This is a genomic window from Mesorhizobium sp. M1050 (genome assembly GCF_040318715.1).
Lineage (GTDB): Bacteria > Pseudomonadota > Alphaproteobacteria > Rhizobiales > Rhizobiaceae > Mesorhizobium.
Genome location: NZ_JAMYMV010000036.1, coordinates 1 through 56,065 on the forward strand (window position 1 = coordinate 1; position 56,065 = coordinate 56,065).

Annotated in this window: 54 protein-coding genes and 1 tRNA gene (1 of these 55 cut by a window edge); 33 read left to right on the forward strand and 22 right to left on the reverse strand. The window is 62.1% G+C overall.

What is annotated here, in order from left to right; all coding sequences use genetic code 11:
• Nucleotides 1-174 precede the first annotated feature (174 nt).
• Entirely contained in the window at nt 175-945 is a 771-nt protein-coding gene (locus NKH57_RS19565; protein WP_352946326.1) for an isocitrate lyase/PEP mutase family protein, read from the reverse strand.
• A 320-nt stretch (nt 946-1,265) separates the two neighbouring features.
• Here NKH57_RS19565 and NKH57_RS19570 point away from each other — a divergent pair, with 320 nt between their 5' ends.
• Together NKH57_RS19570 and NKH57_RS19575 are read left to right on the forward strand one after the other, a co-directional pair.
• Entirely contained in the window at nt 1,266-3,455 is a 2,190-nt protein-coding gene (locus NKH57_RS19570; protein WP_352946329.1) for an anthranilate synthase, read from the forward strand.
• A gap of 5 nt (nt 3,456-3,460) precedes the next feature.
• Nucleotides 3,461-4,408, forward strand: coding sequence for a cation diffusion facilitator family transporter (locus tag NKH57_RS19575; protein ID WP_023760669.1), 948 nt, complete (start codon nt 3,461-3,463; stop codon nt 4,406-4,408).
• A 6-nt stretch (nt 4,409-4,414) separates the two neighbouring features.
• Here NKH57_RS19575 and NKH57_RS19580 read toward each other — a convergent pair whose 3' ends face one another.
• The 3 genes from NKH57_RS19580 to NKH57_RS19590 form a co-directional block, all read right to left on the reverse strand.
• Complete coding sequence (locus NKH57_RS19580) at nt 4,415-4,801, reverse strand: type II toxin-antitoxin system VapC family toxin (RefSeq protein WP_352730420.1); 387 nt, start codon at nt 4,799-4,801, stop codon at nt 4,415-4,417.
• Nucleotides 4,798-5,043 (reverse strand): antitoxin, encoded by a 246-nt coding sequence (locus NKH57_RS19585; protein ID WP_023760667.1) that lies wholly within the window; start codon nt 5,041-5,043, stop codon nt 4,798-4,800. Before NKH57_RS19585 ends, NKH57_RS19580 begins: the two co-directional genes overlap by 4 nt.
• A 66-nt stretch (nt 5,044-5,109) precedes the next feature.
• Nucleotides 5,110-6,213 (reverse strand): hypothetical protein, encoded by a 1,104-nt coding sequence (locus NKH57_RS19590; RefSeq protein ID WP_352946332.1) that lies wholly within the window; start codon nt 6,211-6,213, stop codon nt 5,110-5,112.
• Between the two features lie 102 nt (nt 6,214-6,315).
• On the opposite strand from NKH57_RS19590, the gene NKH57_RS19595 reads away from it, so the two are divergent.
• The 4 genes from NKH57_RS19595 (at nt 6,316) to NKH57_RS19610 (ending at nt 10,260) form a co-directional block, all read left to right on the forward strand.
• Nucleotides 6,316-6,756, forward strand: coding sequence for a DsrE family protein (locus NKH57_RS19595; protein ID WP_023760665.1), 441 nt, complete (start codon nt 6,316-6,318; stop codon nt 6,754-6,756).
• A gap of 62 nt (nt 6,757-6,818) precedes the next feature.
• Nucleotides 6,819-7,598 carry an SDR family NAD(P)-dependent oxidoreductase gene (locus NKH57_RS19600; RefSeq protein ID WP_023760664.1) on the forward strand — a complete coding sequence of 260 codons (780 nt, stop codon included), beginning with the start codon at nt 6,819-6,821 and terminating at the stop codon, nt 7,596-7,598.
• Between the two features lie 63 nt (nt 7,599-7,661).
• Nucleotides 7,662-7,970 carry a putative quinol monooxygenase gene (locus NKH57_RS19605; RefSeq protein WP_352946336.1) on the forward strand — a complete coding sequence of 103 codons (309 nt, stop codon included), beginning with the start codon at nt 7,662-7,664 and terminating at the stop codon, nt 7,968-7,970.
• A gap of 184 nt (nt 7,971-8,154) precedes the next feature.
• On the forward strand, nt 8,155-10,260 hold the full coding sequence (locus tag NKH57_RS19610; protein ID WP_352946339.1) for a TonB-dependent siderophore receptor: 2,106 nt from the start codon (nt 8,155-8,157) through the stop codon (nt 10,258-10,260).
• Between the two features lie 5 nt (nt 10,261-10,265).
• Here the strand turns inward: NKH57_RS19610 and NKH57_RS19615 are convergent, their stop codons facing one another.
• From NKH57_RS19615 to NKH57_RS19635, 5 genes are all read right to left on the reverse strand, one after another.
• Nucleotides 10,266-11,249, reverse strand: coding sequence for an ABC transporter ATP-binding protein (locus NKH57_RS19615; protein ID WP_352730410.1), 984 nt, complete (start codon nt 11,247-11,249; stop codon nt 10,266-10,268).
• Nucleotides 11,246-12,265 (reverse strand): ABC transporter ATP-binding protein, encoded by a 1,020-nt coding sequence (locus NKH57_RS19620; protein ID WP_352946425.1) that lies wholly within the window; start codon nt 12,263-12,265, stop codon nt 11,246-11,248. The genes NKH57_RS19615 and NKH57_RS19620 overlap by 4 nt, the downstream gene beginning before the upstream one ends.
• A gap of 4 nt (nt 12,266-12,269) precedes the next feature.
• Nucleotides 12,270-13,244 carry an ABC transporter permease gene (locus tag NKH57_RS19625; protein WP_352486796.1) on the reverse strand — a complete coding sequence of 325 codons (975 nt, stop codon included), beginning with the start codon at nt 13,242-13,244 and terminating at the stop codon, nt 12,270-12,272.
• The gene (locus NKH57_RS19630; RefSeq protein ID WP_352946342.1) at nt 13,244-14,272 is read right to left on the reverse strand and encodes an ABC transporter permease; all 1,029 of its coding nucleotides are present in this window, start codon (nt 14,270-14,272) and stop codon (nt 13,244-13,246) included. Before NKH57_RS19630 ends, NKH57_RS19625 begins: the two co-directional genes overlap by 1 nt.
• Nucleotides 14,273-14,372: 100 nt before the next feature.
• Nucleotides 14,373-16,046 carry an ABC transporter substrate-binding protein gene (locus tag NKH57_RS19635; RefSeq protein ID WP_352946345.1) on the reverse strand — a complete coding sequence of 558 codons (1,674 nt, stop codon included), beginning with the start codon at nt 16,044-16,046 and terminating at the stop codon, nt 14,373-14,375.
• Between the two features lie 248 nt (nt 16,047-16,294).
• Between NKH57_RS19635 and NKH57_RS19640 the strand changes: the two genes are divergently transcribed.
• Both NKH57_RS19640 and NKH57_RS19645 read left to right on the forward strand, forming a co-directional pair.
• On the forward strand, nt 16,295-17,101 hold the full coding sequence (locus NKH57_RS19640; protein ID WP_352946347.1) for a helix-turn-helix transcriptional regulator: 807 nt from the start codon (nt 16,295-16,297) through the stop codon (nt 17,099-17,101).
• A 110-nt stretch (nt 17,102-17,211) separates the two neighbouring features.
• Nucleotides 17,212-18,111, forward strand: a complete 900-nt coding sequence (locus NKH57_RS19645) for a proline iminopeptidase-family hydrolase (protein WP_352946428.1) — start codon at nt 17,212-17,214, stop codon at nt 18,109-18,111.
• 44 nt (nt 18,112-18,155) lie between these two features.
• On the opposite strand, the gene NKH57_RS19650 is transcribed toward NKH57_RS19645, so the two are convergent.
• From NKH57_RS19650 to NKH57_RS19660, 3 genes are all read right to left on the reverse strand, one after another.
• Nucleotides 18,156-19,229, reverse strand: coding sequence for a siderophore-interacting protein (locus NKH57_RS19650; protein WP_352946349.1), 1,074 nt, complete (start codon nt 19,227-19,229; stop codon nt 18,156-18,158).
• Nucleotides 19,230-19,555: 326 nt separating this feature from the next.
• Complete coding sequence (locus NKH57_RS19655) at nt 19,556-20,332, reverse strand: esterase family protein (protein ID WP_352946352.1); 777 nt, start codon at nt 20,330-20,332, stop codon at nt 19,556-19,558.
• Nucleotides 20,333-20,336: 4 nt separating this feature from the next.
• Nucleotides 20,337-21,503 (reverse strand): ATP-grasp domain-containing protein, encoded by a 1,167-nt coding sequence (locus NKH57_RS19660; RefSeq protein ID WP_352946355.1) that lies wholly within the window; start codon nt 21,501-21,503, stop codon nt 20,337-20,339.
• Between the two features lie 658 nt (nt 21,504-22,161).
• Between NKH57_RS19660 and leuA the strand changes: the two genes are divergently transcribed.
• The 4 genes from leuA to NKH57_RS19680 all read left to right on the forward strand — a co-directional run bounded on the left by leuA (nt 22,162) and on the right by NKH57_RS19680 (nt 27,583).
• Nucleotides 22,162-23,916 carry a 2-isopropylmalate synthase gene (gene leuA, locus NKH57_RS19665; protein WP_502907316.1) on the forward strand — a complete coding sequence of 585 codons (1,755 nt, stop codon included), beginning with the start codon at nt 22,162-22,164 and terminating at the stop codon, nt 23,914-23,916.
• A 182-nt stretch (nt 23,917-24,098) separates the two neighbouring features.
• A complete protein-coding gene (locus NKH57_RS19670) occupies nt 24,099-25,847 on the forward strand; it encodes a tetratricopeptide repeat protein (RefSeq protein ID WP_352946358.1) in 1,749 nt (582 codons plus the stop codon).
• Between the two features lie 200 nt (nt 25,848-26,047).
• Nucleotides 26,048-26,851: an alpha/beta fold hydrolase gene (locus tag NKH57_RS19675; protein WP_352946360.1), complete on the forward strand. Its 804-nt coding sequence runs from the start codon at nt 26,048-26,050 to the stop codon at nt 26,849-26,851.
• A 114-nt stretch (nt 26,852-26,965) separates the two neighbouring features.
• Complete coding sequence (locus NKH57_RS19680; RefSeq protein ID WP_352946362.1) at nt 26,966-27,583, forward strand: hypothetical protein; 618 nt, start codon at nt 26,966-26,968, stop codon at nt 27,581-27,583.
• Here the strand turns inward: NKH57_RS19680 and NKH57_RS19685 are convergent.
• Nucleotides 27,567-28,496 carry a metallophosphoesterase family protein gene (locus NKH57_RS19685; RefSeq protein ID WP_023760646.1) on the reverse strand — a complete coding sequence of 310 codons (930 nt, stop codon included), beginning with the start codon at nt 28,494-28,496 and terminating at the stop codon, nt 27,567-27,569. The two genes, NKH57_RS19680 and NKH57_RS19685, sit on opposite strands and share 17 nt — an antisense overlap.
• 53 nt (nt 28,497-28,549) lie before the next feature.
• Here NKH57_RS19685 and NKH57_RS19690 point away from each other — a divergent pair, with 53 nt between their 5' ends.
• Nucleotides 28,550-29,047 carry an NUDIX domain-containing protein gene (locus NKH57_RS19690; RefSeq protein WP_352946364.1) on the forward strand — a complete coding sequence of 166 codons (498 nt, stop codon included), beginning with the start codon at nt 28,550-28,552 and terminating at the stop codon, nt 29,045-29,047.
• Nucleotide 29,048: 1 nt separating this feature from the next.
• On the opposite strand, the gene NKH57_RS19695 is transcribed toward NKH57_RS19690, so the two are convergent.
• Nucleotides 29,049-30,038 (reverse strand): glutathione S-transferase family protein, encoded by a 990-nt coding sequence (locus tag NKH57_RS19695; protein ID WP_352946367.1) that lies wholly within the window; start codon nt 30,036-30,038, stop codon nt 29,049-29,051.
• A gap of 275 nt (nt 30,039-30,313) precedes the next feature.
• Between NKH57_RS19695 and NKH57_RS19700 the strand changes: the two genes are divergently transcribed.
• The 6 genes from NKH57_RS19700 to NKH57_RS19725 all read left to right on the forward strand — a co-directional run bounded on the left by NKH57_RS19700 (nt 30,314) and on the right by NKH57_RS19725 (nt 35,132).
• The gene (locus tag NKH57_RS19700) at nt 30,314-30,847 is read left to right on the forward strand and encodes a GNAT family N-acetyltransferase (RefSeq protein ID WP_352603584.1); all 534 of its coding nucleotides are present in this window, start codon (nt 30,314-30,316) and stop codon (nt 30,845-30,847) included.
• A gap of 62 nt (nt 30,848-30,909) precedes the next feature.
• Nucleotides 30,910-31,671, forward strand: coding sequence for a 3-hydroxyacyl-CoA dehydrogenase (locus tag NKH57_RS19705; protein ID WP_352946370.1), 762 nt, complete (start codon nt 30,910-30,912; stop codon nt 31,669-31,671).
• Nucleotides 31,672-31,677: 6 nt separating this feature from the next.
• A complete protein-coding gene (locus NKH57_RS19710) occupies nt 31,678-32,853 on the forward strand; it encodes a CaiB/BaiF CoA transferase family protein (protein WP_352946373.1) in 1,176 nt (391 codons plus the stop codon).
• Nucleotides 32,854-32,888: 35 nt separating this feature from the next.
• Entirely contained in the window at nt 32,889-33,677 is a 789-nt protein-coding gene (locus tag NKH57_RS19715; protein ID WP_352946375.1) for a HugZ family pyridoxamine 5'-phosphate oxidase, read from the forward strand.
• Nucleotides 33,678-33,822: 145 nt separating this feature from the next.
• Nucleotides 33,823-34,167: an ArsR/SmtB family transcription factor gene (locus NKH57_RS19720; RefSeq protein WP_023760638.1), complete on the forward strand. Its 345-nt coding sequence runs from the start codon at nt 33,823-33,825 to the stop codon at nt 34,165-34,167.
• Nucleotides 34,168-34,328: 161 nt separating this feature from the next.
• Nucleotides 34,329-35,132 carry a TrmH family RNA methyltransferase gene (locus NKH57_RS19725; protein ID WP_352603595.1) on the forward strand — a complete coding sequence of 268 codons (804 nt, stop codon included), beginning with the start codon at nt 34,329-34,331 and terminating at the stop codon, nt 35,130-35,132.
• A gap of 2 nt (nt 35,133-35,134) precedes the next feature.
• Here NKH57_RS19725 and NKH57_RS19730 read toward each other — a convergent pair whose 3' ends face one another.
• Nucleotides 35,135-36,265, reverse strand: a complete 1,131-nt coding sequence (locus NKH57_RS19730; protein WP_023760636.1) for a coiled-coil domain-containing protein — start codon at nt 36,263-36,265, stop codon at nt 35,135-35,137.
• Nucleotides 36,266-36,513: 248 nt separating this feature from the next.
• Entirely contained in the window at nt 36,514-37,050 is a 537-nt protein-coding gene (locus NKH57_RS19735) for a DUF1134 domain-containing protein (protein ID WP_352603636.1), read from the reverse strand.
• Nucleotides 37,051-37,461: 411 nt separating this feature from the next.
• Here NKH57_RS19735 and chpT point away from each other — a divergent pair, with 411 nt between their 5' ends.
• Together chpT and NKH57_RS19745 are read left to right on the forward strand one after the other, a co-directional pair.
• A complete protein-coding gene (gene chpT / locus NKH57_RS19740; RefSeq protein ID WP_352603601.1) occupies nt 37,462-38,091 on the forward strand; it encodes a histidine phosphotransferase ChpT in 630 nt (209 codons plus the stop codon).
• A 240-nt stretch (nt 38,092-38,331) separates the two neighbouring features.
• Nucleotides 38,332-38,736: a response regulator gene (locus NKH57_RS19745; protein WP_352946379.1), complete on the forward strand. Its 405-nt coding sequence runs from the start codon at nt 38,332-38,334 to the stop codon at nt 38,734-38,736.
• Between the two features lie 106 nt (nt 38,737-38,842).
• Here NKH57_RS19745 and ctrA read toward each other — a convergent pair whose 3' ends face one another.
• The gene (gene ctrA / locus NKH57_RS19750) at nt 38,843-39,538 is read right to left on the reverse strand and encodes a response regulator transcription factor CtrA (RefSeq protein ID WP_006203583.1); all 696 of its coding nucleotides are present in this window, start codon (nt 39,536-39,538) and stop codon (nt 38,843-38,845) included.
• A 451-nt stretch (nt 39,539-39,989) separates the two neighbouring features.
• Between ctrA and NKH57_RS19755 the strand changes: the two genes are divergently transcribed.
• Entirely contained in the window at nt 39,990-40,367 is a 378-nt protein-coding gene (locus NKH57_RS19755) for a flagellar export protein FliJ (protein WP_023760632.1), read from the forward strand.
• Nucleotides 40,368-40,449: 82 nt separating this feature from the next.
• Here NKH57_RS19755 and NKH57_RS19760 read toward each other — a convergent pair whose 3' ends face one another.
• A complete protein-coding gene (locus tag NKH57_RS19760; RefSeq protein ID WP_352946381.1) occupies nt 40,450-40,848 on the reverse strand; it encodes a winged helix-turn-helix transcriptional regulator in 399 nt (132 codons plus the stop codon).
• Nucleotides 40,849-40,938: 90 nt separating this feature from the next.
• On the opposite strand from NKH57_RS19760, the gene NKH57_RS19765 reads away from it, so the two are divergent.
• Together NKH57_RS19765 and NKH57_RS19770 are read left to right on the forward strand one after the other, a co-directional pair.
• Entirely contained in the window at nt 40,939-41,865 is a 927-nt protein-coding gene (locus NKH57_RS19765; protein ID WP_352946384.1) for an NADP-dependent oxidoreductase, read from the forward strand.
• Nucleotides 41,866-42,113: 248 nt separating this feature from the next.
• Nucleotides 42,114-42,518 carry a hypothetical protein gene (locus NKH57_RS19770; protein ID WP_023760629.1) on the forward strand — a complete coding sequence of 135 codons (405 nt, stop codon included), beginning with the start codon at nt 42,114-42,116 and terminating at the stop codon, nt 42,516-42,518.
• A 192-nt stretch (nt 42,519-42,710) separates the two neighbouring features.
• Here the strand turns inward: NKH57_RS19770 and sciP are convergent, their stop codons facing one another.
• Nucleotides 42,711-42,986 (reverse strand): CtrA inhibitor SciP, encoded by a 276-nt coding sequence (gene sciP, locus NKH57_RS19775; RefSeq protein ID WP_013529904.1) that lies wholly within the window; start codon nt 42,984-42,986, stop codon nt 42,711-42,713.
• A 309-nt stretch (nt 42,987-43,295) separates the two neighbouring features.
• Here sciP and mnmA point away from each other — a divergent pair, with 309 nt between their 5' ends.
• A complete protein-coding gene (gene mnmA, locus NKH57_RS19780; protein ID WP_352946387.1) occupies nt 43,296-44,486 on the forward strand; it encodes a tRNA 2-thiouridine(34) synthase MnmA in 1,191 nt (396 codons plus the stop codon).
• Between the two features lie 81 nt (nt 44,487-44,567).
• On the opposite strand, the gene NKH57_RS19785 is transcribed toward mnmA, so the two are convergent.
• On the reverse strand, nt 44,568-45,527 hold the full coding sequence (locus tag NKH57_RS19785; RefSeq protein WP_352603608.1) for a Gfo/Idh/MocA family protein: 960 nt from the start codon (nt 45,525-45,527) through the stop codon (nt 44,568-44,570).
• A 240-nt stretch (nt 45,528-45,767) separates the two neighbouring features.
• Between NKH57_RS19785 and NKH57_RS19790 the strand changes: the two genes are divergently transcribed.
• Both NKH57_RS19790 and NKH57_RS19795 read left to right on the forward strand, forming a co-directional pair.
• A tRNA-Met gene (locus NKH57_RS19790) sits at nt 45,768-45,844 on the forward strand.
• A 165-nt stretch (nt 45,845-46,009) separates the two neighbouring features.
• Nucleotides 46,010-46,234, forward strand: coding sequence for a GDCCVxC domain-containing (seleno)protein (locus NKH57_RS19795; RefSeq protein WP_352946390.1), 225 nt, complete (start codon nt 46,010-46,012; stop codon nt 46,232-46,234).
• A gap of 9 nt (nt 46,235-46,243) precedes the next feature.
• On the opposite strand, the gene NKH57_RS19800 is transcribed toward NKH57_RS19795, so the two are convergent.
• Both NKH57_RS19800 and NKH57_RS19805 read right to left on the reverse strand, forming a co-directional pair.
• Nucleotides 46,244-47,446, reverse strand: coding sequence for an MFS transporter (locus tag NKH57_RS19800; RefSeq protein ID WP_502904133.1), 1,203 nt, complete (start codon nt 47,444-47,446; stop codon nt 46,244-46,246).
• A 78-nt stretch (nt 47,447-47,524) separates the two neighbouring features.
• Nucleotides 47,525-48,265, reverse strand: coding sequence for an MBL fold metallo-hydrolase (locus tag NKH57_RS19805; protein ID WP_352946393.1), 741 nt, complete (start codon nt 48,263-48,265; stop codon nt 47,525-47,527).
• Between the two features lie 70 nt (nt 48,266-48,335).
• Between NKH57_RS19805 and NKH57_RS19810 the strand changes: the two genes are divergently transcribed.
• The 6 genes from NKH57_RS19810 to NKH57_RS19835 form a co-directional block, all read left to right on the forward strand.
• Nucleotides 48,336-49,004, forward strand: coding sequence for an ArsR/SmtB family transcription factor (locus tag NKH57_RS19810; RefSeq protein WP_352946395.1), 669 nt, complete (start codon nt 48,336-48,338; stop codon nt 49,002-49,004).
• Between the two features lie 27 nt (nt 49,005-49,031).
• On the forward strand, nt 49,032-49,190 hold the full coding sequence (locus NKH57_RS19815) for a hypothetical protein (protein WP_352946398.1): 159 nt from the start codon (nt 49,032-49,034) through the stop codon (nt 49,188-49,190).
• A gap of 138 nt (nt 49,191-49,328) precedes the next feature.
• Nucleotides 49,329-49,970 (forward strand): response regulator transcription factor, encoded by a 642-nt coding sequence (locus NKH57_RS19820; RefSeq protein WP_352946401.1) that lies wholly within the window; start codon nt 49,329-49,331, stop codon nt 49,968-49,970.
• Nucleotides 49,971-50,318: 348 nt separating this feature from the next.
• Entirely contained in the window at nt 50,319-53,285 is a 2,967-nt protein-coding gene (locus tag NKH57_RS19825) for a DUF5801 repeats-in-toxin domain-containing protein (RefSeq protein ID WP_352946404.1), read from the forward strand.
• Between the two features lie 117 nt (nt 53,286-53,402).
• Nucleotides 53,403-55,190, forward strand: coding sequence for a type I secretion system permease/ATPase (locus NKH57_RS19830; RefSeq protein ID WP_352946406.1), 1,788 nt, complete (start codon nt 53,403-53,405; stop codon nt 55,188-55,190).
• On the forward strand, nt 55,187-56,065 hold the 5' portion of the coding sequence (locus NKH57_RS19835) for an HlyD family type I secretion periplasmic adaptor subunit (RefSeq protein ID WP_352946408.1). Its footprint extends 471 nt past the window's final position; 879 of the gene's 1,350 nt are visible here — the first part of the coding sequence; it begins with the start codon at nt 55,187-55,189; the stop codon falls past the right edge of the window. The genes NKH57_RS19830 and NKH57_RS19835 overlap by 4 nt, the downstream gene beginning before the upstream one ends.

The window sequence follows — 56,065 nt, forward strand, 5'->3', positions numbered from 1 at the left end:
CCCCACCCCCCTCCCCCCCCCCCCCAGGCGCGGCCTCGGCCCCCCCCCCCCGGGGGGCCGGCGTTTGTTGTTGGGGGGGGGGCCGCGGCCCGGGGCCGCTCCTGCTCCGCCCGTGGATGACGAAGTTGCGAGGCTTCGGCCAATCCCAAACCCGTTGCATGCAGCATCACCCGCCTACCCCGAAATAGCCTGCCGCGCTTTCGCCTCCAGCCACTCGGCCATCTGCCGGTAAGGCACCGGTCCGTGGCTGATGCGGGCGACGCCGAGTTCGGCCAGCCGCTGGCGCGGCGGCACATGCGCCAGCGCGATGATATTGACCGGCAACTCGATTGCCTTGCAGAGCGCCTCGATGAGGTTCTCATCACCAAGACCCGGCGCGAAAAAGCCGCTCGCTCCGGCCTTTTCATAGGCCCGCGCCCGTTCGATCGCCTGATCGAGCAGCGCCTTGTCGTGCGCATCCGGCTTGGCCTTGAGGAAGATGTCGGTTCGGGCGTTGAGGAAGGCCGGGATGCCGGAGGCCTTGACGGCAGCCGCCGCGGCTTCGATCCGCTTTACCTGGACAGTGATGTCGTGCAGGCCGGTGCCGCCGACAATCTGGTCCTCGAAATTGAAACCGACGGCACCGGCTTGCAAGGCAAGCGTCACGGTTCGGGCGACGATGTCCGGGTCGACGCCATAACCGCCTTCAAGGTCCATGGTCACCGGCAGGTCGACCGACCCGACGATGCGCCTGATGTTGTCGAGTGCCAGCTCCAGCGGGATCTTCTCGCCATCGGCGTATCCGAACGCGGCCGCCACCGGCCAGCTTCCGGTGGCGATCGCCTTGGCGCCTGCTTTCTCGACGATCTTGGCCGAGCCCGGATCCCATACATTGTAGAGGACGATTGGGTTTCCCTTGACGTGGAGGGAATGGAACGTGCGCGCGCGCTCGATTTGCTCGGTCATCGGTGTTTCCCATGTTCCTGCTGTTGGATGAACAATCTAGGCCGCGCTGTCGGCTCTGGCGATGTGCCATGAGATGCAGAAGCTGCGGCCACCGGACAGGCTTTTCAAACCTGTTGCGTATCCTTCCTTTCGCAGCTATGGATTTCGCCATGAACATGCGTTCGACCAAGACCATTTGGTGGTGGGCCTGCTGACAGCGGCCTGTTCGAACGCGCGTGCGCGAAAAGAGAGGGTGGCCGCAACGGAAAGTCCGGGCGGCCATTTGTTTTTTCCAAGCCATTCCCGGGTCCGTTGCCCCAAATAAGCTGATGGAGACGGCAATGACGATGAAGGTTCTGGATAACGGGGCGGAAAGTTTCGTGACCACGGGTGGCGTGACCATCACCCGCGAGCGCCACGACCGGCCCTATGCGGGCGCGATCGACGCTTACGTCGACGGCCTGAATTCGCGCCGCGGCGCCGTGTTTTCCTCGAACTACGAATATCCCGGTCGCTACACGCGCTGGGACACCGCCATCATCGATCCGCCGCTGGTCATCTCGGCACGCGGCCGCGCCATGCGCATTGAGGCGCTGAACCGCCGTGGCGAAGCGCTGTTGCCGGTCATCGGCAACGCGCTGGGTGGGCTCGCCGACGTCACCATCGCCGAGACATCGAAAAAGCTCATCCGCCTCGACGTCGCCAAGCCCGGCCGAGTCTTCACCGAGGAGGAGCGCAGCCGCGTTCCTTCGGTCTTCACGGTCCTGCGCGCCATCACTGCCTTGTTCAAGACCGAGGAAGACGCCAATCTCGGCCTCTACGGTGCCTTCGGCTACGATCTCGCCTTCCAGTTCGACCCGGTCGACTACAAGCTCGAGCGCAAGCAAAGCCAGCGCGACCTGGTGCTGTTCCTGCCCGATGAGATCCTGGTCGTCGACCATTATTCGGCTAAGGCCTGGACCGACCGCTACGACTATGCCGGCGACGGGTTTTCGACGGAAGGATTGCCGCGCGACGAAATCGCCGAGCCGTTCAAGAGCCCCGACCGCATCCCGCCGCGCGGCGACCATGAGCCCGGCGAATACGCCAATCTGGTGCGCAAGGCGATGGACAGTTTCAAGCGCGGCGACCTGTTCGAGGTCGTCCCCGGACAGATGTTCTACGAGCGCTGCGAGACGCAGCCATCCGAGATTTCGCGCAAACTGAAGTCGATCAACCCCTCGCCCTATTCCTTCTTCATCAATCTGGGCGAAGGCGAATATCTGATCGGCGCCTCGCCCGAAATGTTCGTGCGCGTCAACGGCCGCCGTGTCGAGACCTGCCCGATCTCGGGCACCATCAAGCGCGGCGACGATGCCATCTCCGACTCCGAGCAGATCCTGAAACTGCTGAACTCCAAGAAGGACGAATCCGAACTGACCATGTGCTCGGACGTCGACCGCAACGACAAGTCGCGGGTCTGCGAGCCGGGTTCGGTGCGCGTTATCGGCCGCCGCCAGATCGAGATGTATTCGCGCCTGATCCACACCGTCGATCACATCGAAGGTCGGCTGCGCGAAGGCATGGATGCCTTCGACGCGTTTCTGTCGCATGCCTGGGCGGTCACCGTCACCGGCGCGCCGAAACTGTGGGCCATGCGCTTCATCGAACAGAACGAAAAGAGCCCGCGCGCCTGGTATGGTGGCGCGATCGGCATGGTCAATTTCAACGGCGACATGAACACCGGCCTCACGCTTCGCACCATCCGCATCAAGGACGGCATTGCCGAAGTGCGCGCCGGCGCCACATTACTCTTCGACAGCGTTCCCGAGGAAGAAGAGGCCGAAACCGAACTGAAGGCATCCGCCATGCTCTCCGCCATTCGCGACGCCAAGACAGGCAATTCCGCCAGCACCGAGCGCACCACCGCGCGCGTTGGCGACGGCGTCAACATCCTGCTTGTCGACCACGAGGACTCGTTCGTCCACACGCTGGCCAATTATTTCCGCCAGACCGGAGCCAATGTCTCGACCGTGCGCACGCCGGTGCCGGAGGAAGTGTTCGACCGGCTGAAGCCCGACCTCGTCGTGCTGTCGCCAGGACCGGGCACGCCGAAGGACTTCGATTGCGCCGCAACCATCAGACGAGCCCGCACCCGCGACCTGCCGATCTTCGGCGTCTGCCTTGGCCTGCAAGCCCTGGCCGAGGCCTATGGCGGCGAACTGCGGCAACTGCACATACCGATGCACGGCAAGCCGTCGCGCATCCGCGTCTCCAAGCCCGGCATCATCTTCTCCGGCCTGCCCAAGGAAGTCACCGTCGGCCGCTATCACTCGATCTTTGCCGACCCGGTGCGGCTGCCCGACGATTTCATCGTCACGGCGGAAACCGAAGATGGCGTCATCATGGCCTTCGAACACCGCAAGGAACCGATCGCGGCGGTGCAGTTCCACCCGGAATCGATCATGACGCTCGGCCACAATGCCGGGATGCGCATCATCGAGAACATAGTCGCCCACCTGCCGCGCAAGGCCAAGGAAAAGGCCGCCTGACAATCATGGCCGAAACCGAGGACACAATGGCGATCGCGGCCAAGGCGGCCGCGAAGCGCAAGGTCGCCAACCTTGCGTTCTGGTCGATCATCATTGCGGCAATCGTGCTCGGCTTGAAGCTCGTCGCCTGGTACGTCACCGGCTCGGTCGCGCTCTATTCGGACGCGCTGGAATCGATCGTCAACGTCATTGCGTCGATCGCCGCTTTCTGGGCGATCCAGGTCAGCTACAGGCCGGCCGATCAGGACCATCCCTTCGGCCACCACAAGGCGGAGTATTTCTCGGCGGTGCTGGAAGGCGTGCTGATCGTTCTCGCCGCACTTTTGATCCTCAACGAGGTCTGGCGCTCCTGGCAGACCCCGGCACCGCTCGAACAGCCCTGGGAAGGTCTTTCCGTCAACGGCGTCGCTACCGTTATCAATGCCTTCTGGGCGTGGACGCTGATCCGCGCCGGCAGGGCGGAGAAGTCACCGGCGCTGGTCGCCGACGGCAACCATATCATGACCGACGTGGTCACCTCGATCGGTGTCTTCGGCGGCCTGGTCGGTGCGGTCCTGACCGGCTGGCAGATTCTCGATCCAGCACTTGCCGTCCTCGTGGCGCTGAACATCCTGTGGCAGGGCTGGCATGTCATCGGCTCGTCGATGAACGGCCTGATGGATCGCGCCGTAGACACGCAAGAGCACATGCGCATCCGCGACGTCATCTCGGCCAATTGCAAGGGTGCGATCGAGGTCCATGACCTCAAGACCCGCATCGCCGGCCGCGCCACCTTCATCGAATTCCATCTGGTCGTCGATGCCGACATGTCGGTCGGCGCCAGCCATGTCATCTGCGACCGCATCGAGGACGCCCTGAAGGCCGAGATCCCCTCCGTGCGCGTCACCATCCATGTCGAGCCCGACGACGAGGCCAAGCTGCCCAAGGGCACGACGGCGGTGCCGTTTGCCTGAGGCGGTTCACCAGGTCTCGATTGAGAGATCTTTGATACGCTCGAATTCCCGGACATTGCGGGTCATCAGTGTGAGGTTTCGAGCGCGCGCCTGCCCGCCGATCAACGCATCGTAGGGACCGATCGGAGTTCCCAACGTCGCAAGCGTTGCCCGAATCTCGCCGGCATGTTTCGCGTCTTCCCGGTCAAATTCGAGGACGGGGAACTGCAGAGCTTCTATGCGTGCCAAATTTTCGGGCCTTCGCTGGCTCTTTTCAGCACCATAGTACAATTCGTGCACCACTATCGCCGAGAGGGCAAAGTCCTGCGGCGTGTGCTGTTTGAGTAATGTCAGCAGACCCTCATCGCCCTTGATAACCGCGATAATGGCATTGGTGTCGAGCAGGTAGATCACTTGAAGACGTCATCCAAGGCGGGTCGATCCTGGCCGTCCTGACGTTCCAGCGCTGCCTCGGCGAAATCATTATCAAGCGGTCCGATCACTTGGTCGAGCCACGCCCAATCCTGCGCAAGCGGTTCCAGGATGACGGTTTGCCCGTGACGGCGAATCGAAACCTCATCTGTTTCGAAACGGAACTCCTTGGGCAGACGCACAGCTTGTGACCGGCCCGACCAGAACACTTTTGCCTTGTCCATCATGCTATCCTCAAATGAGATATAGCAAAGATATATCCCTTCATGACGACGTAGACAAGTGCGAACTCAAGGCGCGCAGGCCGATTGCGGCATTGGCTGCAGCCGATAGACCTTGTCGTCGGATTTGGTCTTGCCGTCGGCGGCCTTCGAACACAGGTCGACGATCGCGAGTGCGCTGTTGGGGTTGGCCAGCATCATCGTGCCGTCGGCGCCTCGCTTGAGAAAAATCTCCTTCTGCGCGATATCGCAGGAGAAATTGCTCATCTTCGAGCTCGCCGCGCAGCGCCATTGGTCGGCCTCGCCCTGACAGGAATAGGTCTGCGTCACCTCAGCCGATTTCTGCCGCGTGGTGACGGTAACGGCAATGTCGGCACCGTCTGGCCAGTTGGCGGCGTCACTGCCCGAGGCGAAGGACGCCAGCTCTACCGGCCCCCGGAAAACCCGGATCGACTGCGTCAGTTGATCGGGATGCGAGCCGAGATGCGCTGCATCGTAGTCGCGCCCATAGCAGAACGCCTGGTCCGGCTTCAGCCGCTCGCGCAGAGGCGGCCCAAGCGCGGGGTCGACTGGATCGATGCGCGCGAACTCCGCCTTGCAGGTCGCGGCCGGCATTGGGTCGAGGCGGAAATTGTCGTCCTCCGAACCCAGCGCCTGCCTGTCATATTCCGCTGCGCCCAACTCCTCTTCCGAATCGGCATCGAGATAGATGTCGGGCTGCAGATCCGAGAGGAGCAGCCGGCGCTTGTCGTCGACCTTCAGCGATGCAAGCGTCCGGTCGCACTCCATACCGCAATGGATGGGGCCTGTCTTGCCGTCCTCCGACGCATGATTGCACCAGCCGCCGGCCCATTCCGGCGACTTGGCGCCGCGCACGGTGGTGGCGATGAAGGCATTGTAGGATGTGTCGGAATTCACGGTCGGCTCTTCATTCGGCCGGCTGACCGGATCATGGCCGTAGTAGAAGAAGATCCGCGCCACCTTCTGCTTCGGGTGCGCCTTTAGATGCGCCGCATCATAGACGCGGCCGAAACAGGCATCAGTGTGGTTGGGACTGAGTTCGGTGAGCTTGAGCGCATCGTCGGCGGAGGCCGATCCGGCAAGCACGCCAAGCAGCGCCGCGCCAAACCCGGCGCCGGCGACTGTCTTCCATTCCCCTGCCCTGACCGCCATGTAATCTCTCCCCCGCATCGACAGGACGCAATGTCAATTTATGCTAGTATTGCGGCTGGAGTCACGCAATTCGCGGTGAGCCGCCAAGCGGGGGAGGATGCCATGCGCCGGCGCGATATGTTCCGCGCGATTCTTGCCGGAACCGGAACGGTTCTTGGTCTGCGGGCGGTGCAGGCCGCAGCGGTAACGGAGCCGGCCCGGCAAAAGGTCGCCTATCACTTGAGCGACGTCGACAAGGTCAACTTCGTGCTCGGCAACATCAAGAACCACTATGATGGCACCGGCGGCAATGTCGACATCGTGCTGGTCGTGCATGGTCCTGCGCTCGCCGCCTTCAAGTCGAAAGGCATATCGGCCGCGATTTCCGGGCGCTTCGCCGGCCTGGTGCAGCAGGGGCTGGAACCCCATGCCTGCGCCAACACCATGCAGGGCATGGATATTTCGCTCGCCGACCTGCTCGCCGGGTTCCATGCTGCCGACAAAGGTGGCGTCGTCAAACTCGCCGAATTGCAAGGCCAAGGTTACGCCTATCTGCGCCCCTGAGGCTTGAACACCGGGGCGGCAAGGGCCTACGAAGGGCAGGCAGACATCCCGGAGGAAGAACCGTGCCAGCCACCACACTCAGCATACCAGATCTCGCCGGCAAGGCGGTGCTGGTCACCGGTGCGTCGACCGGCATCGGCGCTGCGCTCGCGCTGGCTTATGCAGCGCAGAAATGCAAGGTGGCGCTGCACTACAATTCGAGCCGCGACGCCGCCGAAAGGCTCGGGTTGACGATCGCCGACAAGGGCGGCGAGGTGTTTCTTGTCCAGGGCGATTTTTCCGTTGCCGCCGATGTCGAACACGTCGTCGAAGAGAGCGCGCAGTATTTCGGCCGCCTCGACGGCCTGATCAACAATGCCGGCGGCATGCTTGGCCGCGTGCCCTACGCAGAGCAGACCGAGGCGCATTACGACGCGGTGATGGACCTCAATGCGCGTTCGGTATTGACCGCCTCGCGCAGGGCGATCCCGTGGCTGAAGAAACAGGGCGGCTTCATCGTCAACACCTCGTCGATCGCCGCGCGCAATGGAGCGGGCGGCGGCGCCGGACTTTACGGCTCGGCCAAGGCATTCGTCTCCAATGTGACGCGCGGCATGGCCAAGGAGCTGATCGGCTTCGGCATCCGCGTCAACGCGGTGGCGCCCGGCACCATTCTGACGCCGTTCCACGAGCGCTATTCGACCGACGACCAGATGAAAGGCATGATCGCCACCATTCCGCAGGGGCGTGCCGGCACGGCTGAGGATTGCGTCGGCGCCTATCTGTTCCTCTCTTCCGATCTTTTGAGCGGCTACATCACCGGCCAGGTGATCGAGGTGAATGGCGGCCAGTTGATGCCTTGAGCGGCTATCGGCATACTGGCTATCTGCATGTTCTTGTCGACAACCTCAAACGGAGACAACGGAATGTACGGACTAATCGGCAAGATGCGGGCGGCGCGCGGCCAGCGTGACGCGGTCATCGACCTCCTGCGCGCCAGCACCGGCGCCCTGCCGGGTTGCCTCAACTACATCATCGCCCGCGACCCCGCGGATGCCGATGCGATCTGGGTCACCGAAGTGTGGATCGACGCCGAAAGCCACAAGGCGTCGCTGCAGCTTCCGGAAGTCCAGGCGACGATCGCCAAGGCCCGGCCGTTCATCGCCGGCTTTGAATTCCAGGTCGAAACCCATCCTGTCGGCGGCTTCGGCCTAGTCGACGCCAAGACCGGCTGACCAGGACAGACGGCAAAGCCGCCGCCCCAGAAGCTCAAAACCAAATCGGTCGAATCCGTCAGCAGTGCCGCTCTGCAACAGCCCATGTCAGCTTGGGCCGCTGCGGGAAAAAATAACTTGACTCACATACTCATATTTGAGAACGCGGGGACGCAATCAAGCATGAGACGGTGGAGACGAGTTGATGCGAACAAGGCTGACGACATGGCGCCTGTGGATCTCATTGTTGGGTGGCGCGGCGATGCTCGGCCAGTCCGGCGCTGCACATGCGCAGGACAGCGAAACGTCCACCATGCTCGGCAACATCGAGGTCACCGCGCAGAGCAACGAAATCCTGAAGCAAGATGGCTATGTCGCCAAGAAGGACCGCATCGGTACCAAGACCGACACGCCGCTGGCCAGGATTCCGCAGGCCGTTTCGGTGGTGACGCAGGCGCAGATCGAGGACCAGAAGCCGCGTACGCTGAACGAAACGCTCGGTTACACCGCCAGCGCCAACCCCAACAGTTTCGGCTTCGACACCCGCTACGATGCGTTCTTCCTGCGCGGCTTCCAAGCCTTCTACAACGGCATGTTCCGCGACGGGCTGCGCCAGTACAATGGGCCTTCGGCCTGGTTCAGGACCGAGCCCTACGGGGTCGAGGGCGTGACAATCCTGAAAGGCCCGGCATCGTCGCTCTATGGTGTCAGCGGCCCAGGCGGCATCGTCAATGTCGTCACCAAGCGCCCCAAGGATGAGCCGTTCCGCGAGATCGAACTGCTCGCAGGCGAGCACAACCGGTTTCAGGCGGGCCTTGACGCATCCGGACCCGTGAACGAGGACGGCACCGTCCTCTATCGCTTCACCAGCCTCGGCCGCAAAAGCGATACCGAATTGCCTGGCTATCCCGACGACAAGATCTATCTGGCGCCGGCTGTCACCTTCAAACCGGACGAGGACACCAAGCTCACCATTCTTGGCGAATATTCGAAATCGGTCACCGGTGGCACGGCCGCCTTCTACAATTCAGGCTATGGCGTGCTGTCCAACGTCTATGAGGGCGATCCGGCCTGGAACGATTTCACCCAGAGCCAGGGCCGCATCGGCTACGAGTTCGAGCATCGTTTCAACGATGTGCTGACGGTGCGCCAGAACCTGCGCTACAACGCCGTGGACACCGACATCGAGTACAGCGGCCACTATCCGGACGGTGCCGACTTGAAGCGCTACTGGGGCCACTACACCGAGACCATGAAGAACTTCGTCGTCGACAACATGGCGCAGTTCGAGTTCGACACCGGCGCGGTCAGGCACACCGCCGTCGGCGGCATCGACTATGCCTGGTCGGACTACGATGCCGGCAGCGGTCTGTCCTATGTCTCGGTCGACGACATCAAGGCGATGCCGGTTCCCCACTCCGGCGGACAGGAGATGAACCAGCTCGGCGTCTATCTGCACGACCAGATGGAGTGGAACGATTTCACCCTGTTCACCAGCGGCCGCTACGACTGGGTCGACACAACCTCCACCGCCGCCGACTACAGCACCTCGAAGCAGAAGGACAGCGCCTTTTCCGGCCGTCTCGGCCTGTCCTACCAGACTGAATGGGGCATCACGCCCTACATCAACTATTCGACCTCGTTCTCGCCCAATATCGGCTTCGTCTATGACGACGTCACCAGCCCCGTCGGTCGCGTAGCCCGGCCGACCATCGCGACGCAGAAGGAGATCGGCGTCAAATACGAGATCCCGAATTACAATGCGACCGTCAGCGCCGCGCTGTTCGACATCGACCAGAAGGACGGCGTCGTCTTCGACGCCTCGACAGGCATCAACAAGCAGCGCCAACTCGACCTGAATTCGCGCGGTGTCGAACTGGAAGCCAATGCTTCGCTTGACAACGGCTTCAGCTTCATCGCTTCCTATACCTATCTGCGCGTCAGGATCGAGCGTGGCGCCGAAGGAACCGATGGCAAGGACTTATCAGCGACGCCGAACCACATCCTGTCGCTGTGGGGCCACTACCAGTTCGAGAACGGCACGCTGGAGGGGCTGGGGCTCGGCACTGGAGTGCGCGTCGCCGGCTCGAGCTATGGCGACGACACCAACACATTTAAGAACAGCGCACGCGCCTTCGTCGACGCCTCGCTCTCCTATGATTTCGGCTATCGCAATCCGAAGTTGGAAGGCGTCAAGCTGCAGGTCAACGCCAAGAACCTGTTCGACAGCCAGAAGACCATCTGCTCGGCCGGCTATTGCTACCGCGACGAAGGCCGCTCACTGTTCGCCAGCCTGCGCTACCGCTTCTGACGAAATTAGCCCGCCCTCGGATGGTGGCAGGCGACGAAGTGGTTCTTGTCCACGAGCGAAAGTACCGGACGCTCGTGGCGGCAGACCGAAGTCGCCGCCACGCAGCGCGTATGGAAGCGGCAGCCTGACGGCGGGTCGAGCGGGCTCGGCAGATCGCCCTTGAGCATGATCCGCTGGCCTGGCCGGTTGTCGACGTCGGGTACCGGCACTGCCGAGCGAAGCGCTATTGTGTAGTGATGCCGTGGCGCTGAAAAGACAGCGTCGACAGGCCCCGTTTCGACGATCGAACCCATATACATCACCGCCACCCGCGACGAGAACTGCCTGACCACCGAGAGATCGTGGGCGATGAACACATAGGTCAGGTTGAACTCGTCGCGCAGGTCGCAAAGCAGGTTGATGATCTGCGCTTGGATCGACACGTCCAGAGCCGACACCGGTTCGTCGGCAACGATCAGGCGCGGCCGCAGCGCCAGCGCGCGGGCGATGCCGATCCGCTGGCGCTGTCCGCCGGAGAATTCATGCGGAAAGCGCTGGGCATGCTCGGGAAGCAGTTCGACGCGGACCAGCAATTCCTCGACGCGATCCGCCATTTCCGATCGCGCCAGTCTTTCATGCACGCGGAACGGGTCCGCCAGCAGGTCGCCGACCCGGCGACGCGGGTTGAGCGAAGCCGCGGGATCCTGAAACACCATCTGCATCTGGCGGCGTATCGGCCGAAGCTGCCGTTGCGAGGCTTTGGTGATATCGCGGCCTTCGAATTCCAGTGACCCGGACGTGATTTCCGTGAGCCGGACGAGGCAGCGCCCCAGCGTCGATTTTCCGCAGCCCGACTCGCCGACGATGCCAAGCGTCTCGCCCGGGAAGATGTCGAGCGAGATCTGCTCCACCGCATGGACGATCCGCCGTTGAAAGGGCGAGCGCCCGACTGGATAATGTTTCGACAGATCGCTGGTCCGCACCAACGGTTTCGGCCTGGTTTCGCTCATGCGGGCACGGCTCTGCCAGCCAGCGTCGGCCGCAGATCCTGGCGGCCGTCCCGCGGAAGAAAGCATGCCGACCGGTGCCCGCCCGCTCCACCAAGCGCAGGCTGGGCGGCACAGGCTTCATGGCGGAATGTGCACCGCGGCCCGAAAGCGCAGCCCTGCGGCATCTGGCTCAGTTTCGGCGGGCTGCCGGGAATGGCCGTCAGCCGCGCGGGACGCGGACCTTGCATCGGCGGGATCGAGCCGAAAAGCCCCCACGCGTAGGGGTGAAGCGGCTGGCGGAAGAGCTGCCCCTTGTTACCCTCCTCGACAACGCGCCCGGCATACATCACCAGCACGCGGTCGGCGACTTCGGCGACCACGCCGAGATCATGGGTGACCAGGATGACGGCGGATCCGAACTCGTTGCGCAATCGACCGATCAGCTCCAGGATCTGCGCCTGCACCGTCACGTCGAGCGCCGTCGTCGGCTCATCGGCGATCAGCAGTGCCGGATTGCACGACAGCGCCATGGCGATAACGGCGCGCTGGCGCATGCCGCCGGACAGCTGGTGGGGATAGCGGTCGACCGCGTTGTCGGGGCTCGGCAATCCAACCGCGTCGAGCAAGTCCACCGCCCGCTTGCGCGCAGCAGCGCGCGACACCTGCTCATGCGCGCGGATCTGCTCGATGATCTGGTCGCCGATCGTATGTACTGGCGTCAGCGCCGTCATCGGATCCTGGAAGATCATCCCGATCTGCCGGCCGCGAATGGCATCGAGGGCTCGGCGCTTTAGACCCAGCAACTCCTGGCCGAGAAAACGCACCGACCCGGTGACGACGGCGTTGGGACTGCTGATCAAGCCCAGAATGGCGAGCAAGGTCTGGCTCTTGCCCGAACCGCTTTCACCGACGACGCCGAGGATCTCGCGCTGCGCGAGCGAGAACGAGACGCCGCTGACGGCAGGCACCACACCGCCCTCGGTGCGGAACGAGACGCACAGATTCTCGACGACCAGCAGCGGCCTGTCGGGGGGCATCTTGTCAGTGGGCATCTCTAACCCTCGGATCGATGAAGACAAAGACAACGTCGACAATGAAATTCGCCATCACCACGAAGAACGAGGCGTAGATGACCGTCGCCAGGATCATCGGCAGATCGAGCGTCTGCAAGGCGCCGTAGGTGAGCTTGCCGACCCCTTGCAAGCCGAACACCACCTCCGTCAGCAAGGCGCCGCCGCCGACCAAGGCGCCAAAATCCAGCCCGAACATGGTGACGAAGGCGACGAGCGAGGTTCTTAGGCCGTGATGCAGCAGCACCCGCCGCTCTCCGATGCCCTTGGCGCGCGCGGTGCGGATGAAATCCTCCTGCATGGTCTCTATGATCGAGGCCCGCAGCACGCGGCCGTAAAGTCCGATATAGAGCGTGGCGAGCGTGAACCAGGGAATGACAAGTGCCTTGAACCAGCCCCAGGGATCCTCGGTGAAAGGGATATAGCCGAGCGGCGGCACCCATGAGAACAGCCAGCTGTCATGCCAGCGGCTCTGCGTGACCAGATTGGCGACTTCGCCGAGCCAGAAGACCGGTATCGACACGCCGATCAGGCTGAGGATCATCAGCGTCCGGTCGAGCCACGTACCGCGCGTCGCGCCGGCGACAACGCCGACGATCAGCCCGCCGAGAACCCAGAAGACGGCAGCGCCAAGCACCAGCGACAGAGTGATCGGGATCGCCTCGAGCACCGTCGGAACGACCTTCTGGCCGCGATTGACGAAGGAGGTGAGGTCGCGGCTGATGAAGAGCCGCTTCATCATCAGCGCGTATTGCACAGGCAGCGGCCGGTCGAGGCCGAAATCGTGCCGCACCTGGGCCAGCGTTTCCTGTGATGCGTTGCGCCCGGCGATGCGCGCCGACGGGTCGGCGCCCGGGGTGGCGAAAAAGATCAAGAAGGCGACGACGCTGATGCCGAACATCACCAGCACCATCTGGCCGAGCCTGGAAATGAGCGCCGTCAGCATCAGACGACCCTGATCGACGACTTCGGGTCGAGCGCGTCGCGCACGCCGTCGCCCAATATGTTCAGTGCCAGCACCGTGATGACGATCGCCAACCCCGGCGCCAGGGCGACGATCGGGCGTGAATAGAGAAGCCCCTGCCCGTCCTGGATGATGGTACCCCAACTCGCATCGGGCGGCTGCACGCCGATGGACAGGAAGGACAGCGAGGATTCGGTCATCATGTTCAGCGCCAGGATGAGCGGCACGAAGACGATGACCCGGGTGATCACATTGGGGAGGATGTCGTAGAGCAGGATACGCCACGGCGACGCGCCAATGCCGATCGCGGCCGTGACGAACTCGGCCTGCATCAACGACAGGACATGACCGCGGATGGGCCTGGCGACGTAAGGCACGTAGACGATGCCGATGATGAAGATCGGCAGCCAGAGACTGCCGGAGCGGATTTCGATCGGGCCGATAGTGATGCTTTGGGTGATCAGGACGATCGACAGTGAAATCGCCAGCAGGAAGACGGGAAACGCCCACAGCACATCGAGAATGCGCGACAGCAAGATGTCGACCAGACCGCCGAAAAAGCCGGAGATGACGCCGAGCAATGTCGCCAGGCCAAGGCATATCAACGCCGCGGCGCCAGCGATCAGCAACGAATTGCGACCGCCGTAAAGCAGGCGTGCGGCAACGTCGCGGCCCTGATTGTCGGCGCCCAGCATATAGGGTCCGAAATCCCAGGTCGGGCCAAGCGGCGTGAACCCCAGGCCAAGGCCTTCGGTCGAAGGCTCCAGCACCTGCCTGGTCTGGCCGTCTATGACGATCTCGCCATTGAGGTTGGTGGCGAAAGGATCGGTCTGCGCCACATGGCGGGCGTAGAGAGGGGCTGCCAGCGAAGCGGCAGCGATCAGCACCAGAACGCCGAACGCCATGATGGCAGCCCGGTCGGCCCTGAGCTTGCGCCACGCCGTCCGCCATGGCCCCTCGGCGCCCCGGCGGGTCCGAACCAGCACTTGCCCGCCAATCGAATTGTCCATGATGGGTATGAATTTCAGATCGGCGGGAAAAGCAACCGCGGCGGAGGATTGCGCATCATTCCGCCGCGGATCGAATTGGGCCTGTTCACTCAACCCCTGGTCACTCGACCCACGACTGGCTCATGATCCAGTAGAATTGCGGACTGAAGACGAAATTCTTCAGCCGCGGCGAGATCAGGTCGACACGCTTCGGCGTGAACAGCACGGCCACGGGCGCGGCATCGGTGACGGCCTTGTCGACGGCGGTCCACAGTTGCGCACCCTTGGCAGGATCGGCGATCGTAGCGGTCTGAGCCTCGCCCATCTTCTTGTCGATCGACTTGTCGCAGAAGCCGGAAATGTTGACCGAAGCGTCCGAGCCGGGTGTGAACGAGGCGCAGCTGAACAGCACCTGCAGGAAGTCCGAAGGCGCGGGATAGTCCTGGAACCACTGCGAGATGGAAATCTGCACCTTGTTGTTGGTGTTCTGGATGTAGGTGAACTGGATGTTCTGCGAGATCGGCTTGATCGAGGTCTTGTAGCCCAGCCCGTTCAGCACATCCTGCAGGTACACGCCTATCGACTTCGACACTTCGGTGTCCTCGGTGATGATCGTCACCTCCTGTCCGGCTGTTCCGGAGGCGGCGACCAACGCTTTGGCTTTCTCCAGGTCAGGCGCCGACCACTTTTCGCCGGAATTGGCCGTGAACGGGCAATAAGGCGAGTAGGACGGGAAATCCGGCGGCAGTATCTGACAGGAAGGCTGCGCCAGATTGCTGCCGCCGAACAGCTTGACGATGGCCGCCCGGTCGATGGCGTAGTTGACCGCCTGCCGCACGCGGATGTCGTTGAACGGCGCGAGATTGGTGTTCATCGGCGCATACCACATCGCCGTCAGAGGATGCACGGACACCTGCTTGGCGTATTTCGTGCCCAGTTCCGCCAACCGGTCCGCCGGCGGTGGATCGAACATCCAGTCAGCCTGGCCGTTTTCCACGGCGGTGACCGCCGCCTCGTCGGTGAGACCGAAGCCATAGTCTATCTCGTCGGGATAGCCGGCAGGCTGCGCCTCCTTGCTCCATTCCTTGAAATGCGGATTGCGCACCATCTTGAGCAGGCTGTTGGGATCGTAGCTGGCGATCATGTAGGGCCCGGTGCCCGGAATGGGCGCTGTCCCCGAATCCTTGAGGGGCGCCTCGGCGGGCAGGATCGCAGCGTGCGGGATCGAGATCTTCTGCAGGAAGTCCGGATCGGGCGCCACCAGATTGAAGGTGACGGTGCTTGCCGCCTCATCGGCGGCGACGCCGCCCTCGAGTGTGCAGGTCGCCGGCGTCTTGAGGCATATGTCGGCGCCGACTATGCCATTGTAGAGCGTGCCCGTCGTCGGGCCGCTGATCTTGAACATGCGCTGGAACGATGCCACGACATCGGCCGTCGTCAGGTCCGATCCGTCGGCGAACTTGATGCCCTTGCGCAGCTTGAAGACATATTTCTTGCCGCCGTCTTCCGGCTTGGGCAAGCTCTCGGCCAGGTCCGCCACCACCTCGAAACCGGTCTTGTCGCCGGTCTTGCGGAAGGTCACCAGCCCATCATAGAGGACGTAGTTGATCTGGAAATATTGCAGCGTGTAGTTGATGTGCGGGTCGATCGTGCCGGCAGCGGCGTTGGCGAGAAGCTTCAGTGTCCCGCCAGCCTTGCCTTCTTGCGCGGCCGCGCCTGTCACGGGTGCCATCAGCATAAGGCCAGCCAGGCCGACACCGGCCATCATTGCGCTAAAAACATTCCGGGAACGCATCGTCTTGCTCCTCTGGGGAAGTGGGTGATTGCAAACCACGAAGTGCGCCAGGTGGCACACGCCGGACCGCGATCCATTGTACACAGCGTATGGCGCACGAAACCCGCCGGGATAGCTGTGAATTAAGATAGTTTTGGCCGTCCAGATGCGTCGCGAGCAACAAGCCGTGATCGTGCTGTGCTCATTTGTTGAGCATTTTTCGAACATGCCCGTTTGACAAACATTGGCTGGCGGGTAAGCTTTTGCTCATGCAAGGCGTATCCGGCGATTTCGAGAGCGAATTTCACACAGGCATGGGAATCGACGCCGCCATGGCGGCGGCGATGCGCGTGCTTGCGCCCGCCGGTTTCACTTCGCTGATCTACGACTACACGCCGGTCCCGGTCAGCCACGACGGCGAGTTGATCACGCCTTCGCTCATGGCCCTCGCCAACGTGCCGCCCGACATGCAGGACCTGTGGTGCAAGGGCGGCTACTATCAACTCGATCCGGTGCAGGAGGCTGCACTCGCGGTATCGCGACCATTTCTGTGGTCGCACAAAGGGTCGCAGAGCCCGGTCATGCGACGCATCCTGCAGCGCAAGCATGACCCGGTGATAGGCTATCTCCTGGACACCAAGATGACATGTGGCGTGACGGTACCGATCCGCTTCGACGGCGGCGATCTCGCCACCTTCACCGCCATCCGCCTTGATCCGGAGCCGAATTTCGAAGCCGAGGCACAAGGGATGCTGCCCGGCATAGGCGACCTCGGTCACCTGTTCCACGATTGCGTCTATGCCGGGTTCGATCAGCGCACCAGGACAAGCCAGTATTTCCACCTGACATCACGGGAACGCCAGTGTCTGAGCCTCGCGGCTTGCGGATTGACGGCCAAGCAGATCGCCAATGAAATCTGCCGCAGCGTGCCGACCGCGACGCTGCATCTCAACGCCGCCAGCCGCAAACTCGGCGCCCGCAACCGCTTCCACGCCATCGCCCTGGCGGCACACTACCGGTTGCTCGGGCCGATCAGCCAGGGCCAGGACCAATCCCGCCGGCAGCATCAGAACTAACGTTATTGCTAGCTGGTCGCTTGCCGGTCCGCCTCTATACCCTTTGCCACGAGCACCGCCGGAGACCGCTGATGAGCGGCCGCCGCCGAGCCAGCCAGGCAGAGGACACGATGGCCGAGCTTGCAATATCGGAAGGGTTCAGCGCCTACGGGCCATACAGGACCTGGTACCGCGTGACGGGAGACCTGGGGTCGGGCAGGCTGCCGCTGGTCGTTGCTCATGGTGGTCCCGGTTGCACCCACGACTATGTCGACAGCTTCAAGGACATTGCCGGCTTCGGCCGCGCGGTGGTCCACTACGACCAGATCGGCAATGGGCGATCCACCCATCTGCCGCACGAGGGCGGCGACTTCTGGACGGTCGAATGCTTCCTTGGCGACCGGGAGGCGCTGCGCGCCCATCTCGCCAGCCAGCAGCGTTACGCCCTGCGCGGGCAATCCGGGGGCGGCATGCGCGGCGCCGAGCATGCGGTGCGCCGGCCTGCGGGCCTCAAGGCACTGGTGCTCGCCAACTCGCTCGCCTCGATGAAGCTGTGGGTCGAAGGCGCGGGGCAACTGCGCGCGGAGCTGCCGGCAACGGTGCGACAGGCGCTCGATCGCCACGAAGCGGACGGGACGACGGACCATCCCGACTACCTCGCGGCGACCCGGGCATTCTACGACCGGCACGTCTGCCGCGTCGTGCCCTGGCCGGCGGAGGTGGCGCGCACCTTTGCCGCCATCGATGCCGATCCCACCGTCTACCGCACGATGAACGGCCCCAATGAATTCCACGTTGTCGGCACCATGCGCGACTGGACTGTTATCGATCGCCTGCCGCTGATCGAAGCGCCGACACTGGCCTTTCGCGGCCATTTCGATGAAGCCACGCCAGCCTGTGTCCAGCCCTTCCTCGACCATATTCCCACGGTCGAAGGCCATGTCTTCCCACTCTCGAGCCACATGCCGCATGTCGAGGAAAGGCAGGATTGCATGGCTGTCACCGAAGCGTTTCTGGCCCGCCATGACTAACCGCCGTTTTCGCGCGGTAGCGAACGTTGACAGGAGATCGACGGTTACTCGTCGTCGCCCACGCTATGCGCCTCCCGGCGCCAGTAGGCCGTGACCAGGTGCTGGTCGCGCGACAGACTCCATTGCTTGCGCACGATCTTGCGGATCTCCCGGAAATCGCCGAATTCGCATCCGGCCCAGACATAAAGGCCGTCGGCAAGCGCCATGTGGCTGCGTTCCCGCAAGGCGGCCGGCAGCAGGCCGGCGGTGCCGGCTTCACGGCCATGCCGGTAAAGCCAGGTGATGTCGATATTGTCGCCTTGCGCCAGCGCGATCCGGTCATCGGGGCCATCGACTTCGATCAGTGCTTCGGCGCGCGTTGACTGCGGCAGATGCTCGAGGATCCTGCCGATGGCGGGCAGCGCGGTGTCGTCGCCGAGCAGAAGCAGGGTCTGAGCTACCGGAGTATCGCCGCCGCCGGGTCCGATCATGCCGATGACGTCCCCCGCCTGTGCGTTTTGCGCAAAAGTGGCGGCGGGCGTGTCCTGGCCGGGGTGCAGCACGAAATCGACATCGAGCCAACTGCTTGCGGCATCCACCGCCCGGACGGTGTAGACCCGTACGGTCAGGGCATCCTCACCCGAGGGCCAGACAAGCAGCCCGTCGGCACCCATCTTGGGCCAGACCGGCCGCCGCCCATGCGGCGGCAGCAGCAGCCGCATGTGCAGGCCGCCATGGGTAAACCGAGCGAGATCCTTGCCGGCGAAGCGCAGGCGCTGCATATGCGCCGAGATCCGCGTCGACGCCAACACTGTGATCTCACGGAAGAAGACCGGCGTGCCGGCGTCTACGCCGTCGCCTTGCCAGCGCACTCCGCTGGCCGTGCCAAGATGTTCGGCGACATGGCCGGCGACCGTCATCTTCATGTAGGACAGGCAGGTTTCGTCCATCGCCGCGACACGGATCAGCATGCCATCATCCTCGAGCGTGGCGCTCAACGAGCCGTAATGGAGGCGAAGCTCCCACCGATGGGCAACGCCGGTTTCGATCTCGAATTCGCCGTGCTCGGCGCGCAGCCGCTCCATTGCCGATCTGGTTGCTTCATCGCTGATACGGGTTTGCGCGCTCAGTTGGTCCATCACCCAAGTCCTTCGAAACAGTTCGGGACAAGACGCCGGCGGCGCCTCGCCGCCCCGCCATGCCACAGCCACTCCGGTGTTTCCACCGAAACATGAATATTAGAGTCATATTTTCTCTGGAACGCTCTAGGAGCCGCTTGCTGCCGCAAGCCGTTCAGGAAGGAAATCGATGAACGCGCGCACCCTCGGCGACAAATGGCGACTGGAGGCCACAGAATCCGGAACTGGCCACGGCCAGGTCGGATGTGCTCATTCCTCTGCGCAACAAGGTGGGTTCAGAGCCAGGCCGAGCCGTCGTTCGCAGGCCGGCCGAATATCGACGCACCTCAATCCAGCCTGTGCATCAGGTCTTCATCCAGCCAGCGGCCGAAGAAATAGACCAGCTGCTTGTGCCACCACGGCCAGTCGTGGCTGACATCGCCGCCCCAATAATCGACCCAGGCGGGAATGGATTTGTCACGCAGGATCTGTTCCAGCTTGCGTGTTTCGACCAGCATCCGCTCTTCCCAGGCGCCCTGCCCGCAGCAGAAGATCAGCCGCAGCGCCTTCAGGCGGGCAAGCAGTTTCGGATCGACGATGCCGGGCAGATAGTCGAGCGGCGAATTGTAGAAGATGTCGCCTTCAAGCGCCTTGCCGAAAAAGTCGCCGGCCGAATAGACGCCCGACAGCGCGATAACGCCGCTGGCGAGTTCAGGAAAACGGAAGACGAAGTTCGACGAGTGGTAGCCGCCCATCGAGCAGCCCGAGAACAACGGCTTCAGCTTGCGTCCGCCATTGGCTTGCTCGGCTGTCGACAGGAATTCCGGCAGCGCCTCCTCGCGCACATAGCGGAAATAGGCCTCGTGGCGAGCGATACGATGCGCGGCGTCCGCATGATTGTCGAAGAAGGATTCCGAATCGACGCCGTCGACGGTGAACAGCTGGATGCGGCCGGTGTCGATGAACTCGGCCAGTGCGCCTACGCCGCCGGAATCCTCGAACTGGTAGAAGCGCCCCTGCGAGGTGGGAAACACCACCACCGGCCGGCCGGCGTGGCCGTAGCGCTTGAATTCCATGTCGCGGCCGAGCTTGCCCGAGAAATTCTTGTGATAGGAGATGTCCATCGGCTCACGCCTTTTCCGCGTGGATATAGGCGACCGCTTCGCGCAGCGCCGCTTCATCTTTCGAGCGCATCTGGTAGGCGTAATTTCCCATGGCGCGGCTGAAAACCTCTTCGATGGCCTGATGATGGACGATCTTGTCGCCATGGGCGGCTAACACGGCCTCATGGCTGTGCAAATAGTGGAGGCGTCGCTTGCGGCTGGCATAGGCGGTGAAATACTTGCCTTCATAGGGACCGCCTGCGGCATCCTTGACCACCATTTCGGCCCATGCGGCATAGACGTCGATGTCGAAGGTATAGTTGATCGCATCGGTCATCCAGGCCCCGGGCGGGCGCATGTTGACCTCCAGCGCGATGACCCGGTCGTCCTTGGTCTCGAACAACTCGATGTGGAAGAAGCGCTCTCGCACGTCGAACGCTTTCAGGATCTTGCGGCCGGCCTCCTCGACTGCCGGGCTGATCCTGGGAAAGCAAACGTAGCTCATATGGCGATCGTTGTTGACCACCTCCATGACGCTCTGGTCGTAACGATGGCTCGCAGCCAGCACCACCTCGCCGTCGCGATTGACCAGCCCGTCGAAGGTCACCACCAGCCCCTCGATGAACTGCTCCATGACGAACGTCACGTCCTCGGGCTTGTCCCTGAAGAACTGGTCGAGCTCCCTGGCGTTGGAGATCTTGAAGGTGTTCGAGGCGCCCGAACCGCTGTCAGGCTTGACCACCACCGCATAGCCGACGCGGCGGATGAAGGTCATGGCCCCAGCGCGGTCGGAGCATTTGCGCTGCGCTATGGTGTCGACACCGCTCTTGCGGAAGAAAGCACGCATGCGGCTCTTGCGCTTCAAATTCTTCACGAAATCGAGCTTGGTGCCATAGATGTTGAAGTCGGTGCGGATGTTGGCTTCTAGCTCCAGCCAATGTTCGTTGAGCGATTCGAAACGGTCGATGCGGCCCCATTTGTGGATGAAATGGCCCATCGCCCGGAACACCGGATCGTAGTCTTCCATGTCGGCGACACGGTAATATTCCGAAAGCGCCGCCTTCAGCTTGGCGTCGAGTGCCTCATAGGGTGCGTCGCCGATGCCCAGCACCCTTGCTCCAGCCTTCTTCAAACGGTCGCAGAAATCCGCGCCATTGGCGGGAAAATGCGGCGAGAAGAACACGAAATTCATGGATGACCCCTCCCAGCGACAGGACATCGCAACCCCGTCGACGCCCAAGTCTGGCGCATTTGCCGCGCCTGGGGAAGAGCACGTGCGTTAGAGATTCCCCCCGCCATGCCAGGGCAACGAACTCGGGTTAACGGGTTCCTTCGGCGCCTTCGCCGGCGCGTAGGCTGACGGAAACGAAAAACCCGCCTGCGCGGCGGGTCACTGGCGCAAATCAGCACCATACGCAAATATGTACCATAGCTGAGGTCACGAAATCAAGAAAAAATTCCTATCTGCTACCGGCACAAAAGCTGCCGACACCGCCGAACTGGCTGTCGTCAGGTCTTTTGTCAACTTGAGTTCGGAGCCTACCCCCATGCGGTCCCACTTGCCTCCCACAAGCTGCTCCTATATGAGATCAGCCATGAACACGCGCGCCATCAACGCTTCCCGTCCGACCGGTTTTTCCGGCGAGGCCGTGCGCGCGCTGGCTTCGACCCTGCTTCTTCTTGGCCTTATCGGCGATCGCCGGGTTCGCTGAAGGAGCGCCCGGCGGTCGAACCGCCGCGCAAGCGCATGCTCCTTGGCAATCACATCAAGCGAACGAAATTCTGGTAAAGGCGCCGCTCGCCATCAATCCACCTGAGGGTGGAACCATGAGCCGCCGGGAGAAAAGACGATGAACGCACGAGAAGAGATCCGTTCCGATGCCGCGGTAGCCGGCAAGGATGCGGAAAGAAGCATCCAGAACAGAGGCATGCCTGACGCGGCCCGCAAATACCAGCCCTATCCGACCGTCGGCCTCACCGACCGCACCTGGCCCTCGAAGGTCATCGACAAGGCGCCGATCTGGTGTTCGGTCGACCTGCGCGACGGCAACCAGGCGCTGATCGACCCGATGGGCCACGAGCGCAAGGCGCGCATGTTCGGCCTGCTGCTCGACATGGGCTTCAAGGAGATCGAGATCGGCTTCCCGTCGGCCTCGCAGACCGATTTCGACTTTGCCCGCTGGTGCATCGAGCAAGGCAACGCACCCGCCGACGTCTCGCTGCAGGTGCTGGTGCAGTGCCGGCCCGAACTGATTACCCGCACCTTCGAGGCGCTGAAGGGCGCCACCAACCCGATCGTCCATTTCTACAATTCGACCAGCGAATTGCAGCGCCGCGTCGTCTTCGAAAAAGACGTCGGCGGCATCAAGCGCATCGCCACCGATGCGGCCAAGATGATCACCGACATGGCGGCCAAGGCCGGCGGCGGGTTTCGCTTCGAATATTCGCCGGAGAGTTTTACCGGCACCGAACTCGAAGTGGCGCTGGAGATCTGCAACGCCGTCACCGAGATCGTCAGGCCGACGCCGGATAACAAGCTGATCGTCAACCTGCCGTCGACGGTCGAGATGTCGACACCCAACATCTATGCCGACCGCATCGAATGGATGTGCCGCAACCTCGACAACCGGGAGAACCTGCTGGTCTCGCTGCATCCGCACAATGACCGCGGCACCGGCATCGCCACCACCGAACTCGGCCTGATGGCCGGCGCCGACCGCGTCGAGGGCACGCTGTTCGGCAATGGCGAGCGCACCGGCAATGTCGACATCGTCACGCTGGCGCTCAACATGTACACGCAAGGAGTCGATCCCGGGATCGACTGTTCCGACATCAACCGGATGAAGGATGTCTACGAATATTCGAACCAGTTGAAGATCCCCGAGCGCCATCCCTATGTCGGGGAACTCGTCTACACCGCCTTTTCCGGGTCGCACCAGGATGCCATCAACAAGGGCATGAAGGCGTTGAAGAAGGCCAACACGAGCCTGTGGGAAGTGCCCTATCTGCCGATCGATCCGGCCGATGTCGGACGCAGCTATGAAGCCATCATCCGCATCAACTCGCAGTCCGGCAAGGGCGGCATCGCCTATGTGCTGCAGGCCGATTACGGCCTCAACCTGCCGCGCAATCTGCAGATCGAATTCAGCCAGGAAATCCAGGCGATCACCGATGCCGAGGGCAAGGAAGTGCCGGTAAGGCGCATCTACGAACGCTTTCTCGAGACCTATGTCGATCAACCCGGCGCGCGGTTGAAATTCCTCGATCACCACACCTATCCCAGCACCGAAATCAAGGGCCGGCGCGTTGTCGAGGCTGTCATCCTCGACAATGGCAAGGAAGTGACGATATCGGGCACCGGCACCGGTCCGATCGACGGCTTCGTCGATGCGCTCTCGCGCCATCTCGGCGTCGAGATGTCGGTGCTCGACTATTCCGAGCACTCGCTGCAGCGCGGTTCGAACGCGTCGGCCATTTCCTATGTCGAGATGGAATATCCTGACGGTAAGCTCTTCGGCGCTGGCATCAACACCAACATCGTCGCCGCCTCGCTGGAAGCGGTGATGTCCGCCGCCAACCGGATCATTGGCAAAAAAGCCGGCTGACGCACGACCAGAGCAGATCGGGACCGCCGCAAGCTGGTGATCGGTTCCGATCTTTCGGGACATTAACCACCGAACAATTATCCGGTGGGGTACGTGATCACATAATGGTTGTATACTTGTGTGGCGGTGCGGGACCTATATGATCGCGCCTCAACCTGTGCCGACTTCGAGAGGATCGACACTTGCAGCATGCCACGCCTGCCGCCCCCGCAGTGCGCGAGACACTTGAGCGACTGCTTGCCAGCCAAACGTTCGGACGATCCGAACGTGCGCGCAAGCTGCTTCGTTATCTTGTCGAACGTGAACAAGCCGGAGAAGCCGACAGGCTCAAAGGCTTCTCCATCGCCATGGATGTTTTCGGCAAGGATGGCGATTTCGATCCGTCCACCGATGCCGTCGTGCGGGTGCAGGCAGGTAGACTGCGCGAGCTTCTGCAGCACTATTTTGCCAATGAGGGCGTTGCCGAGCCTGTCCGCATCGCCATTCCGCGCGGCGGCTATGTTCCTGCCTATGAATTGAACGCCATAAGGCTGCCGGATCTGAAGCAGGACGGCGCTGCATCCGCCGACCGGCCCGACGACACCAGTGTGCCGGATGCGGCATTGCTGGCTTCCGAGACGCCATCACCCACGCCCTTGGTGGTACGCCATCTCCGCTTCTTCTGGATGGCGATGGTCCTGGTCATCGCCATGCTGTGCATACTGATCCTTCGTCAGGGCAGCAGTGCCTTGCTGGCAGGCGGCGACATGTCGGCAACGATCGAGACCGCCGGCACAACCGGAAGCATCGCGTCATCGGCAATGGCTGACGCCCTGCCGCAAGTCTATATCGGCCTCAAGGCTGAAGGCGCGTACGCCAACCGTGTCGCCGCATCGCTGCGTGCGGGCCTGAGCGGCTTCGATACGATCGACTTCATCGGACGCGATGCCATCGCCGATTCGGACGACGATGCCACAAGCTTCATATTCGATATCCTGCCCGGTGCCGGCACCGGCGACATCACAATCGAACTGCAAAGCGTGGCGTCCGGACGAGTGCTTCTTTCGCGCAATCTGACCACTGCCGACAGCACTCCTGCGGCGATCGAAGACCGTATCGCAGACATGCTGAGTTCAGCGCTTCCCGCCTCGGGCACGATCTATAACTATATCGAGCAGACCAGTACGCCAAATGGCCTGACGCAATGTCTGCTGCTCAACGACAAATATTATCTCGACCAGAACGCCAGGACGCATGAGACTGCCTATCGCTGCCTCGAGAAGCTGGCCAATGGCGGCACGAAATCGTCCCTCGTCTATTCGGAACTGGCCTCCCTTCATCTCGAGGCGGTCTCCGATCACTATGCCTATCCGCCCAATGCGACGATCGAGAAGGCGGTGGAGTTTGCCCATCGCGGCGTGCAAATGGGACCGACCAGCCCCTATGCGCATCGCTCCTACGGCTATGTCAGTTCGCGCCTCGGCAATACGGACGAAGCGATCCGCTGGATGCGCAAGGCCTATGAACTCAATCCGTATGATCTCGGCATGGCCGCCGCGTATGGCTACGGACTGATCTTCGCCGGCCGATACGCGGAGGGAACGCCGATCCTTGACCATGCGGCAGAGACCTTCAGCGGGCACTCGACATGGTGGGACTACGGGGTGTTCGTTGGCGAGTTCATGCTGGGCGACATGAACAAAGCCATCGCGGCCAGCATGGCATTGAGAACGACGGCAACGAAATCGCACTATCTGGCGGCGCGGCTGATCGGCGCCAAGGCCGCCGGACAGGACCATCTAGTGAGCACTTTGCTGAATCAACTGACCACCGAGTTCCCAAAATTTGCCGCCGATCCGCGCGCGACCTTTGTCGAGCGGAAATATCCGGCTGACCTGACCGACCGGCTGGTCCAGGCGCTGCGCGCTGCCGGGCTTGGCAACCCAAGCTGACACCAATCGACATCCGCAGGCCGGGCGCGCCACGTCCTAATAGTGGATTTCCTGTGCTCCAATCGCCGCTGCGGGTTGGTCGCCGAAGTCTGTCCGCGACCGTACAAATCGCGAAAATTTTACTGGCTTCGTGTTGACTAGGAGCAATCCAGTCACAATTGGTGTTCCGCATCCTGATAACAGCAAAAAAATCAGCATTCATGACCGCATCGCTTTTTGTCGCCGAACAGGGTGCTGGCTCGAAGGCCATTGTCCTGCTGCATGGTTTCGGCGGTTGCCACGATGTCTGGCGCGAGGTGATTTCCTCCCTGATGCCTGCCACCCGCACGCTGGCCTATGATCTGCCGGGGCATGGGCTGTCGCTCGATTTTCCGTCGGCCGGTCCGGCCAAGGTGGCGGCAAGGGCCGTGCTCGCCGATCTCTCGCAGCGTCGCCTGAGGCGCTTTCATCTCGTGGGCCATTCGATGGGCGGTGCGGTGGCAGCGCTGATGGCGCAGGCCGAGCCCGAAAAAGTCGCCTCGCTGACGCTTCTGGCGCCGGGCGGTATTGGCCCGGAGATCAACGGACCACTGTTGCGTCGCTATGCCGGTGCAGCGGATCGGTCCGAGATCCGGGCCTGCCTCGTCGCCATGTCGGGACCATCAGCCCGGCCGCTCGATCACATCGTGGACACCCTCTGGGAAATGCGTAGGCGAGCCGGCCAGTTGGAAAAACTCATCGAGATCGCAGCCGCCATGACCAAGGACGATCGCCAAGGCGTTATCCCGCATGATCGCCTCGGCGGGCTGAAGATGCCGGTGATGGTAGCTTGGGGAACGGACGACGCGGTGCTGCCCTTTGCCCAGGCGGATGATCTGCCGGCGCATTTTCATGTGCACCATGTGCTGGAGGCCGGCCATATGCTGGCCGAGGAAGCCCCCGACCTCGTCGCCGAGATTATTCGCCGCAACACCAACCGCCACGCCGCGTCGCGTCGCCAGAAATTCGCCGCAGCGGCCAGCTGATCTTTTTCGCGCACGATAGGCTTCGTCCGCGCCTCAATGCCGTCCATCTCGCCAGTGCATTTTGCCGGCGGCTGTGTTAACCCCGTGTTAACCAAACCCGCGAGGCAAACGCCGATGAAGGAAGCAGGCGAGAAGACCATCGATCAGTCGAATAAACTATCCGATGCCATCCGCGACGTGAAAAATGCCTTCGCCGACCGCGATGACGTCGTCGTCGATATGCGCGAGGCGCATCGCATGCGCCTTGACCTGCTTGCAGCCGAGCTGGCGCCGGTTTTTGCGGATGTCCCGGCCGACATGGACAATTTCGACTTTGTCGTCTCGTCCGGCCTGCAGCCGCGCCTGTGGATCGACGCCGTCAGCCATGTTGCCATGGGACGCGACCGCCGCACCTATCGCTTCCTCAAGGACACCCGTATCGGCCGGATGGTGCTTGCCGAATCGACCGAGATGAAGACGGCTGCCGATGCCGTGACGCGCTATGTCGCCGAGCGCATCGTCGAGCGTCAGAGGATGATGGAAGGTGGGGTCGAGCCGGCTGTCGCCGGCATGAAACGGGCCGATGTAGCGGAAGCCGAACCGCCGCTGCGCGCAGCGACGAGCGGCAACGGCTGGTCGACCTTTCTGTCCGGGCTTGGCCTGATCGCCGCCGGTGCCCTGGTCGGCCTGGTGGTGTCGGTCGTCTTGTTGTGGGACCGTCTCGTCAGCATGATTGTCAGCTTGCGGCCATAACGGCTCCGGGCTCCGCGCCAAGCTCAAGCGTCTGCAGATCGGATGGCGGTATGGACGGCCCGGTCAGGCCGCGCCGCGTCAACCGGATCCGCCAATTGCCCTTTTCGCCGTCGATGTCGAACAGATTGTACTGCGCCGCCGGGGGCTTGCCGCCCGGTGCCTGGCCTGCGGCAGCAACGCCGACCGCCGGGATCCTGACGCCTCGACCGCCGATGAAGAACAGCGACGGCAGATGCGAATGGCCGTGCAGGACAAGTTCGGCGCCATGGCGCCGAATGATCTTGTGAAAGCGGGCGATGCCGAACAGCCGCTTGTGCTGCGGGACCGCGCCACGCACCGGCGGATGGTGGATCATGATGGCGCGAAACAGCCCCTGTCGGCCCGTGGCATCAAGCAGCTTACGGAGCCGCTCCGCCTGGCCTTCCATGAAGAAGCCGTTGGCCATGAAGGGTGCTGTGGCGCGCGCCGTCGAGACGCCGATCAGCGCGACGTCGCCGCGCACCCGCAGATAGGGAAACGCGTTGCGGTCGACGGGCGTGTTGATGCCGTCGCCACTCATCCACGCCGCCCAGGATCGGCAGACCTTGTCGAAGGCGCCCGGTACGTAGGCGTCGTGGTTACCCGGAACGACCGAAACGTCATGCGGCGGCCCCAGCGTCTCCAGCCAATGCCTGGCCATCTCGATTTCGCCGTCGAGCGCCAGATTGACCAGGTCGCCAGTGACGGCGAGGTGGTCAGGCGTGTTCGCCTTGATGTCGGCGACGATCGTGTCGATGACGGCGTCATGCATGTGGCGGCGGCGGTTGCGCTGCCAGTTGACATAGCCAAGCACGCGCTTGGACGCGAGATCGCGATAGGATACATCGGGGAGCGGCCCCAGATGGACATCGGAAATATGCGCGAGCCTGAACATTTCTCCTTCATATGCGAGGCGCGCCCCGCTTTCCACCTGCGGTTTGGCTGGTGATGAGGAGAGATCCCGAGAAGGCCTTTCGCCAGACTGGCTGGGCGGGTCTGAGGGCCAGGCTGTTCCATCTCTATTTCGTGCTGCGGCGCCCTATGACGCTTGGGGTGCGCGGCCTGGTCCACGACACCGCGTCCAATTCCGTCTTCCTCATTCGCCACACCTATGTTCCGGGCTGGCAGCTTCCCGGCGGCGGTGTCGAAGTAGGCGAGACGCTTGCCGAGGCGCTTGCACGTGAGCTAGCCGAGGAGGGCAACATCGCGCTGACCGCCCCGCCGGTGTTCAAATCCATGCATTTCAACCGCCACGCCAGCCGGCGCGACCATGTCGGCTTCTACGTCATCGAACGCTTCAGCCAGACGGCACCCAAACTTCCGGACCACGAGATCGCCGAAGCCGGCTTCTTCCCGCTCGATCGCCTGCCGCAAGGAACGACACCTGCAACGCTGCGCCGGATCGCCGAGGTTTTTGGCGGCGAGCAGCCCTCGCCCCACTGGTAGATCAGGCCGCCGCCTTGCTGAACCGCGTCCGGTCATGCCGTGCGCCATAATCCAGTTTCGGCCCGACAGGCACGATCCGCGTTGGATTGATCGTTTCGTGGCTGCCGTAATAGTGCGCCTTGATGTGGTGCAGGTTCACGGTCTCTGCGACACCAGGCACCTGGTAAAGATCGCGCAGATAATTCGACAGGTTTGGGTAGTCGGCTATGCGACGCAGATTGCATTTGAAATGGCCGACATAGACCGGGTCGAAGCGCACCAGCGTGGTGAATAGCCGCCAATCAGCTTCCGTGAGGCGATCGTCGACGAGATAGCGTTGCTTCGACAGCCGGCCTTCCAGCGCATCGAGCGCAGAGAACAGCTCTCCGAATGCTTCCTCATAAGCGGCCTGCGTGGTGGCGAAGCCGGCGCGATAGACCCCGTTGTTGATTGCGGGATAGACCAGTGCATTGACCTTGTCGATTTCGCCGCGCAGCGCGTGCGGATAGAAATCGAGGCCGGCATCACCCCATTCGTCGAAGGCTGAATTCAGCATCCGGATGATTTCGGAAGATTCGTTGGAGACGATGGTCTGCTCCCTCTTGTCCCACAACACCGGCACCGTCACCCGGCCTGAATAGGTGGGATCGGCCCTGGTATAGATCTGGTGCAGGAAGTCGAGGCCGTAAAGCGTGTCGCCAGTGGCGCCGTCCTGTGCCAGGAACGTCCATCCATTGGCGCCCATGAAATGATGCACCACCGACACCGATATGACGTCTTGCAGCTTCTTCAATGCGCGAAAAATCAACGTCCGGTGCGCCCACGGACAGGCAAGCGAGACATAGAGATGATAGCGGCCGGGCTCAGCCTTGAAGCCGCGCGTTCGGCCTGCGGCCGGCGCCCCGTCAACGGTGATCCAGTCGCGCCATTGCGATTGCGTCCGCACGAACCTGCCGCCGTTGTCCGTCGTATACCGACGATCCTGCCACTTGCCTTCGACCAGCAATCCCATGCAAATCTCCTTGTCTCTCGCCATTGCATGTAGGCACAGGGTTGCCCCATCTAAGACGTCAGGTGCTGAACAGACCGTCACTTGGCCGAAACTGCGGACAGAAACGGCCGATTGCAGCGGCGGGAAATTGGTGCTAGCGGACAATCCGCATGTTCGACGTTGCTTTAATCCGGTTTGACCGACGACGAAAGGGCGCCCGCGCTTGATGAAGCGCTGACTGGCGCATGCTGCCGTTTGCAGCAAACCTTTCCTCATTCTACCGGATCGCAAAGACCATGAGCCTTGCCGACGTGAAATACCTGCCGGAAACCCCGGCGCACAACCCCCAGATCGAAGCCATCAACGACGAAGCCTTCGGGCCCGGCCGCTTTGTGCTAGCCGCCTACAAGATCCGCGAAGCCGGAGGGCACGAACGCTCGTTGTCCTTTGTCGCCGTCGACGGCGACATTGTCGTCGCCTCGGTGCGCATGACCCGCATCGCCGCCGGCGCCGGTCGCGCGCTGATGCTCGGGCCGCTTGCGGTGCGGCCGGCCTTCAAGAATCTCGGCATCGGCCGCCGACTGGTGGCGATTGCGCTGGAGGCCGCCGCGAAGACCGGTGCGCCCGCGGTCATGCTGGTCGGGGACGAGCCCTACTATGGGCCGCTCGGCTTCAAACGGATCCCACGCGGTCAGATTTCGATGCCGCGCCCTGTCGATCTTGACCGGTTGCTGTCGCACGAGATCGTGCCGGGCGCGGTGGCCAGGCTCTCGGGCGAGGTCTGCCACGCCGATCAGGCCAGGATTGCCGCGCTCGCGGCGATGGCTTGACCTTCCCCATCGATCTGGCGCCTGATCCGTCCCACTGTTCCTGAGATAAAAAGGATGACGTCATGAACCCGAACGGCCAGATCGCGATCGTTACCGGTGGCGGCTCCGGCCTTGGCGAGGCAACGGCGCGCGCGCTGGCTGCCAAGGGCGCCCGCGTCGCCATCTTCGACGTCGGTATCGACCGCGCTACGATGGTCGCGGCCGAGATCGGTGGCATTGCCGTGCAGTGCGATGTCAGCAGCGCCGACAGTGGGACCGCGGCATTCATCGACGTCGCCGATCGACTTGGCGAGCCGCGGATCCTAGTCAATTGCGCCGGCATCGCCATCGGCGTGAAGACGATCGGCAAGGATGGTCCCCATCCCCTCGATCAGTACCGCAAGGTGATCGAGGTCAATCTGATCGGCACGTTCAACATGATCCGCCTCGTCGCCGAGCGCGCCTCAAAGCTCGAGTCGCTGCAAGGCGGCGAGCGCGGCGTCATCGTCAACACCGCCTCTGTCGCTGCCTATGATGGCCAGATCGGCCAGGCAGCCTATGCAGCCTCCAAGGGCGGCGTCGTCGGCATGACGCTGCCGGTGGCGCGCGATCTTGCCCGTTCCGGCATCCGCGTCTGCACCATCGCGCCCGGCATCTTCAAGACGCCGATGATGGCCGGCATGCCGCAAGAGGTGCAGGATTCGCTGGGCGCCGCCGTGCCCTTTCCGTCGCGCCTGGGCGAACCATCCGAATATGCCGCTCTCGCCCTGCACATCATCGAAAATCAGATGCTGAACGGCGAGACCATCCGTCTCGACGGCGCCATCCGCATGGCGCCGAAATAGACGGACATGAGCACCGGCCCGTCCGCTGCCGGCAAGACCGGCCCGCTTGTCGGGCTGAAGGTGATCGAGATGGCCGGGCTGGGCCCCGTGCCGCTGGCCGGCCTGATGCTGTCGGAGATGGGCGCCGAAGTGCTGCGCATCGAACGGGCGGGGATCAGCCAACCGCCCCTGTCGCTCCCGGATGAGTACAACATCGATCGCCATGGCCGCGCCATACTGCGTCTCGACCTGAAGCGCCGGGATGGCGCCGATCTGATGCTACGTCTTGCCGAAAAGGCGGACGTGTTGCTCGAAGGATTTCGCCCCGGTGTCATGGAACGGCTTGGCCTCGGCCCGGAAGCGATGCTGGCGCGCAACCCGGGGCTGATTTACGGCCGCACGACCGGCTTCGGCCAGGACGGCCCGCTCGCCGGCCGCGCCGGCCACGACATCACCTATCTCGCCTATTGCGGCGTGCTGCACGCGATCGGCCACGCCGACAGCCGCCCCGTCCCGCCGCTCAACCTGGTCGCCGACTATGGCGGTGGTGCCATGATGCTGGTTTCCGGTTTGCTGGCTTCCCTGTTCCAACGCTCGCGCACGGGCAGGGGCGAGGTCGTCGACGCCGCGATGGTCGAAGGCGCCTCGATGCTGGCGGCGCCCTTGCACGCTTTCACCGCGGCCGGGTTGTGGAGCGAAAATCGCGGCGCGAACCTGCTCGATTCCGGCGCACCCTTCTACGACACCTATGAGACATCAGACGGACGCCATATCGCTGTCGGTTGCCTCGAGCCGCAATTCTTCGCCGAATTCGCCAGACTGCTGCCTCTCGACGACCACTTTGTGTCCGGTCAGTACGACAAGACACTGTGGCCGCCGATGCGCGCGGCCATCGCCGATCGGGTACGGCAGAAATCGCGCGACGACTGGGACCTGCTGTTTGCCCAAACCGACGCCTGCGTTGCCCCTGTCCTGTCGCTGCACGAGGCCAAGCAGCACCCACACAATCGGGCGCGCAACGCCTTTGTGATCGCGGGCACACTTGAGCGCCCTGCCCCGGCGCCGCGTTTTTCCGGCTCACAGCCGACACCGGCGACCAAGCCTGCCGACAGCGATCTCGCCCCGTCGACGGTGCTGGCACGTTTCGGGTTTTCGAAAAACGAGATCGACGACCTTGTCAAATCCGGTTTGTTCGACAGATAATTGGAGAAAGAGAATCCACTTATTGCGGTGATGCCATGGACGAGCCGAAGAAGGGCGTGATCTGCGAGACGGACGCCGAAGCGATCCGGTTGGCGAAGACGCTTCTGCGCAACGCCCGCTTTGGCGCGCTGGCGGTGATCGAACCGCAAACCGGCTCGCCGCTGGCCAGTCGGGTCGGTGTGGCCACCGACATCGATGGCGCGCCGCTGATCCTAGTGTCGATGCTCTCGGCGCACACCGGCGCCATGCTTGCCGATCCGCGCTGCTCCCTTTTGCTTGGCGAACCCGGCAAGGGCGACCCGCTGGCGCACCCGCGCCTGACACTGGTCTGCAAGGCGGCACGGCTCGAGCACGGATCAAGCCAACACGCCCGCGCTGAGCGCCGTTATCTCAACCGCAATCCCAAGGCGAAACTTTATGCCGGTCTTGGCGACTTTTCGATCTTTCGCCTCGAGCCGCAACGCGCCAGCCTCAACGGAGGTTTCGGCAAGGCCTATCATCTCGACCAGTCGGATCTGCTCACCAGCGGGCCGATCGTCGAGGAACTGGCGGCGAGCGAGCAATCCGCGATCGATCACATGAACGCCGACCATCTTGACGCGATCGCCGTGTATGCCCGGCATTTCGCGACAGCATCCGGCAACGGCTGGACCATCACCGGTTTCGATGCCGATGGTATGGATCTGATGTCGGGCGATCATGTTTGCCGGGTCTTCTTCCCACAACCATTGGCCGCAGCGCGCGAACTACGACACGTTCTGGTCGAAATGGCCAAGGTTGGCCGGGCCTCGGCCGATACCGGGACTGGCCTTAATTTTGCTTGATTGAAAGCAACACTTGAGATTTAACTGAAATGCTCTACCTTTTGTTGGTGACGCTGAATCGCCAGCGCCGGTTCACAAGTGAGTTTATGGAATCAGACGCCATCGCCCCCATGGCGTCGGGATGAACAAGAAGCATGGGGCATCAATGGTCTCGACAAAGCTAATCGTCAACGCGGAATCTGCGGCCGAATTTCTCATGCTGATGGGCAATGAGAAGCGGCTGTTGATCATGAGCTATCTTGCCGACGGTGAAATGTCGGTCGGCGCCATCGCCGAGAAGGTGATGCTCAGTCAATCGGCACTATCCCAGCACCTGGCCAAGTTGCGCGCGCTCGACCTCGTCGACACCCGCCGTGACCGCCAGATGATTTATTATTCCTGCAAATCCGACGCCGTGCGCGAACTGCTTGTCATGCTGGACGGCATTTTCGGCAGCGGCAAGGATGACTTGTCCCAGATGGCGCACCGTTTGCGCCGTGCGGGAACCTGACCGTGCTGTAGCCGCTGACCTCGTCGGCGATTTCAGAGCAACCTGCGCCCATCCGGGCGCATGGAGCTGGCTGACCGTCTCGAATTGTGCTTTCCAAACCAAAGGCTAGCGTAGCGAAATCGGTCTGGATTTCCGGCCGATTCGATGGCCGCGAGGAACGCATGGATCCCATTCGCATCGACGACCCGCAAGATCCGCGGGTCGCTGCCTATCTCGACATCCGCGAGCGCGATCTCGCCGGCCGGCAGGGCCGCTTCGTCGCCGAAGGCAAGGTGGTGCTGGACCTGCTGCTCTCGGCCGGACGTTTTGGCGCCGAATCGGTTCTGGTTCTGGAGAACCGGCTGGCCGGCCTCGGCGACATTCTGCGCAAGGCGCCGGCCGACCTTCCGGTCTATGTCGCCACCGGCACGGTGATGGACGCAATCGCCGGATTTCACATGCATCGGGGCATCCTGGCCATAGGCCGCAAGGGGACGCCCCAGTCTGCCGAGGCCCTTGTGGATGCCCTGCCGGCCGGGGCGCTTGTCGTGGTGCTCGTCGGCATCGCCAATCATGACAATATAGGTTCGATCTTCCGCAACGCCGCCGCCTTTGGTGCCGACGCCATACTGCTGGATGAGACATGCTGCAATCCGCTCTACCGCAAGGCGATCCGCGTTTCGGTCGGCGCCGCGCTCAAGATCCCTTTCGCATCGTTCACCGACGCCGCCGGCTTCACGGCAATGCTCGCCAGGCAGAACTTCGAACAATTCGCACTGACGCCGCGCGGACAGACCGACATCCGCGATGCGCAACGGAGCGAACGCCTGGCGCTCTATCTTGGCACTGAGGGCGAAGGCTTGCCGGAAAGCCTGCTCGCGCGCTTGCACACCGTGCGGATCACCATGTCGGAAGGTTTCGACAGCCTGAATGTCGCAGCCGCATCAGCCATCGCTCTGCATCATTTTTCGGCAAAAGAGACCTGATTTCAACTTGTCGCGTCAGCCTTCTGCAGCGCCCGCACGCGGTCGGCAAGACTGCGGTTGCCGGAGCGTACATCCGAAGGGGCCGCCAAGGCCTTGGCGATCGGCGAACCAGGCCCCTCGAGCTTGGCCGTCAGGTAGACGACCTCCGCCGCGAGTTCGTTCATCTGCTCGCGCAGGGCGGAGCTGCCGTCCGCGGGATTGGACGCGGACAGCGCCGTGAGATCCGCCTTCAGACGCTTGTTCTCGAGCGCCAGCGCCGTCAGCCTCGCCTCTAGGCGCTCCCGGTCGCTGTCAAGCTTGGCGATTGCTTTGTCGAGGTCGTCGCTCTTGGCGGTTTCGCCGGCCTTGCCGACCAGCCGCAAGCCCGGTTCGCTGTCTTCGGCTTTCGATTTTTCGCGCATGCGCGCCAGTTCCTTTTCGCGGCGGTCAAGCTTGTCCTCGCGGTCGGCAAGTGTCGCCAGCAGCCGTTCGACCTTCTTGTCGAGCTCAGCGGTCCTTTTCTTCTCGGCTTTCAGGGCTTCGCGTGCTGCCTTGCTTTCGGCCGCGATCTCCTGGCCGCGCCTGTCCGCCTCCTTGCGCTGACCGCGCAGCAGCGCAATGTCGCTGGCGAGTTTCTGCATTTCGGATTCGCGCGCGACGAGCTCGATCTGCCGGCTGCTGGAGGAAAAACTGGCGTCGTCATACATCTGCTCCAGTTTTTCCAGCTCGAGCGCGCGTTTTTCCAGCTTGCGTTCGGTTTCCTTGAGTCGCTCCGAAAGCTGCTGCAACTCGCTCTCGCGTTGATGCAACGCCTCGTTCTTGGCGCCGAGTTCAGTCAGCGCCTGGTTCTTGTCCATGCGCTCGACCGCCAGCCCCTTCAGGGCCTCGCGACCGCGATTGATCTCCACGAGTTGTTCAGCTGCCTTCTCGCGCAACGTCTTGGCGATGATTTCGAGGCGGCGTGTCGACATGGCGTACTCGGCGCGGATGCGATCCTTGTCCGCCTGGATTTCGGTTTGCGTCAGAGGGATCGAGGCTTCGATACGTTTTCGCGTCAGGGTGACGGCGCGACGCCATATGGCCGGAGCCACCATAAGCGCCAGAAAGCCGGCGCAGAGAAAGCCGAGGACGAAGAACAGGACCGACTGGACCAAGTGACTACCCGTTGTGGACGGCAACCATCAAACCAATGCATGTCGCCCAAACGTGGGAACCGGTTTTGGGAACCGACATGCAACAAGATAAAACAAAAGCGCCTCCAGCGCTTTTGACTGTGCCACGTTGACATGGCGGAAATCCAGCGTTGCGGCAAGGGTCTGCCGCAACGTTACCGGTTTTACGCATGTCGCCCAAAGCGGCCCCGGTTTTGGGAGAACGACATGCATAAAGCCAAAGAATAGGCTCAGAAAGGATTCCAGGTGGCGCGCTCGGTAAGCTTCAGATAGCCGAGATTGATGCCGAGCCGAGCACCGACGCCGGTACGGATCGGCACCAGCAGCACATTGTTGTTCTTCAGGACGTTGAAACCGACGCCTGCCACCACATAGGCCGAACCGGCGACGCCGCCATAGCGGTTGTAGAGACTGCCCACATCATCGAGATTGTAGACCAACATCATCACCCGCGACCCTTCGCCGCCGAAATCCCAGCCGAGCGACGGGCCTTGCCAGAATACTTTGTGATCGCCGGCATTCTTGGTGTAGAGCGTGCCTTCGCCATAGGTCAGGCCGCCGATCAGCGCGCCCGAGCCCTCTTCGCCCAGCAGATAGCCATTGGGCAGGCCGTAGGAAGCAAAGATCTTCTCGATGACCGTGGCGAGCCCGCCCGATGTCGCGCCGAAAAACTTGTGACCGGAATCGACAATCTCCTGAGCGGTATATTCCTGGGCCCGCAGGGCCGAAGTCGAGAAAACGAGAACGCCCATCAGCGCAATCGCCATTGAGATGACACGGACAAAAGTCCGGTCGCGGACGCGGAAAAAATTGCGGCCATAGAATCGGGAAAACATGCTTCCAATCTCCGTCAGGGAGCACTTTCGCCGACGCCTCGCACCCCGTACGGCTCTTTTAGCCGGCCGTTAGGGGTAACTGTTACGGGCAAACTATGCCGTAATCCTTTTTCAACCATTAAGCTCCCACATGAACATGGCGGTTCAAAGGCTGTTTGGGGTCGCTCAAGTGGGGTCGGCAGCCTGTGTGAACGCCATTTGCCATAACCACAATTTGGATTTGTTGCTGCACGCACGGGCGCTGTGTATTCAGAAAGTCCGAGGAGAGAGCGTGATTCGTGCGGGCAGGCGACGATCGATCGCTCGGCCGTGAGGTATAAAATTTTGCAGGGATTTTCGCCGATGTCCGATCTGTTCACCCTTTCCGCGCCCGACCTGGCAGCGCTGTTGTGCAGCCGGGTCTGCCACGACATCATTTCGCCGGTCGGCGCGATCAACAACGGGCTCGAACTGCTCGACGAAGGCGGTGCCGACGAAGACGCCATGAAGTTGATCCGTCAGAGTGCCCGCAACGCTTCGGCCCGCCTGCAGTTCGCCCGCATCGCCTTCGGTGCCGCCGGCTCGGCCGGCATGCTGATCGATACCGGCGATGCCGAAGCGGTCGCTTTCGCCTTCCTCAAGAACGAGAAACCGGAACTGACCTGGAACGGAACCCGTGCGCTGCTGCCCAAGAACAAGGTCAAGCTGCTGCTCAACCTGATCCTCGTCGCCAACGCCGCCATTCCGCGCGGCGGCAAACTATCCGTGACGCTGGAGAATCTCGAGACCGAGCCGCGCTTCGCGCTTGCGTCGAGCGGCCCGATGTTGCGCGTGCCGCCGAAATTCCTCGAGCTGCATTCCGGTCATAAACCGGAGGAACCGATCGACGCTCATTCCGTGCAGCCCTACTACACGCTGCTTCTGGCGCGTGAAGCGGGCATGACGATATCGATCCACGCGACACCGGAAGAGATCGTGCTTTCGGCAGCCTGATAGCGTCGTCGAGAAACACCGAAGTATTTTGCCAGCGAAATCTGTAGTTTCGGGCTCAACGACATGAAATGCTTTTGGTTGCCAGGGCGGCAGTGAAGCATTCGCGAATAAAAGCCAGCAGCCGCCATCTTTGCAAAACTTTTACCTAACGCCTTTTCGGCTTCTTTACCAGATTGGCCTATGCTGCGTCTGGATGCCCCGGATGCTACCGGACGGCCAGACGGCAGAGAGGACCCGGATATGAAACGCTGCATGTTCGTCGACGATTCAAGCGTCATCAGGAAGGTTGCAAAGCGCATCCTGGGCGGCTCCGAAATGGTTATTATCGAGGCCGCCAGCGGACTTGACGCGCTGGAGATGTGCGCCGCCGATATGCCCGACATCATCGTCGTCGACGGCGCCTTGCCTGACATAGCGGCGGTCGATCTCATCCGTCGCGTCCGTGCCATGGAGAGCTCGATAAAGCCGCAGATCCTGGTTTCACTGGTCGAGCTCGATATTGCTTCGATCATGCGGGCCAAGCGCGCTGGAGCTCAGGGCTATCTTTTGAAGCCGTTCAACCGGTCGCAATTGCTCGAGCGTTTTCGCGCCTTGAGGATCGCGCCTGATTCGGTCGCAGTGAGCGTTTCCAGGAAAAGTGCGTGACGGTTTTCAGCTCGTAATTGCGTAAAACCGACGCTTATCAGCCAATCACGCAAAAAACCCGGCAAAGCCGGGTTTTTTATTGAATAAGTTCGAAAGTATTCTTCGCTCAGGCGCTGACCCGGATGTCCTCGGGTTCGCGCAGCACATAGCCGCGGCCCCAGACCGTCTCGATGTAATTCTGGCCGCCGGATGCCGCATCGAGCTTTTTGCGCAGCTTGCAGATGAAGACGTCGATGATTTTCAGCTCAGGCTCGTCCATACCGCCATAAAGGTGGTTGAGGAACATTTCCTTGGTTAGCGTCGTACCCTTGCGCAGCGAGAGCAGCTCCAGCATCTGGTATTCCTTGCCGGTCAGGTGCACGCGCTGGCCGCCGACTTCGACGGTCTTGGCGTCGAGGTTGACCACCAGGTCGCCGGTGGTGATGACCGACTGGGCGTGCCCCTTGGAGCGCCGCACGATAGCATGAATGCGGGCGACCAGTTCATCCTTATGGAACGGCTTGGTCATGTAGTCGTCGGCGCCGAAGCCGAGGCCGCGTACCTTGTCCTCGATACCGGCCATGCCGGAGAGGATGAGGATAGGCGTCTTTACCTTGGAAAGGCGAAGCGTTCTCAACACCTCGTAGCCCGACATGTCAGGCAGGTTGAGATCGAGAAGGATGATGTCGTAATCGTAGAGCTTGCCTAGATCGACGCCCTCTTCACCGAGATCGGTCGTGTAGACGTTGAAACTTTCCGATTTCAGCATCAGCTCGATGCTTTGTGCGGTTGCACTGTCATCTTCTATCAGCAGAACACGCATTTCATTCCCCTTTTCTGCTGCCGGACCATTTCACGACCCGTCCGGACCCGGAGCAGTGGTTGCCTTGTGCCGAGGCTGCCATTAAATGGTTAACAAAACCTAATTTCCCGTCCATGACGGTACCAGATTTTTTAACCTCTTTCTACACCCTCTTGAATCCAATAACGAATCTCAGAACCAAATTCCTAATGCAACACATCAACAATCTGGACTAAGTGACTCCAGGGACTCATCGACGTCGCTTCGCATCGGCGGCCAGAATTTTTACCCGGCCTTAAGTCCTGACCCGTATGATTAACAATGCCCGTAAACGAATGGTTACCGCCGGCAAAAAACTTTAGGGTTTTGTTTCCCATAGTTCGGGGAAAGGCGGTGGACACGGGTGCGGCCTGGGCCCTTCCAGGTGGTTTGGACGATAGATGCGGGTGTGCGTTTCCGGGAGTACCGAATCATGAAGTCACGTGAAAACCTCGTTCGGCTGAAACAGTTTCAGGTGAATGAGAAGCGGCGGCAGCTGCTGCAACTCGACATGATGATCGCAGAGTTCGAACGCATGGCCGTCGAGCTGGAGCTTCAGATCACCGCTGAAGAAAAGAAGGCCGGCATCACCGACATCAACCATTTCGCCTATCCGACCTTCGCCAAGGCGGCGCGTTTGCGCCGCGACAACCTCAGAAATTCGCAAAGTGACCTCGCTCAGCAGCGAAGCACTGCCGAATCATTACTCGGCGAAGCTGAAGCGGAGCTTTCCAAGGCGGAAATGCTCGAGTCACGCGACACCAAGGTCCGCGAAGCCGAGATCGGCGGCCGCAGTGCCATGATCGGCTGAAGCTGCCCTGCCGCCCTCTGCATTAGCGCTTCTCGGCTTCCAGGCCCTGGCGGGGAAACTTGCCAAGAGTACTGCAAGCCACCTAGGCGGCCCAGTCCCCTTCGCTTCCGGCAATTGCCTTTGCCCGCGCATCCTTGATGTCCGGTGCATGCTGCTCCGCCCATGACCGGATCTGGGTAAGCAGCCCCGCCAGATTCTGGCCGAGATCCGTCAGTTCATATTCGACGCGCGGCGGGATGACCGGGAATATCTCGCGCCGCACCAGTCCATCACGCTCGAGAACGCGCAGCGTCTGCGTCAGCATCTTCGGCGTGATGCCTTCGCGCTTGCGCGCAAGCTCGCCGTTTCGCAGCCGGCCTTTGCGCAGCGCGCAAACCACCAGATAGACCCATTTGCTGGCCAGCATTTCCAGTACGGTGTGCGATGGGCACGTTCGCCGGAACGCATCATAGCCGAAACCGTGGTCGTCATCACTATCCATGGGGTGCGTATATATCATGAAGGTACATACTAGACAAGAAGCCATTACTATCCAAATGATAGTGACGCCAACCAAACAGGAGATATCCCAATGCGCGCCGCTATCCAGAATTCCGTCGGCGGACCCGACGTTCTCTTCGTCACCGACCAGCCCAATCCGACGCCAAAGGCCGGCGAAGTGCTGGTCCGGGTCAAGGCGGCCGGCATCAATCCGGTCGATGGCGCCGTTCGAGCCGGCTACTTCCCATTGCTCGGCGAGCCGCCCTTTATCCTGGGGTGGGATATCTCGGGGACTGTTGAAGCGCTGGGCGCCGGAGTTTCCGGCCTCCGGATCGGCGACGAGGTGTTCGGCATGCCGCGCTTTCCCAAACAGGCCGCGGCCTATGCCGAACTGGCCGCTGTGCCCGCCGATGAAATCGCGCTGAAGCCTAAGGGCGCCGACCACAGCCAGGCAGGCGCCCTGCCGCTGGCAGGCCTCACCGCCTGGCAGGGCCTGGTCCGTCATGGCGGGCTGAAATCGGGCCAGCGCGTGCTGGTTCACGCCGCAGCCGGCGGCGTCGGTCATCTCGCGGTGCAGATCGCCAAGGCGCGCGGTGCTTACGTCATCGCCACCGCCAGCCCGCAAAAACTCGACTTCGTCCGCAAACTCGGCGCCGACGAGGTCATCGACTACACCAGGGGCGATTTCACCGACCATGTTCGCGACATCGATCTGGTGCTGGATCCAATGGGCGGCGACCACGCCAAACGCTCGCTGAAGGTGCTCAAGCGTGGCGGCGTGCTGGTGTCATTGCTCGATGTCAACGGCGACACCAGAGCGCAGGCCGGCGTGCGCGATATCCGGGTCGAGCGTATGTCGGTCGTACCCGACAGGGAGGGCCTGCTGGAATTGGCTCGCTTGATCGATGCGAACAAGCTCGCCGTCCATGTGGCGAAGAGCTTCCCGCTGGACCAGGCGGCAGCTGCCCACGCTCTCCTTGCGACCAAGCCGATCGGCAAGGTTGTGCTGTCGATCTGAGTTCCACGGGCTCGCTTCGGAAGACAAGGGCGCGCGTCGTCGCGCCCTTGTGGCGAAACGCCCGCGGCGCGATCGTCTCGCTCGACCGTGACACAAGAGAGGCGATGTTGAAGAAGCGGACACGCGCTCGCCAAGTCATACCGGAATAACCAATTCGAGCAGTACCTCTTATCGGTCCTTAAGGTTTTTAATCCAAGCTGGCGAAGTGCTGATGAATACTTTGACTCCTGGATCTTGGGACAAAACCCGTGGAACATTCTGGCGGCGTCGAGGAAAAGCGCAGATGGGTTCGAAGGAACGTCAATTTCCTTGTTCGCCTCATCTTTCCGTCACATGGCTTGCGCGAGGTACAGAGCGCCAATTTCCGCATGCTGGACCTGTCCGAGGGTGGAGCGGCGCTGTATGTCGGCAGCTTTTCCGGCAGGCCGGATTACTTTTACCTGCAATTTGGCGATGATAAATCCGAACTCGTAAGCTGTTATCTGGTTCAAAGAACACAGCACGCGCTGAGTTGCCGATTCACCAGTCCCCTGCCAACCGCACAGATCGACGCTATCATCGCTCAGAAAGAGATGGACCTCACCATCGAAAGTCTTTTTTCGGAGACGAAAGAGGATTTGGTCGACAACTTTCTTGGCTCGTTTGTGACGTAGATTTCGCCCTGCCCGATCACAGGGCGCGGCCTTCGTCTCGCACGTTTAAGAAGAAAGGCGCGAAGAAGCGCGCGATCACGTCTCGCCCTCCGCAGGTCGGCGAGCACGTCCATGCAGCGAGAAATCGAGAACGGCGAAAAGAAGCGGTTGCGCCGCCCCTTAACTCACGATCGCCGTTCCTGAAGCGAATTGCTAATGTCGGTATTGCTGGATGCGCGTCGTGCGCAGCCCGGCAAGGCCATATTCGTCGATCGACGCCTGCCAGGACAGGAATTCCTCGGTGGTGAGCTTATAGCGTTGGCATGCCTCGTCCAGGCTCAAGAGCCCGCCGCGCACTGCCGCAACCACTTCCGCCTTACGCCGGATAACCCAGCGACGTGTATTCGTCGGCGGCAGATCGGCAATCGTAAGAGGGCTGCCATCAGGCCCAATAACATATTTGACTCTCGGTCTAACCAGATCGGTCATCGTACTCTCTACAAAAAACTCAAAGACCCAATCCCCGCCACGTTACCGCCACAGCTTTAAAAATTGCCTAAGCAGACCCTAATGACTAGGTAAGGATCATGAACGCCGCGTTAGTCTTTTCGCCGGCATTTGAACCATCTGCCCGCAAACCCTGGTTTGCCGGGGAAGAAGTCATGGTTCGCCGGGGAAAAGCATACCCTCACGCGGATCGATCGCAGCCGATGAATCGCCCCGCACGCTGGCGCGCCGGTAAAGCTTGACCTATATTCTCGACATTGGCATTGAGACGCCGCGTAGAACGAAAGCATCATGAACAGTCTCGATCTTCCCGGACGTCCCGAAACCAACCGCATCGTCGTCGCCATGTCGGGCGGTGTCGATTCATCGGTCGTCGCTGGCCTGCTGAAGCGCGAAGGCTATGATGTCGTCGGCGTCACCTTGCAGCTCTACGACCATGGCGCGGCGACGCATCGGGCCGGCTCGTGCTGTGCCGGACAGGACATCGACGATGCCCGCCGCGTCTCCGAGACGCTCGGCATCCCCCATTATGTGCTCGACTATGAAGAGCGCTTCCGCAAGGCGGTCATCGATCCCTTCGCCGAAAGCTATGTCGCCGGCGAGACGCCGATCCCTTGCGTTTCCTGTAACCAGACGGTGAAGTTCGCCGACCTCCTGGCCACCGCCAAGGAGCTTGGCGCCGACGCGCTGGCCACCGGCCACTACATCCGCTCCGGCGCCAACGGCGCCCACCGCGCGCTCTACCGGCCGGTCGACGCCGACCGTGACCAGAGCTATTTCCTGTTCGCCACCACGCAGGCGCAGATCGATTATCTGCGCTTTCCCCTCGGCGGCCTGTCCAAGCCGCAGGTTCGCGCCATTGCCGAGGAGATGGGGCTGACGGTTGCCGCCAAGCAGGACAGCCAGGACATCTGCTTCGTGCCGCAGGGCAAGTATTCCGACATCATCGCCAAGCTGAAGCCGACCGCCGCCAATCCAGGCGACATCGTCCACATCGACGGCCGCGTGCTTGGCCGCCATGAGGGCATCCTCCGCTACACGATCGGCCAGCGCCGCGGCATCGGCATCGCTTCCGGCGAGCCGCTTTACGTCGTCCACCTCGATGCCGACCGCGCCCGCGTCGTGGTCGGCCCGCGCGAGGCGCTGGAGACGCACAAGATCTATCTGCGCAACATGAACTGGCTTGGCGACGGACCGCTCACGGACGTCCCCGCCGGCGGCCTGGAGCTGTTTGCCAAGGTTCGCTCGACGCGCCCGCCGCGCCCGGCCGTGCTGCATCATCATGCCGGCGCCACATGGGTGGAACTGGTCGACGGCGAGTCCGGCATCGCGCCGGGCCAGGCCTGCGTGCTCTACTCCGATGACGGTAACGAGGCCCGCGTGTTCGGCGGCGGCTTCATCGAGCGTTCGGAGCGTGGCGCCGAGGCCGAAGCCATGCTGACCCGGCTTGCTGCCCAGCCAGCGCAGGTCCCCGCGGAATAGGGGCTCCGTCCTCTCGGATACCGTTTCGGAAGCGCGGAAAACGCCACTCGATGGCGGTCGGAGTAGAATTTCCAAACGGTCTCAGGATTTGGTGTGCGTGACGGTGCCCGCGGTCAGGATGCGCAGCACCCTGATCGCTTCCTCGCCGCTGGTGCGTGGCTCGGCACGGGTCTCGATGCACTGGATGAAATGCTCCAGCTCGCGCGTCAGCGGCATGCCCTGGCCAACCGCGACGTAGGACGGCTCATTGGTGGTGAAGGCCCATTGGCCGCTGTCCTGCCACACCGCGTGGCGGTAGACGGCAAGCTTGCGTTCCCATGGCTCGACATCGTCGAACACCGCCATCGCCTTGGTGCCGACCACGGTCAGCCGCCGCTCGCGATAGGGATTGAGCCGCGAGGTGAAGAGATGGCTGCGCAGGCCGTTGGGAAAGCGCATGTGCAGATGCGCGAAGTCGCTGAGATTGTCGAGCAGCGCTGCCCCCTCGCCGCGCACCTCGATCGGCTCGGTGCCGGTGATCGCCAGGATCATCGACAAATCGTGGGGCGCCAGGTCCCACAGCGCGTCGTTTTCGGTGTGGAACTTGCCGAGGCCGAGCCGGTGCGAGTGGATGTAGCGGACTTCGCCGAGCTCGCCCTTGTCGATCAGCCCTTTCAGCGTTTCGAAGGCGGGATGGAACCGCAGGACATGGCCGACCATGAAGACGCGACCATTGTCCTTGGCCGCCTGCACCGCACGTTCGGCATCCGGCACCGTCAGCGCGATCGGCTTTTCCACCAGCACGTCCTTGCCGCTCTCGACGGCGCGCACGGCAAGATCGGCATGGAATTGCGGCGGCAGTGCCATGACGATGGCGTCGATATCGTCACGGACGAGCAGCTGGTCCGGCTCGACCGCCAGGCAATCCTGCTCGCTGGCAAAACCTTCGGCACGGGCCCGGTTGGCGTCGGAGACCGCGTGCAGCGCGCCGAGCGCCTTGAGGGTGCGGATGTGGTTGCTGCCCCAGTATCCGCAACCAAGGACTGCAATGCGCGGCTTCATCTGTTTCAAACTCTAAAAACTCGTGGCCGAGACATAGCGACGTGCCCCTGCGAACTCAACCCCGGCGGCGGCAACCAAATGTCTGCGCGGCAAAGCTTTTCGATAATGACGATAAGCCGGCAAGCCGGTTGTTTCGAAGCTTGACAGGCTCACCCTCCCAACCTTATATCCGCGCGACCTTGGCGAACGCCCCCGACATGCCTTTCGATTTGAGGCGGATTTCGGGCCTTTCGCCGCCCTGGCGGGGTAGCTCAGTTGGTTAGAGCACGGGAATCATAATCCTGGGGTCGGGGGTTCAAGTCCCTCTCCCGCTACCATCACAATCTCATAACTATCTGCATATTTTTCTGGCACGAGTGTGAGCGAGTCCATGAGTTCGCCGCCTGTCGACTACCTGCTGGAAGGGTAGTGTCTCGTGACCGCGCCGTTTTCGCATCCGGCCCCAATCTCCTATATGCTTAGCGCAATGTGCAGGAGTGGCAATGAAGCTTGAGAGCACCCTTACTTGCCCAGAATGCGGGCATCAGTCTGTGGAAACGATGCCGACCGACGCCTGCGTTCACTTTTACGAATGCAAGAACTGCGGCGTGCTCTTGAAGCCGTTGGCGGGTGATTGCTGCGTTTTCTGCTCACATGCCGATCTGCCATGCCCGCCGCGCCAGGAGAATGGCCGTGCCCATCGCCGGCCGGCAAACGCCCGCTCCTAATTTCAAAATTCAAACCGAAACGCCGGAAGATGACGGTTGACCGGAACCCCTGGCGGCCTCCTGCATCACGATGGCGACGATCGCGCCAGAGATAAACGTCAATGCCGCGATCGATGTGATCGCCCATGAGAGGCCGAAGCGATCGGCGATGAGGCCTGCGGAGAGCGCCCCGATCGCGTAGCCGAGATCGCGCCAGAACCGGTAGACGCTGAGCGAGCGGGCGCGCCAGCTGGGATGCGAAGCGTCGGAAACGGCCGCGATCAGACTTGGATAGACCATTGCGGTTCCAAGGCCGAGCAGAACGCTGCCGACAAGCCACCATTCGAACCGGTTCGTGGCTGCGGTGAGAAACAAGCCGCCGGCCTGGATCCACATTCCGGCGACGATCAGGCCCTTGCGACCCCAGCGATCGCTCAACGGGCCGGTGACGATCTGCAGGATTCCCCATGTCGCGGGATAGACCGCCTTCAGGATGCCGATGCGCTCGATGCCAAGTCCGAAGGACACGAAGAACAACGGGAAAATACCCCAGCTCATGCCGTCGTTGAGGTTGTTGACGAGGCCGGCTTGCGAAGCCGCGAACAGATTGCGATTCCGGAACGAGGTCAGCGCAAACACCTCCCGGAAGCTGATCGGCGCGGATTGCCGTGCGTGAGCGGATACCTCAAGCCTGAGATGGTCGCGTGTGTCGCGGATAAGCAGCACCGACAACACTGTGCCGACGACGGCATAGCCGATCCCGAGATAGATCGGTACCGGGCGCAATCCGTATTGCGAGGCAAGATAGCCAGTCAAGAACGCGGTTACGCCGACGGCGAGGTAGCCGGCGAATTCATTGAGGCCGACGGCGAGGCCGCGCGACTTCGGACCGACGAGATCGACCTTCATGACCACCGTCATCGACCAGGCGAGTCCCTGATTGATGCCCAGCAGCGCATTGGCCGCAATCACCCATCCCCAGCTCGGGGCCCAGATGATCATGAACGGAACCGGCAAGCCGACGAGCCAGCCGAGGACGAGAACGCGCTTGCGCCCCCAGCTGTCGGCGAGTTGGCCGGAGACGAGATTGGCAAGCGCTTTGACCACGCCGAAGCTGACGATGAAGGAGACGACGAGTGTCGTCGACGTGATGCCGAACACTTCCGACCCGATGAGCGGCACGACCGTTCGCTCGATCCCGACCATGCCGCCGACAAACGCATTCACCAGCATCAGGAGAGCGAACTGTCGCCAGTTTTCCCTAAGCCCAAGTCTGACGGTCGAACCTGCTGACTGTGAAACGCTCATCGGTCAGGCGGCAGCAGCAGCCAAGCCGGCATTAGCGGCGCGGTTGCGCGCCGCTTGCGGCGGCGGGGGCGGTATGTCTGCGATCATCGTGGCGACGAAAGCCTCCTCGTCCTCGATGCGGAATGCTTTGTTGAAGCGCTTCTCGAAGCCGATCGTCGATGTCGGCTTGCCACTGAGCGAGCGCCCGCAGACCGAGCCGGAGTAGGCGCCCGGCAGCACCTCGACGTGATCCGGCAGTTGCTTGAGGCGCCGTACGCTGGAAAACAGCGTCCGCGCGCCGGCCTCGGCGCTGGTTGCGAGTTCGGTTCGCCCGAGGTCGCCAACCATGAGCGTGTGGCCTGTCAGCACGAACCATGGCTCCGCCGCGCGCGTCCTGTCGGTGACCAGGAGCGAGATGTGCTCCGGCGTATGCCCGGGTGTGTGCATCACGGTCATGGTCACATTGCCGAGCTCGAGCACCTCACCGTCCTTGGCACGCAAAAACGGGAACCCGGCTTCCGCGCCTTCGAAGAGCACGTATTGCGCACCCGAAGCGGCGGCAAGTGAGCGCCCGGCGGAAATGTGGTCGGCATGAATGTGCGTGTCGACCACGTAGAGGATACGCATGCCGGTTGCCTCGGCAACTTCGAGATAAGGCGCGATGTCGCCGACCGGATCGACGACCGCGGCGGCGGATTTTCCACCGCAGCCGAACAGGTAAGATGCTGCAACGGGATCGGAATGGAGGAATTGACGGAGGATCATGACTTGCGCTCCCTACCTCGCCCGAGATATTATTCAATTATTCTGCTGAATGTTTCACTGAGAAGATCGCATGTCAAGCATCGGGCCAAAACAGGCGATTTTCGCCAGCCTTGCCGAAGTGGCTCAAGCTCTCGGGCATGCACACCGGCTGGAATTGCTTGAGCACCTCGCCCAGGGTGAACGCAGCGTCGAGGGACTTGCGGCACGGGCTGGTCTCAACTTCGCCAACGCCTCGCGCCACCTTCAAATTCTTCGGCGCGCGCGGCTTGTCGAGGCGCAGCGGCACGGCAAGCATGTGCTTTATCGTCTTGCCGGGGATGCCCAGGTGGTTGAATTGATGAAGGCCCTGGGGCGCGTGGGCGAGCGGAACGTCGCCGAGGTCAACCGCGTGATGACGGACTACTTCCACGCGCGCGACGCCCTGGAGCCTGTGTCGCGCGAAGACCTTGTCTCAAGGCTGCATGACGGCCTTGTCACGGTTCTCGACGTCCGCTCGGAGGACGAATTTGCGCTTGGACATCTTCCGGGCGCGCTCAACATCCCGCTCGCTGAACTCGAACGCCGGCTGGCGGAGCTTCCCGCGAACCGGGAGGTCATCGCCTATTGCCGTGGTCCCTATTGCGTTCTGTCGTTCGAGGCCGTCGCGGCATTGCGGATGCGAGGGTATGTCGTTCACCGGCTCGAGGACGGCTATCCCGAATGGAAGGCCGCAGGCCTTCCAGTTGAGGCAGCAGCCTGAAGTGGTCCCGCATCCAAAGATCTTTGGATGAACAATATGACGCCGCCAATTCCGCAGTCGCCGCTGCTTGAGCTGAACGATTATTCGGCCGAGCCCGTGTTTCAGGTTGAAAACATGCTGCGTGGGGCGCGGCGGCAGAAAGGCCTGCGGCCCCTACCCGTGCCTGCCGAGCCCGCGCCGGTCTGAAAGACTCCGTCGCTATTATAGCAGTCACTATATTAGTGTTTACTTGACAATAGGCATGAGCTCTGGTTTCGTGGTTTAACGGGTATTTAACCAAGTTCGTTGCGTTTTTTCGGGCGGTATTGGTCGGGCGGTGTTGGTATGTCGACTTTGGTTATCGCCGACCCGCGGGGGGTGTATCTCGCCGGTCTGGAGTGGGTGTTGCAGAAGGCTGGACACGATGTTGTCGCCCAGTGCCGCCGCCCTGTCGACGTGGTTCCTCACGTGGAGCGCCATCGGCCGGACATCGTCATCGTCGGCCTGGATATGGCGGATCCGGAGACGACCGGTCTTTCGGCCCGGCTGAAGGCCTGCAGCAGCGCTCTCGGCATCATCTTCATCGTCCAGCCGGCCGGCAGGATCGACGTCAAGGACATACAGGCGCTCGACAGCGACGGCCTGGTGCTGGAGGGCATCAGCCACCGCTATCTCCTCGAATGCGTGAGCGCGGTGGCGACAGGCAAGAAATGGATCGATAACAAGATCGTCCAGCAACTGCTGATGCCGGAAACGCAGCCAGAGCCGATGTCCAGACTGACCGGACGGGAGACTGAAATCGCCGATCTCGTCTCGCGCGGGTTGCGCAACAAGGCCATTGCCCAGCGGCTGAACGTATCCGAAGGCACGGTGAAGATGCATCTGCACCACGTCTACGAGAAGCTGCGCCTCGGCGGCCGGGCGGAGCTGGCCTGGATGGCGCATGGCAAAGACGCCGAGCGTCCAGGCCGAACCGGCCTGATCTGACCATCCCTTTCAACTGACGTCGACATGATGCCGCCAACGGGCCGGAAAGCCGCCTGACGGCAATGCCTGTGCAACCGCCGGCCTGAGCTATCGAAGGATATATATCGTTCGATCAGGTACGGCCATTAACCTCAATACTACCGAAGCGAGAATGGACGCGCCCTCTGTGTAGGCGGCACGATGAGGTTTGGTGGGCCGAAGTCAGCACGCCATGACGCCCACGGGCTAGGGTTCGGGGCGGAATCATGGGGAAGAGGGGCTTTCCAAAAACAAACAGGTGGACCCCGCGCGAGCGTGAGTCCGAGCCGAGCGCGTATTTAGTCAACCATCCCGGAAAGGATGAACATCATGGCTACCACTATCATCAATGGCGAGTTGGTGCTTGACCAGACTTCCGGTCTACAGACCGGCGCAGACGGCGACGACGTCCAGATTGATGTCACTGCCGGTCTCATTTCCAGCACTGACCTCTCTACTGCTTTTGTGGCTTACCTCAACGGTCTCGGGCTCGACGCGGGGCAGCTGCTTTACGCCGACGACGTGGAGGCGGCGAGCCAGCCCGGTCTAGTCACTGTGATCCCCGGTGCCAACGAAACTATCGCCCTCATGGAGTTCGCCTCCGTCAACGGCACGCAGGTCTACCTGAACGACGGTGTAACGCCGATGACGACGGTCGACGGGGACTTCATCTATCTGTGGCGCGACCCTGCTAACCACAACGTCGTGCTCGCGACCAACAGTAACGTCAGCATCAGTGATGGCGAAGTCGTCGCGGCCTTCTACCTCGACCCTAACGCCACCAACACGTCGGCCGCGGTGCAGTCGATCACCTTCGAGGCGCTGGCTCACCCGGTCAATCCCAACCCCGACGATACGGTAGATTTCAGTGACATACTGAAAATCCGTGTGTTGGCCGAAACCAACACACCGGTCGGCGACGCCATCAAAGTTGACGACGACGGCCCGGACGTCACTCTCTCCGGTACCCCTGCACCCACCCTCACCGCCGATGATACGACGTTGAGCACGAACCCCACCGGCGATTTCTCGGTCGTGTTCAGCACTGATTTCGGTACTGACGGTCCTGGTGCCGCCGGTGTTACCTACGCCCTGAACGTCCCCGGCGCTGCCACTCAGTCGGGTATCTTCGACGTGGCGACAGGTCAAGAAGCTCTCCTGACCAAGGTCGGCTCAATTATCGAAGGCCGCACCGCCGGTGGCGCGTTGGTGTTCACGGTGTCAGTGGACGGCGGCGGTAACGTCACGCTCGACCAGCTTCGCGCGGTCCAGCATACGCCGGACACCGGACCGGACCAGTCCACGACACTGGCAGCCGCCAACCTGATCACCCTGACGGCGACCGCCATCGACGCGGACGGCGACACTGACGCCCAAGCCATCAACATCGGCAAGAACCTTGTCTTCAAGGACGACGCTCCGAGCATCAGCGCAGGGGGGGCAGAGGCCAGCGCCACGGTTGATGAGACCAATCTAGCGGACAACTCGACCGCCGACTACTCGTCAAACTTCACGGGTCTCTACGGCGCTGATGGGGCCGGGACCACAACTTACGCGCTCAGTGTGAGCGTGTCGGGTGTCAACAGCGGTCTTGTCGACACGCTTTCCGGTGAGGCTGTCAACTTGACGGTCAACGGTGGGGCTGTCGAGGGTCGCACCGCAGTCGGCGGTCTTCTGGTCTTCACGGCCAGCGTGGACGCCTTTGGCGTTGTGACGCTCAACCAGGATCGGGCGATTATACATGATCCCAACAACGGGCCGAACGACACCGAGACGTTGACGGCGGACAACCTTATCAAGCTCACCGCCACCATAACCGATAAGGACGGGGACCAGGCGTCGGCGTTCGTCAACATCGGCCAGAACCTTGTCTTTACGGATGACGGCCCGACGATCATCAAGCCGTTCGATGCTGACCCCGGCACGGCAGGTATCCAATCACCGGAAACCCTGCATAACGTCGTCGGCACGCCGGCCACCGGTGACTTCAAGTTCAGCATCGGCGCGGACGGTCACTTGGCGGCGTTCTACACGGGCGGTGGCTCGGACTTCGGTGATGCCGATCCCGTCACGGCGGGTACCCAGCGGCTGGTGCTGACCGGTACGGTGGACAACGTGCAGAACCCGAACATCACCAACGTCTCGACGTCACTCACTTCGGAGAGTGCCACCAGCGCAACGTTCGCCTTCTCGTTCCATTACGACAAGGATCCGATCACGGCCGGCGTGCAGGACGCGACGGCGGGTGGCACGTTGACCTTCGACAAGACTGCGGGCACGTACTCCATCCAGTTGAACGATGTGGTCGACGGGTTCAGCTTCAACGTCTTCCACTCTTCGGAGCTGTTGGCGAAAGCACCTCCCGGCAACACCGGCCACCCCGAACTCGTGGTGACGGAGTTGGATCACGCTGATACTGGCCCTAACCCGGCAGATAGCGACGGGTTCTACGTGCAGTTCACGGCGAATTCGAACCCCAACGGTAGCCCCTTCGGGTTTAACGGGACGGGCGACGGTAACCCTATCGCCGGGGACACCACGTTCAACAACGGTCAGTTCGTCACGAGTGCTTTTGAGGACTGGGTTTCCGCCACGCAGTCGACCAACGGCGTGGCCGGTGACACGATCCAGAAGGGCGAACTGCTCACCCTCCGGTTCTTCAACGAGAACATCCTCGGCGACGTCAACCCCGGCGCCCCCGGTGGTGGTACCGAGAAGATCGTGCCGACTGACAAGGTGGATGCTATTGCCATCAAGTTCGACGGCATCGGCAACAGCGAGAACCTCATCGTGGTCCTCGACCTGATCGACAACAAGGGCACAGCATCTACCGCCGACGACGTCCACACGACGCGGTCGATCGTCGTGGATAACGCAGACTTCTTCAAGGGGAACACTGTGCCGTCCCCGTACAGCACGGAGTTCTCGCTCGACAACAACGACGGTCTGGTGATCATCGAGAAGGGTGATTACAACAACGCCGCTATCGGCGAGAACTTCTCAATCCAGGGTATGCAGATCATGCAGTCCAGCAACGGGCTGACGGGATCTGGCATCAACCTGACCAAGCTGACCGACGACCCGAACACCGTCGCGGTGGAGGGTAACAGCCCAGTGACCGGCCCACTGCAATCGTGGGGAGCCGTGGACAACGACGTCCTCAAGATCACGGATATCGGCTTCATCCAGACGACTTCCGGGCAGATCGGCGCTCACCTCGATTTCGCGGTCAACATCCAGGACGCCGACGGCGACACGACGGGCATCCAGCACCTGGCGGTTGACGTCATCGCCTAGCATCTGACCAACGGGAGGCGGTCCACGCCGCCTCCCGCCTCTATGCGGAGATAATCTCGCTCCGCGCGCAAACCGGCCCAACTCAAGGCGTCCACTGGCACACAGGGCAGATATATCATGATGAAATCGCCACGTCCCTCTGCCCTGCAGGCGGTGATGAAGGAAGCCAGGCGCGCCATAAGACCGCTTGTCTGGTTCAGCGCCGGCATCAACATATTGATGCTGACCGGCGCGTTCTACATGCTCCAGGTCTATCATCGCGTGTTGGGCAGCCACAGCCTGGAGACGTTGGTGATGCTGTCGCTGATGGCGGGGGCGGCGATCGCCACAATGGCGGGGCTGGAGGTGGTGCGCGCGCGTCTTCTGGCCAAGGTCGGGGCTTGGCTGAACGGGCGCCTGGCTCCGGTTCTCCTGACCGCATCGGTTGAATACGCCGCCTCGGCGCCCGGTCAGATCAACGCCCGTGCGCTGCGTGACCTCGACCAGGTGCGGAATTTCTTCACCAGCCCGAGCATCTACCCGATCCTCGACGCACCCTGGGCACCGATTTTCCTAGGCGCTATCTTCCTCATGCACCCTTGGCTGGGCTGGCTTGCAACCTGCGGCGGTATCGTGCTGTTCGCGTTGGCGTTGCTCACCGAGTACCTGACCCGCAAGCCACTAACGGAAGCCGCAATCGCCCAAACGCGGGCTTACATGCAGGCCGAGCAAACGATCCGCAACGCCGAGGTCGTCCAGGCCATGGGCATGCTGAATCCCCTGCTAGAGAGCTGGAAGGCCCAGCAGGACGAGGCAAACAGAGGACAATCCCTCGCCAGCAACCGTTCCACCACCATCTCGGCCCTCGCGCGCGCTTTCCGGCTGGCCCTGCAGATGGCCGTTCTTGGCCTCGGCGCATATCTTGTGCTGAAAAACGAGGCTTCACCCGGTATTATGATCTCCGCCTCAATCCTGATGGGTCGCGCGTTGGCCCCGGTTGAACAGGCGATCGGCACATGGAAGGCAACGATCGGGGCACGGGCTGCGTACAAGCGTCTCGTCGCATTGGCCGGTCAGCGACCTGAGGCCACACCGGCTCTGCCGCTGCCGCGCCCGAAAGGCAGGTTCGAGGCCGAGAACATTATGCTCGCCAGGCAAGGCGGCGAACCGATCCTGCGAGGCATCAGCTTCCAACTCAAGCCCGGTGAAGCGATGGCATTGGTCGGACCAAGCGCGGCGGGCAAGACGAGTCTGGCGCGAGTACTGGCTGGTACCTGGCGGCCGACCGGAGGGCGTGCCTTGCTTGACGGCATGAGCGTTGTCGAATGGGCGGCCGAGGACAGGGGTCGACACGTCGGCTATTTGCCACAGGACATCGAGCTCTTCGCCGGCACCGTCTCCGAGAACATCGCCCGTTTTGCGTCGCTCAACCCTGCGGTCTTCAACAATGTGGTCAAGGCCGCGCAGTTGGCCGGCGTCCACGAACTGATCAAGGGGTTGCCGAAGGGCTACGCCACCGAGATCGGCGAAGGTGGCGCGGCATTGTCCGGCGGGCAACGCCAGCGCATCGGGCTGGCGCGGGCGCTCTACGGTGAGCCGGCCCTCCTTATCCTCGATGAACCCAACTCCAATCTCGACCACGAGGGAGAGCAAGCACTGGCGACAGTCATCGGCGGGCTCAAGGCGGCAGGTACGACGCTGATCCTGATCTCGCACCGGCCAAGCATTTTGGAAAAAGTCGACAAGGTGTTGGTGCTTAGCCACGGCGCACAGGACCTGTTCGGGCCGCGCGACGCCGTGTTCGGCGAACTCGCCAACCGCGCCCGCAAGGTCACCCAGATGCCAAAGGCAGTCCAGTTGCCAACCCTCGAAGTGGTCAAGGAAGTCAAGGAAGTCGACGACAGCAAAGAGGTCAAGGAAGCATGAGCCGTTCCCCAGCATTGAACGTCGTGCCATTGCCCGTCGCGCCGCCCTCCCTCCTGGAACCGATACCCCTGCGTCTGGGCGGCGTGAAGTTCACCGGGTTCGCGATCATGTTCCTGTTCTTCGGCGTCGCCGGGGGCTGGGCGGCGCTGGCACCATTGGACAGCGCCGCAGTGGCACCGGGCATTGTCAAGGTCGCCGGCGACCGCAAGCTCATCCAGCATCTCGAGGGCGGCATCATCGCGGAGTTGAACGCCGCCAACGGTGATATCGTCAAGGCGGGCAAGGTCCTCGTCCGCCTAGATGACACGCAGGCAAAGGCGCAGCTTGACCTGCTCCAGAACCGGATAGCAACGCGTGAAGCGCTGGCTGCGCGTCTCAGGGCCGAGCGCGACGGCAAGGCCGAGATCGAGTTCGACCCGGCGCTGCTCGCAAACCCCGCCAAGGCCGTGAAGGATGCGGTGGCCGCACAGCGTGACGTGTTCGCGGCAAAGCACCACAATTTGACGGACGAGCGGGAAATTCTCAGCCAGCGCCGTCACCAGACCGAGGATGAGGTAACGGGGCTGCAGGAGCTCATCGTCACCGAGGACAAGCAGATCGAGGCGATCGAGGGTGAAAGCAAAGACCTTGAGAGCCTGCTCGCGAAGGGGCTGACCACCCGCGAGCGGAACCTGTTGCTCAGACGACAACAGCGGGCGATGGAGGGGGAGCGCGCCACCAACGTCGCGGCAATCGCTCGCGCCAGAAGCGCCATGGCCGAGATCGACATGCAAGTCTTGAACCTCGACACGGTGCGGCTGAACGAGGCCGTCGATGAGTTGAGCAAGATCGAGGCGGAGTTGTTCGATCTCGGACAGCAAGAGCGCTCCGCCAAG

Bases quoted from the DNA above. Each gene is read 5' to 3' on its own strand.
- NKH57_RS19735 (WP_352603636.1), bottom strand. From the start codon at position 37,050: ATGGCGATTGCGCTGATGGGCGTTCTCGTTTTCTCGACTTCGGCCCTG.
- NKH57_RS19640 (WP_352946347.1), top strand. From the start codon at position 16,295: ATGCAAGGCGTATCCGGCGATTTCGAGAGCGAATTTCACACAGGCATG.
- NKH57_RS19705 (WP_352946370.1), top strand. From the start codon at position 30,910: ATGAACCCGAACGGCCAGATCGCGATCGTTACCGGTGGCGGCTCCGGC.
- ctrA (WP_006203583.1), bottom strand. From the start codon at position 39,538: ATGCGTGTTCTGCTGATAGAAGATGACAGTGCAACCGCACAAAGCATC.
- NKH57_RS19810 (WP_352946395.1), top strand. From the start codon at position 48,336: ATGTCAAGCATCGGGCCAAAACAGGCGATTTTCGCCAGCCTTGCCGAA.
- NKH57_RS19660 (WP_352946355.1), bottom strand. From the start codon at position 21,503: ATGAATTTCGTGTTCTTCTCGCCGCATTTTCCCGCCAATGGCGCGGAT.
- NKH57_RS19635 (WP_352946345.1), bottom strand. From the start codon at position 16,046: ATGCGTTCCCGGAATGTTTTTAGCGCAATGATGGCCGGTGTCGGCCTG.
- NKH57_RS19585 (WP_023760667.1), bottom strand. From the start codon at position 5,043: ATGGACAAGGCAAAAGTGTTCTGGTCGGGCCGGTCACAAGCTGTGCGT.
- NKH57_RS19695 (WP_352946367.1), bottom strand. From the start codon at position 30,038: ATGGGATTGCTGGTCGAAGGCAAGTGGCAGGATCGTCGGTATACGACG.
- NKH57_RS19830 (WP_352946406.1), top strand. From the start codon at position 53,403: ATGATGAAATCGCCACGTCCCTCTGCCCTGCAGGCGGTGATGAAGGAA.
- NKH57_RS19755 (WP_023760632.1), top strand. From the start codon at position 39,990: ATGAAGTCACGTGAAAACCTCGTTCGGCTGAAACAGTTTCAGGTGAAT.
- NKH57_RS19690 (WP_352946364.1), top strand. From the start codon at position 28,550: ATGAGGAGAGATCCCGAGAAGGCCTTTCGCCAGACTGGCTGGGCGGGT.
- NKH57_RS19785 (WP_352603608.1), bottom strand. From the start codon at position 45,527: ATGAAGCCGCGCATTGCAGTCCTTGGTTGCGGATACTGGGGCAGCAAC.
- NKH57_RS19655 (WP_352946352.1), bottom strand. From the start codon at position 20,332: ATGGACATCTCCTATCACAAGAATTTCTCGGGCAAGCTCGGCCGCGAC.
- NKH57_RS19760 (WP_352946381.1), bottom strand. From the start codon at position 40,848: ATGGATAGTGATGACGACCACGGTTTCGGCTATGATGCGTTCCGGCGA.
- chpT (WP_352603601.1), top strand. From the start codon at position 37,462: ATGTCCGATCTGTTCACCCTTTCCGCGCCCGACCTGGCAGCGCTGTTG.
- NKH57_RS19715 (WP_352946375.1), top strand. From the start codon at position 32,889: ATGGACGAGCCGAAGAAGGGCGTGATCTGCGAGACGGACGCCGAAGCG.
- NKH57_RS19805 (WP_352946393.1), bottom strand. From the start codon at position 48,265: ATGATCCTCCGTCAATTCCTCCATTCCGATCCCGTTGCAGCATCTTAC.
- NKH57_RS19610 (WP_352946339.1), top strand. From the start codon at position 8,155: ATGCGAACAAGGCTGACGACATGGCGCCTGTGGATCTCATTGTTGGGT.
- NKH57_RS19565 (WP_352946326.1), bottom strand. From the start codon at position 945: ATGACCGAGCAAATCGAGCGCGCGCGCACGTTCCATTCCCTCCACGTC.
- NKH57_RS19625 (WP_352486796.1), bottom strand. From the start codon at position 13,244: ATGCTGACGGCGCTCATTTCCAGGCTCGGCCAGATGGTGCTGGTGATG.
- NKH57_RS19630 (WP_352946342.1), bottom strand. From the start codon at position 14,272: ATGGACAATTCGATTGGCGGGCAAGTGCTGGTTCGGACCCGCCGGGGC.
- NKH57_RS19590 (WP_352946332.1), bottom strand. From the start codon at position 6,213: ATGGCGGTCAGGGCAGGGGAATGGAAGACAGTCGCCGGCGCCGGGTTT.
- NKH57_RS19595 (WP_023760665.1), top strand. From the start codon at position 6,316: ATGCGCCGGCGCGATATGTTCCGCGCGATTCTTGCCGGAACCGGAACG.
- sciP (WP_013529904.1), bottom strand. From the start codon at position 42,986: ATGACCGATCTGGTTAGACCGAGAGTCAAATATGTTATTGGGCCTGAT.
- NKH57_RS19710 (WP_352946373.1), top strand. From the start codon at position 31,678: ATGAGCACCGGCCCGTCCGCTGCCGGCAAGACCGGCCCGCTTGTCGGG.
- NKH57_RS19745 (WP_352946379.1), top strand. From the start codon at position 38,332: ATGAAACGCTGCATGTTCGTCGACGATTCAAGCGTCATCAGGAAGGTT.
- NKH57_RS19820 (WP_352946401.1), top strand. From the start codon at position 49,329: ATGTCGACTTTGGTTATCGCCGACCCGCGGGGGGTGTATCTCGCCGGT.
- leuA (WP_502907316.1), top strand. From the start codon at position 22,162: ATGAACGCACGAGAAGAGATCCGTTCCGATGCCGCGGTAGCCGGCAAG.
- NKH57_RS19825 (WP_352946404.1), top strand. From the start codon at position 50,319: ATGGCTACCACTATCATCAATGGCGAGTTGGTGCTTGACCAGACTTCC.
- NKH57_RS19650 (WP_352946349.1), bottom strand. From the start codon at position 19,229: ATGGACCAACTGAGCGCGCAAACCCGTATCAGCGATGAAGCAACCAGA.
- NKH57_RS19645 (WP_352946428.1), top strand. From the start codon at position 17,212: ATGGCCGAGCTTGCAATATCGGAAGGGTTCAGCGCCTACGGGCCATAC.
- NKH57_RS19575 (WP_023760669.1), top strand. From the start codon at position 3,461: ATGGCCGAAACCGAGGACACAATGGCGATCGCGGCCAAGGCGGCCGCG.
- NKH57_RS19620 (WP_352946425.1), bottom strand. From the start codon at position 12,265: ATGCCCCCCGACAGGCCGCTGCTGGTCGTCGAGAATCTGTGCGTCTCG.
- NKH57_RS19800 (WP_502904133.1), bottom strand. From the start codon at position 47,446: ATGCTGGTGAATGCGTTTGTCGGCGGCATGGTCGGGATCGAGCGAACG.
- NKH57_RS19795 (WP_352946390.1), top strand. From the start codon at position 46,010: ATGAAGCTTGAGAGCACCCTTACTTGCCCAGAATGCGGGCATCAGTCT.
- NKH57_RS19765 (WP_352946384.1), top strand. From the start codon at position 40,939: ATGCGCGCCGCTATCCAGAATTCCGTCGGCGGACCCGACGTTCTCTTC.
- NKH57_RS19720 (WP_023760638.1), top strand. From the start codon at position 33,823: ATGGTCTCGACAAAGCTAATCGTCAACGCGGAATCTGCGGCCGAATTT.
- NKH57_RS19685 (WP_023760646.1), bottom strand. From the start codon at position 28,496: ATGTTCAGGCTCGCGCATATTTCCGATGTCCATCTGGGGCCGCTCCCC.
- NKH57_RS19725 (WP_352603595.1), top strand. From the start codon at position 34,329: ATGGATCCCATTCGCATCGACGACCCGCAAGATCCGCGGGTCGCTGCC.
- NKH57_RS19605 (WP_352946336.1), top strand. From the start codon at position 7,662: ATGTACGGACTAATCGGCAAGATGCGGGCGGCGCGCGGCCAGCGTGAC.
- NKH57_RS19700 (WP_352603584.1), top strand. From the start codon at position 30,314: ATGAGCCTTGCCGACGTGAAATACCTGCCGGAAACCCCGGCGCACAAC.
- NKH57_RS19615 (WP_352730410.1), bottom strand. From the start codon at position 11,249: ATGAGCGAAACCAGGCCGAAACCGTTGGTGCGGACCAGCGATCTGTCG.
- mnmA (WP_352946387.1), top strand. From the start codon at position 43,296: ATGAACAGTCTCGATCTTCCCGGACGTCCCGAAACCAACCGCATCGTC.
- NKH57_RS19675 (WP_352946360.1), top strand. From the start codon at position 26,048: ATGACCGCATCGCTTTTTGTCGCCGAACAGGGTGCTGGCTCGAAGGCC.
- NKH57_RS19815 (WP_352946398.1), top strand. From the start codon at position 49,032: ATGAACAATATGACGCCGCCAATTCCGCAGTCGCCGCTGCTTGAGCTG.
- NKH57_RS19570 (WP_352946329.1), top strand. From the start codon at position 1,266: ATGACGATGAAGGTTCTGGATAACGGGGCGGAAAGTTTCGTGACCACG.
- NKH57_RS19680 (WP_352946362.1), top strand. From the start codon at position 26,966: ATGAAGGAAGCAGGCGAGAAGACCATCGATCAGTCGAATAAACTATCC.